General features: G+C 63.4%; 52 protein-coding genes. 15 read left to right on the top strand and 37 right to left on the bottom strand.

Going from position 1 to position 56,427, the window contains the following annotated elements; translation table 11 throughout:
• Nucleotides 1-235: 235 nt before the first annotated feature.
• From NKH43_RS00260 to NKH43_RS00245, 4 genes are read right to left on the bottom strand one after another with little or no spacing between them, the layout of a single operon-like run.
• Nucleotides 236-1,636, bottom strand: a complete 1,401-nt coding sequence (locus tag NKH43_RS00260; protein ID WP_031193329.1) for an APC family permease — start codon at nucleotides 1,634-1,636, stop codon at nucleotides 236-238.
• 15 nt (nucleotides 1,637-1,651) lie between these two features.
• Complete coding sequence (locus tag NKH43_RS00255; protein ID WP_352856017.1) at nucleotides 1,652-1,813, bottom strand: hypothetical protein; 162 nt, start codon at nucleotides 1,811-1,813, stop codon at nucleotides 1,652-1,654.
• An 18-nt stretch (nucleotides 1,814-1,831) separates the two neighbouring features.
• Nucleotides 1,832-2,209, bottom strand: coding sequence for a hypothetical protein (locus NKH43_RS00250; protein WP_023716770.1), 378 nt, complete (start codon nucleotides 2,207-2,209; stop codon nucleotides 1,832-1,834).
• A gap of 11 nt (nucleotides 2,210-2,220) precedes the next feature.
• Nucleotides 2,221-2,508, bottom strand: a complete 288-nt coding sequence (locus NKH43_RS00245; RefSeq protein WP_352856014.1) for a hypothetical protein — start codon at nucleotides 2,506-2,508, stop codon at nucleotides 2,221-2,223.
• 248 nt (nucleotides 2,509-2,756) lie between these two features.
• Here NKH43_RS00245 and NKH43_RS00240 point away from each other — a divergent pair, with 248 nt between their 5' ends.
• From NKH43_RS00240 to NKH43_RS00225, 4 genes are read left to right on the top strand one after another with little or no spacing between them, the layout of a single operon-like run.
• Entirely contained in the window at nucleotides 2,757-3,890 is a 1,134-nt protein-coding gene (locus tag NKH43_RS00240; protein ID WP_352856011.1) for an aminomethyl transferase family protein, read from the top strand.
• Between the two features lie 13 nt (nucleotides 3,891-3,903).
• On the top strand, nucleotides 3,904-4,500 hold the full coding sequence (locus tag NKH43_RS00235) for a dimethylamine monooxygenase subunit DmmA family protein (RefSeq protein ID WP_352856009.1): 597 nt from the start codon (nucleotides 3,904-3,906) through the stop codon (nucleotides 4,498-4,500).
• On the top strand, nucleotides 4,497-5,462 hold the full coding sequence (locus tag NKH43_RS00230) for a PDR/VanB family oxidoreductase (RefSeq protein ID WP_352856007.1): 966 nt from the start codon (nucleotides 4,497-4,499) through the stop codon (nucleotides 5,460-5,462). Before NKH43_RS00235 ends, NKH43_RS00230 begins: the two co-directional genes overlap by 4 nt.
• Nucleotides 5,463-5,471: 9 nt before the next feature.
• Nucleotides 5,472-6,512 carry a heme-dependent oxidative N-demethylase family protein gene (locus tag NKH43_RS00225; RefSeq protein WP_352845901.1) on the top strand — a complete coding sequence of 347 codons (1,041 nt, stop codon included), beginning with the start codon at nucleotides 5,472-5,474 and terminating at the stop codon, nucleotides 6,510-6,512.
• A 168-nt stretch (nucleotides 6,513-6,680) separates the two neighbouring features.
• Here the strand turns inward: NKH43_RS00225 and NKH43_RS00220 are convergent, their stop codons facing one another.
• The gene (locus tag NKH43_RS00220; protein ID WP_352856004.1) at nucleotides 6,681-7,400 is read right to left on the bottom strand and encodes a helix-turn-helix domain-containing protein; all 720 of its coding nucleotides are present in this window, start codon (nucleotides 7,398-7,400) and stop codon (nucleotides 6,681-6,683) included.
• A gap of 261 nt (nucleotides 7,401-7,661) precedes the next feature.
• Between NKH43_RS00220 and NKH43_RS00215 the strand changes: the two genes are divergently transcribed.
• Nucleotides 7,662-9,020, top strand: coding sequence for a trimethylamine monooxygenase (locus NKH43_RS00215; RefSeq protein ID WP_352856002.1), 1,359 nt, complete (start codon nucleotides 7,662-7,664; stop codon nucleotides 9,018-9,020).
• A gap of 27 nt (nucleotides 9,021-9,047) precedes the next feature.
• On the opposite strand, the gene NKH43_RS00210 is transcribed toward NKH43_RS00215, so the two are convergent.
• On the bottom strand, nucleotides 9,048-10,385 hold the full coding sequence (locus NKH43_RS00210) for an aminotransferase-like domain-containing protein (protein WP_352484112.1): 1,338 nt from the start codon (nucleotides 10,383-10,385) through the stop codon (nucleotides 9,048-9,050).
• 108 nt (nucleotides 10,386-10,493) lie between these two features.
• On the opposite strand from NKH43_RS00210, the gene NKH43_RS00205 reads away from it, so the two are divergent.
• Genes NKH43_RS00205 through NKH43_RS00185 form a run of 5 tightly spaced genes read left to right on the top strand, consistent with a single transcriptional unit; the run spans nucleotide 10,494 to nucleotide 15,299 of the window.
• Nucleotides 10,494-11,483, top strand: a complete 990-nt coding sequence (locus tag NKH43_RS00205; protein WP_352855999.1) for a substrate-binding domain-containing protein — start codon at nucleotides 10,494-10,496, stop codon at nucleotides 11,481-11,483.
• Between the two features lie 33 nt (nucleotides 11,484-11,516).
• Nucleotides 11,517-12,386 (top strand): ABC transporter substrate-binding protein, encoded by an 870-nt coding sequence (locus NKH43_RS00200; protein WP_352593459.1) that lies wholly within the window; start codon nucleotides 11,517-11,519, stop codon nucleotides 12,384-12,386.
• Nucleotides 12,387-12,394: 8 nt separating this feature from the next.
• On the top strand, nucleotides 12,395-13,315 hold the full coding sequence (locus NKH43_RS00195) for an amino acid ABC transporter permease (RefSeq protein WP_352639048.1): 921 nt from the start codon (nucleotides 12,395-12,397) through the stop codon (nucleotides 13,313-13,315).
• Entirely contained in the window at nucleotides 13,302-14,075 is a 774-nt protein-coding gene (locus NKH43_RS00190; RefSeq protein WP_352855995.1) for an amino acid ABC transporter ATP-binding protein, read from the top strand. Before NKH43_RS00195 ends, NKH43_RS00190 begins: the two co-directional genes overlap by 14 nt.
• A gap of 42 nt (nucleotides 14,076-14,117) precedes the next feature.
• Nucleotides 14,118-15,299, top strand: coding sequence for a M20 aminoacylase family protein (locus NKH43_RS00185; protein WP_352855993.1), 1,182 nt, complete (start codon nucleotides 14,118-14,120; stop codon nucleotides 15,297-15,299).
• 71 nt (nucleotides 15,300-15,370) lie between these two features.
• Here NKH43_RS00185 and NKH43_RS00180 read toward each other — a convergent pair whose 3' ends face one another.
• The 5 genes from NKH43_RS00180 to NKH43_RS00160 form a co-directional block, all read right to left on the bottom strand.
• On the bottom strand, nucleotides 15,371-16,987 hold the full coding sequence (locus NKH43_RS00180) for a hypothetical protein (protein WP_352855991.1): 1,617 nt from the start codon (nucleotides 16,985-16,987) through the stop codon (nucleotides 15,371-15,373).
• 160 nt (nucleotides 16,988-17,147) lie between these two features.
• Entirely contained in the window at nucleotides 17,148-19,130 is a 1,983-nt protein-coding gene (locus NKH43_RS00175; RefSeq protein WP_352855988.1) for an ABC transporter permease, read from the bottom strand.
• Nucleotides 19,127-20,203 carry a quaternary amine ABC transporter ATP-binding protein gene (locus NKH43_RS00170; protein ID WP_352493990.1) on the bottom strand — a complete coding sequence of 359 codons (1,077 nt, stop codon included), beginning with the start codon at nucleotides 20,201-20,203 and terminating at the stop codon, nucleotides 19,127-19,129. Before NKH43_RS00170 ends, NKH43_RS00175 begins: the two co-directional genes overlap by 4 nt.
• A 73-nt stretch (nucleotides 20,204-20,276) precedes the next feature.
• Nucleotides 20,277-21,251: an ABC transporter substrate-binding protein gene (locus NKH43_RS00165; protein WP_352493991.1), complete on the bottom strand. Its 975-nt coding sequence runs from the start codon at nucleotides 21,249-21,251 to the stop codon at nucleotides 20,277-20,279.
• Nucleotides 21,233-21,562, bottom strand: a complete 330-nt coding sequence (locus tag NKH43_RS00160) for a hypothetical protein (RefSeq protein WP_352484102.1) — start codon at nucleotides 21,560-21,562, stop codon at nucleotides 21,233-21,235. Before NKH43_RS00160 ends, NKH43_RS00165 begins: the two co-directional genes overlap by 19 nt.
• A gap of 250 nt (nucleotides 21,563-21,812) precedes the next feature.
• On the opposite strand from NKH43_RS00160, the gene NKH43_RS00155 reads away from it, so the two are divergent.
• Nucleotides 21,813-22,889: a D-alanine--D-alanine ligase family protein gene (locus tag NKH43_RS00155; RefSeq protein ID WP_352855984.1), complete on the top strand. Its 1,077-nt coding sequence runs from the start codon at nucleotides 21,813-21,815 to the stop codon at nucleotides 22,887-22,889.
• 56 nt (nucleotides 22,890-22,945) lie between these two features.
• Here NKH43_RS00155 and NKH43_RS00150 read toward each other — a convergent pair whose 3' ends face one another.
• The 5 genes from NKH43_RS00150 to NKH43_RS00130 all read right to left on the bottom strand — a co-directional run bounded on the left by NKH43_RS00150 (nucleotide 22,946) and on the right by NKH43_RS00130 (nucleotide 28,244).
• Nucleotides 22,946-23,731: an SDR family oxidoreductase gene (locus NKH43_RS00150; RefSeq protein WP_352484100.1), complete on the bottom strand. Its 786-nt coding sequence runs from the start codon at nucleotides 23,729-23,731 to the stop codon at nucleotides 22,946-22,948.
• Nucleotides 23,732-23,739: 8 nt separating this feature from the next.
• Complete coding sequence (locus NKH43_RS00145) at nucleotides 23,740-24,504, bottom strand: SDR family oxidoreductase (RefSeq protein ID WP_352855981.1); 765 nt, start codon at nucleotides 24,502-24,504, stop codon at nucleotides 23,740-23,742.
• Nucleotides 24,505-24,630: 126 nt separating this feature from the next.
• Nucleotides 24,631-26,139: a sugar ABC transporter ATP-binding protein gene (locus NKH43_RS00140; RefSeq protein ID WP_352855979.1), complete on the bottom strand. Its 1,509-nt coding sequence runs from the start codon at nucleotides 26,137-26,139 to the stop codon at nucleotides 24,631-24,633.
• 33 nt (nucleotides 26,140-26,172) lie between these two features.
• On the bottom strand, nucleotides 26,173-27,111 hold the full coding sequence (locus NKH43_RS00135; RefSeq protein ID WP_352484098.1) for a sugar ABC transporter substrate-binding protein: 939 nt from the start codon (nucleotides 27,109-27,111) through the stop codon (nucleotides 26,173-26,175).
• A gap of 149 nt (nucleotides 27,112-27,260) precedes the next feature.
• Nucleotides 27,261-28,244 carry an ABC transporter permease gene (locus tag NKH43_RS00130; RefSeq protein ID WP_502895879.1) on the bottom strand — a complete coding sequence of 328 codons (984 nt, stop codon included), beginning with the start codon at nucleotides 28,242-28,244 and terminating at the stop codon, nucleotides 27,261-27,263.
• A 291-nt stretch (nucleotides 28,245-28,535) separates the two neighbouring features.
• On the opposite strand from NKH43_RS00130, the gene NKH43_RS00125 reads away from it, so the two are divergent.
• Nucleotides 28,536-29,498, top strand: a complete 963-nt coding sequence (locus NKH43_RS00125; RefSeq protein WP_352855975.1) for a sugar-binding transcriptional regulator — start codon at nucleotides 28,536-28,538, stop codon at nucleotides 29,496-29,498.
• Here the strand turns inward: NKH43_RS00125 and NKH43_RS00120 are convergent.
• The 7 genes from NKH43_RS00120 to NKH43_RS00090 all read right to left on the bottom strand — a co-directional run bounded on the left by NKH43_RS00120 (nucleotide 29,488) and on the right by NKH43_RS00090 (nucleotide 39,325).
• A complete protein-coding gene (locus tag NKH43_RS00120) occupies nucleotides 29,488-30,987 on the bottom strand; it encodes a xylulokinase (RefSeq protein ID WP_352855972.1) in 1,500 nt (499 codons plus the stop codon). The genes NKH43_RS00125 and NKH43_RS00120 overlap by 11 nt on opposite strands.
• Before the next feature lie 19 nt (nucleotides 30,988-31,006).
• A complete protein-coding gene (locus tag NKH43_RS00115) occupies nucleotides 31,007-32,329 on the bottom strand; it encodes an NAD(P)H-dependent oxidoreductase (RefSeq protein WP_023716797.1) in 1,323 nt (440 codons plus the stop codon).
• Between the two features lie 225 nt (nucleotides 32,330-32,554).
• A complete protein-coding gene (locus tag NKH43_RS00110) occupies nucleotides 32,555-33,661 on the bottom strand; it encodes a mandelate racemase/muconate lactonizing enzyme family protein (RefSeq protein WP_352855969.1) in 1,107 nt (368 codons plus the stop codon).
• Between the two features lie 50 nt (nucleotides 33,662-33,711).
• The gene (locus NKH43_RS00105; RefSeq protein ID WP_352548712.1) at nucleotides 33,712-34,449 is read right to left on the bottom strand and encodes a GntR family transcriptional regulator; all 738 of its coding nucleotides are present in this window, start codon (nucleotides 34,447-34,449) and stop codon (nucleotides 33,712-33,714) included.
• Between the two features lie 256 nt (nucleotides 34,450-34,705).
• A complete protein-coding gene (locus tag NKH43_RS00100) occupies nucleotides 34,706-35,860 on the bottom strand; it encodes an efflux RND transporter periplasmic adaptor subunit (RefSeq protein WP_023716800.1) in 1,155 nt (384 codons plus the stop codon).
• 16 nt (nucleotides 35,861-35,876) lie between these two features.
• On the bottom strand, nucleotides 35,877-39,056 hold the full coding sequence (locus NKH43_RS00095; protein WP_352855965.1) for an efflux RND transporter permease subunit: 3,180 nt from the start codon (nucleotides 39,054-39,056) through the stop codon (nucleotides 35,877-35,879).
• On the bottom strand, nucleotides 39,050-39,325 hold the full coding sequence (locus NKH43_RS00090; RefSeq protein ID WP_352855962.1) for a hypothetical protein: 276 nt from the start codon (nucleotides 39,323-39,325) through the stop codon (nucleotides 39,050-39,052). Before NKH43_RS00090 ends, NKH43_RS00095 begins: the two co-directional genes overlap by 7 nt.
• Before the next feature lie 253 nt (nucleotides 39,326-39,578).
• On the opposite strand from NKH43_RS00090, the gene NKH43_RS00085 reads away from it, so the two are divergent.
• Nucleotides 39,579-40,160: a TetR/AcrR family transcriptional regulator gene (locus NKH43_RS00085; RefSeq protein WP_023716803.1), complete on the top strand. Its 582-nt coding sequence runs from the start codon at nucleotides 39,579-39,581 to the stop codon at nucleotides 40,158-40,160.
• Between the two features lie 551 nt (nucleotides 40,161-40,711).
• Here NKH43_RS00085 and NKH43_RS00080 read toward each other — a convergent pair.
• The 9 genes from NKH43_RS00080 to NKH43_RS00040 form a co-directional block, all read right to left on the bottom strand.
• Complete coding sequence (locus NKH43_RS00080) at nucleotides 40,712-41,734, bottom strand: LacI family DNA-binding transcriptional regulator (RefSeq protein WP_352855959.1); 1,023 nt, start codon at nucleotides 41,732-41,734, stop codon at nucleotides 40,712-40,714.
• Nucleotides 41,735-41,784: 50 nt separating this feature from the next.
• Nucleotides 41,785-42,579, bottom strand: a complete 795-nt coding sequence (locus NKH43_RS00075) for an ATP-binding cassette domain-containing protein (protein WP_023716805.1) — start codon at nucleotides 42,577-42,579, stop codon at nucleotides 41,785-41,787.
• A 4-nt stretch (nucleotides 42,580-42,583) separates the two neighbouring features.
• Entirely contained in the window at nucleotides 42,584-43,570 is a 987-nt protein-coding gene (locus NKH43_RS00070; protein ID WP_023716806.1) for an ABC transporter permease, read from the bottom strand.
• Between the two features lie 107 nt (nucleotides 43,571-43,677).
• Entirely contained in the window at nucleotides 43,678-44,610 is a 933-nt protein-coding gene (locus tag NKH43_RS00065) for a substrate-binding domain-containing protein (RefSeq protein WP_023716807.1), read from the bottom strand.
• 356 nt (nucleotides 44,611-44,966) lie between these two features.
• Entirely contained in the window at nucleotides 44,967-45,794 is an 828-nt protein-coding gene (locus NKH43_RS00060) for an SDR family NAD(P)-dependent oxidoreductase (protein ID WP_352855956.1), read from the bottom strand.
• Nucleotides 45,791-46,699 (bottom strand): SMP-30/gluconolactonase/LRE family protein, encoded by a 909-nt coding sequence (locus NKH43_RS00055; RefSeq protein WP_352855953.1) that lies wholly within the window; start codon nucleotides 46,697-46,699, stop codon nucleotides 45,791-45,793. Before NKH43_RS00055 ends, NKH43_RS00060 begins: the two co-directional genes overlap by 4 nt.
• Nucleotides 46,696-47,529, bottom strand: a complete 834-nt coding sequence (locus tag NKH43_RS00050) for a carbohydrate ABC transporter permease (RefSeq protein ID WP_352855950.1) — start codon at nucleotides 47,527-47,529, stop codon at nucleotides 46,696-46,698. The genes NKH43_RS00055 and NKH43_RS00050 overlap by 4 nt, the downstream gene beginning before the upstream one ends.
• Nucleotides 47,526-48,449, bottom strand: coding sequence for a carbohydrate ABC transporter permease (locus NKH43_RS00045; protein ID WP_352855947.1), 924 nt, complete (start codon nucleotides 48,447-48,449; stop codon nucleotides 47,526-47,528). Before NKH43_RS00045 ends, NKH43_RS00050 begins: the two co-directional genes overlap by 4 nt.
• Nucleotides 48,450-48,486: 37 nt before the next feature.
• Nucleotides 48,487-49,929: an extracellular solute-binding protein gene (locus NKH43_RS00040; RefSeq protein WP_352494002.1), complete on the bottom strand. Its 1,443-nt coding sequence runs from the start codon at nucleotides 49,927-49,929 to the stop codon at nucleotides 48,487-48,489.
• Between the two features lie 294 nt (nucleotides 49,930-50,223).
• Between NKH43_RS00040 and NKH43_RS00035 the strand changes: the two genes are divergently transcribed.
• Nucleotides 50,224-51,021, top strand: a complete 798-nt coding sequence (locus NKH43_RS00035; protein ID WP_023716813.1) for an SDR family NAD(P)-dependent oxidoreductase — start codon at nucleotides 50,224-50,226, stop codon at nucleotides 51,019-51,021.
• Nucleotides 51,022-51,026: 5 nt separating this feature from the next.
• Nucleotides 51,027-52,043 carry a LacI family DNA-binding transcriptional regulator gene (locus NKH43_RS00030; protein ID WP_352484090.1) on the top strand — a complete coding sequence of 339 codons (1,017 nt, stop codon included), beginning with the start codon at nucleotides 51,027-51,029 and terminating at the stop codon, nucleotides 52,041-52,043.
• Nucleotides 52,044-52,157: 114 nt separating this feature from the next.
• Here the strand turns inward: NKH43_RS00030 and NKH43_RS00025 are convergent, their stop codons facing one another.
• From NKH43_RS00025 to NKH43_RS00005, 5 genes are read right to left on the bottom strand one after another with little or no spacing between them, the layout of a single operon-like run.
• The gene (locus NKH43_RS00025; protein WP_352494003.1) at nucleotides 52,158-53,372 is read right to left on the bottom strand and encodes a CoA transferase; all 1,215 of its coding nucleotides are present in this window, start codon (nucleotides 53,370-53,372) and stop codon (nucleotides 52,158-52,160) included.
• Complete coding sequence (locus tag NKH43_RS00020; protein ID WP_352494004.1) at nucleotides 53,369-54,373, bottom strand: MaoC family dehydratase; 1,005 nt, start codon at nucleotides 54,371-54,373, stop codon at nucleotides 53,369-53,371. The genes NKH43_RS00025 and NKH43_RS00020 overlap by 4 nt, the downstream gene beginning before the upstream one ends.
• A 15-nt stretch (nucleotides 54,374-54,388) precedes the next feature.
• On the bottom strand, nucleotides 54,389-54,673 hold the full coding sequence (locus NKH43_RS00015) for a muconolactone Delta-isomerase family protein (protein ID WP_352494005.1): 285 nt from the start codon (nucleotides 54,671-54,673) through the stop codon (nucleotides 54,389-54,391).
• The gene (locus tag NKH43_RS00010) at nucleotides 54,652-55,686 is read right to left on the bottom strand and encodes a thiamine pyrophosphate-dependent dehydrogenase E1 component subunit alpha (RefSeq protein ID WP_352855941.1); all 1,035 of its coding nucleotides are present in this window, start codon (nucleotides 55,684-55,686) and stop codon (nucleotides 54,652-54,654) included. The genes NKH43_RS00015 and NKH43_RS00010 overlap by 22 nt, the downstream gene beginning before the upstream one ends.
• On the bottom strand, nucleotides 55,683-56,297 hold the full coding sequence (locus NKH43_RS00005; RefSeq protein ID WP_352855938.1) for a transketolase C-terminal domain-containing protein: 615 nt from the start codon (nucleotides 56,295-56,297) through the stop codon (nucleotides 55,683-55,685). Before NKH43_RS00005 ends, NKH43_RS00010 begins: the two co-directional genes overlap by 4 nt.
• Nucleotides 56,298-56,427: the final 130 nt, after the last annotated feature.

Here is a 56,427-nt window from a genome sequence, read left to right as displayed (position 1 = left end):
GCCCGCCCCGTTTTGGAGCAGGGCTATTGCGTATGGAGTCCCCCTCATCCGGCCGCTTCGCGGCCACCTTCTCCCCGCTGGGGAGAAGAGGCTGGCATCAACGCTGGCGACCTCCTCTCCCCTTGGGGAGAGGTCGGATTGCCCCGAACTGCCCTTCGCAATTCGGTTGGCAATCCGGGTGAGGGGGCACTTTCCCATATGCGATTGCGTTTTGGGGTGAGCCTCCTTACTCCTGTCAGTACCCCTGCGGTTTCGGCCACGGCATGGTGAACTGGGCACCGCGGCGCACGAATCTGTAGCGGTAGAAATGGAACCAGAGCGAGATCAGGAAGTAGAAGGCGACCATGGCGATCAGCTGCGAGCCGAAGCCGAGGAAGATCGCAAAGAAGGTGACCACGCAAAGGCAGAACAGCACGATCGCCGGCAGCGGATGGAAGGGATGGGTGTAGCCGCGGCGGATCGAGCCGAGCGGCCACTTCTTCCTGAACATGATGATGTTGATGCTCATGAAGGTGTATTGCAGCACGCCCGACAGGATCGAGAAGGTGATCGCCTGGTTGAGGTCGGCGATGAAGGCAAAGGCCAGCGCGATCGGCAGCAGGAACAGGATCGAGCGATAGGGCGTGCGGTATTTCGGATGCACCGCCGAGAACCAGGTCGGCAGATAGCGGTCGCGGCCGAGCGAGAACCAGGCGCGCGCGGCGTCGTTGATGCAGCCATTGGCCGAAGCAAGTGCAGCAAGCAGCGTCGCGATGAACAACAGGTTCTCCAGCAGCGGGCTGCCGGTCAGCTTGCCTGCGTCCCAGAGCGGATAATAGGTGATGCCGAGATATTCCCAGGGCATCAGCGAGGCGCAGACATACCAGGTCATGGCGGCGGCGATCAAAAGCGTAATCATGCCGGCCATCGTGCCGTAAGGCAGCGAGCGCGCCGGCGAGCGAACTTCCTCGGCGGCCTGCGTGGTGCCCTCGATGCCGAGATAGTACCAGATGCCGAACTGGAAGGCGGCGATGACGCCGATCCAGCCATAGGGCAGGGCGTTGCCGGGGGTGACCAGCTCGTTCAGCTTGAGCACGGCGCCTTGCGTCCACGGGCTGACCGAGAAGAACAGGATGACGATCGAGACATAGGCGATGGCGGTGATGACGAAGTTTACGTTGAGCGTCATCAGCACGCCGCGATAGTTCAGCCATGCCAGCACGACGATGGTCGCGGCGATGAAGGAATTGTGGTTGAGGCCTTCGACGCCGGCCTTGGCGACGATCGTGTCGCCGAGCAGGATAGCGTCCGACACTTCGAGCATGGTGTAGGCAAAGACCAGGAACAGCGCGACGTTGAAGGCCATCAGCGGCCCGACAATGTGCTTTGCCTGCGCATATTGGCCGCCGGCGGCGGCAACCGTTGAGGTGACTTCGGAATCGATCATGGCGACCGAGGTGTAGAGCAGGCCGACGATCCAGCAGACGATCAGCGCCGCCAGCGCGCCGCCCTTGTCCGCCGCGAAATTCCAGCCGGTGAATTCTCCGACCAGAACAATGCCGACGCCGAGTGCCCAGACATGGGCGGGGCCGAGCACCCTGAGCAGCGAAACCCTGTCGCCTTGCACTTGCACTGCCGGTTCAAGCGTGACCGTCATCGTTCAATCCCCTACTCAGATCCGGTGTTTTTCGGACACGGCTTCAAGTTCGCCTTCCCTGGACGAGGTCAGCACGTCTTCGGAAAATGTCGTGTCGATCTTGAACCAGTCGTAGAGCATCCACAGCGCGAGCATGATCGAGATGCCCCAGCATGCGTAAGAGAGTGCCACCCACATGACGATTCTTCCCCGGTTTTATTTGTCGTCGAATTTTTCGTTGATGACGTCGCGGTATTCGCGGTCCGATGCGCGGAACAGAAAGATGAAATAGCCGATCAGCACTGCGGCCATGATGATCAGCGTCGGCCAGTCGATGATGTAGTGGAACCGGTTCTGGATGATGTCGTGCGCGGTTTCCGGCGTGTAGCCGAGCTTTTCCCAGATCGAGGCCATGGTCGGGTTCTGGCCGAGCGCTTCCCACGTCTTGGCGTCGAGCGCGTCGATGGATTTTGCCGCCCCTGCCAGCCCCAGTTTCAGCGGCAGCCACAGCGCGACAAAAATCGCGACCACGACGACGGCGATATCGAAAACCTGTCCGGCCTTGCTCTGTTCGGGCGGTGTGTAGCGGGCCATGCGTCTCCCCCTCAGGACTTGCGGTTGCGGTAAGCGTCGGCATTCTTGATGTCGAGGCCATAGATGAAGTCCTTGTCTTCCTTGTAGTGGTTGACCATCGCCAGGATGGCGGCCGTGTTGAAGATCAGCACCGCGGCGGCAGCGACCGCGACGACTAGCTTGATGCCTGCGTCGGGGATGTACGGCCATGTCATGAAGAGGACGAAGAGGATCGTCGCCCACAGACAGACGATCAGGAGCACCGATCCACGAAGGTCGGAACGGTACAGGGCTTCAATGCGCTGCTGCATGCCGGACATCGGTTCCCCTCCATCGCTCTCTTTCAAGAGAGTGAAATTTTTTTCATAACTTCAAGCCGAACTCCGCAATTGTCAAGACGATTTTACGCAACGTTAACTGTTTGTTTGACCAGCCTGATTTTGCCTGACAATGAAATTATTTGCTTGCGGGTATTGCAGGCTCTCGGCGTTTGCGATCAATATTCGGGCAACGCTCCCGCCAGGGAGCAGGGGAAAGCAAGAAGTTTTTTCGAACGGAGGACCAGCGGATGACGGCATCCTGGAGATTTTCGGCCCTTGCGGACCGCCATCGCGCGCTCGGCTCGAAGCTCGAAGACTGGAGCGGCATGGGCACCGCGTGGACCTACGACAAGGACGCCGACGAAGAGTATATCGCCATCCGCACCAAGGCCGGCCTGATGGACGTGTCCGGCTTGAAGAAGGCCCACATCACCGGGCCGCACGCCTCGCACCTGATCGACCTGGCGACGACGCGCGACGTCGAAAAGATCTATCCCGGCAAGTCGGCCTATGCCTGCATGCTGAACGAGGCCGGCAAGTTCACCGACGACTGCATCCTCTACCGCACCGGCCCGAATTCCTGGATGGTGGTGCATGGCTCGGGCACCGGCCATGAAGAGCTGCAGCGCGCTTCGGTCGGTCGTGACGTGTCGCTGCGCTTCGATGACAATCTGCACGACCTTTCGCTGCAAGGCCCGACCGCCGTCGACTATCTGGCAAAGCATGTGCCGGGCATTCGCGACCTCAACTATTTCCATCACATGCAAACGCAGCTGTTCGGCTTGCCGGTGATGATCTCGCGCACTGGCTACACCGGCGAGCGCGGCTACGAGATCTTCTGCCGTGGCCAGGACGCCGGCACGATCTGGGACAGGATCCTCGACGAGGGCAAGAGCGCCGGCATCATCCCGTGCCGCTTCACCACGCTCGACATGCTGCGCGTCGAGAGCTACCTGCTGTTTTACCCCTACGACAATTCGCAGAAATACCCGTTCGAGAACGAAGGCCCCGGCGACACGCTGTGGGAGCTCGGCCTCGATTTCACCGTCAGCCCCGGCAAGACAGGCTTTCGCGGCGCCGAGGAGCATTATCGCCTCAAGGGCAAGGAGCGCTTCAAGATCTTCGGCGTGCTGCTCGAAGGCAAGGAGCCGGCCGACGAGGGCGCGCCAGTCTATCGCGACGGCAAAAAAGTCGGCGTGGTGACCTGCGCCATGTATTCGCCGCTGGTCAAAAAATCGATGGGCATCGCCCGGCTCGACGTCGACTGCGCGGTACAAGGCACCAGGCTCGAGATCCGCAACAAGAGCGGCGCCATCAGCGCAACCGCCGAGCCGCTTCCGTTCGACGATCCGAAGAAGACCAAGCGCACGGCGAAAGGCTAGGCATACTGCGGGTATGGCAGCGAAAAGCATCATCAGCCGGCCGGTCTATGGAACCCTGTCTCCGCAGCCCGGCAAGTATCATCTTTTCGTAGCGGATGCAGAGGGAGCGCTGGCGATTGCCGATCTGGCCGCCAAGGCACCGGCGGACTTCTTCGGCGGCGCCCACATCATCTTCATTCCCGGCCGCGACGGCAAATACGTCGATACGCTCGAAGCGCTGAAGCCGGCGCAGTTCTACCTCGGTCATTCCTTCGCCAGCGCCCTGCCGCGGCTGAAGCAGACGCTAGCCAACGCGCATATGGGCCTCAGGCTCTATCTCGCCGGCACCGAAGGGCTGATCGGCCAGGCCATGCAGGCGGCGCTCGAAGCCGGCATCGACCACATCTCGATCCAGACCGAGCATCGCGGCTCGCTGGCGCGCCGCATGCAGTGCGTCCACTGCAAGGGCATCACCGAGAACGTGACGACGCAGCCGGCGACCTGTTCGCATTGCGGCCTGCTTCTTCTGGTGCGCGATCACTATTCGCGGCGGCTCGCCGCCTTTCAGGGCGTCTGCATCAACGCCGAGGACCGCAGCGAAATTCCTCCGATCGAGGAGGTCTTTCGATGAGCACCGGCACCACCAAGCTCGACGTCGTCGTCAGCGATGTCGTCCCGGTCAACGAGCTGGTCACGCGCTTTCATTTCCGCAGGCGCGACGGCCAGCTCTTGCCGACCTTTTCCGGCGGCGCCCATGTCGTCGTCGAGATGCGCGATGGCGAGCGGACCAGGCTCAATCCCTATTCGTTGATGGGCTCGCCGCTCGACACCCGCGAATACACCATCTCGGTGCGCCGCGACGACGCCGGCCGCGGCGGCTCGCTGTTCATGCACCGGCAGGTCAGGCCGGGCACGGAGATGGTGGTCAGCTACCCCGTCAACCTGTTCTCGCTCGATCTGCGCGCCAGGAAGCATCTGATGCTGGCCGGTGGCATCGGCATCACCCCGTTCATGGCGCAGACCGCGCAGCTGGCGGCGGAGGGCGGCAATTTCGAGTTGCACTACACCTGCCGCACCGCTTCGCTCGGCACCTATGCCGATCTGCTGAGAGAGCGCTACGACCGCCGGATCAGGCTATATCACGACGATCGCGACGAGCGCATCGAGCTCGACCGGCTGCTGTCGTCGCAGCCGCTCGGCACCCATCTCTATGTCTGTGGCCCGTCCGGCATGATCGGCTGGGTGCGTGACCGCGCCGCCGCCCTCGGCTGGCCTGCCGAGACCGTGCATTTCGAGCATTTCGCGGCACCGCAACCCGGCGCGCCCTTCGACGTGACGCTGGCGCTCAGCGGCAAGACCATCCGTGTCGACGAGCAGCAGAGCCTGCTCGAGGCGATCGAGGCGGCCGGCGTCGATCCGCCCTATCTCTGCCGCGGCGGCGTCTGCGGCCAGTGCGAGACCAACGTCATTTCGCATGACGGCAAATTCATCCACAACGACCACTGGCTGAGCGAGGAAGACCACCGTTCGGGCTGCAAGATCATGCCCTGCGTGTCGCGCTTCGAGGGCAGGTCGCTGGTGCTGCAAAGATAGGAGGCGAGCTTGGGCATTACCTTTCGCAAGGAAACCTTTCGCGACGACTTCACCTTCCGGAACAGCCCGGAGCACATCAGGCGGTTTCCATTCCCGTTCCATGAAGACAGCTACATGTATGCGGTCAATATCGAGCCGCATGTCGTCGGGCCGAAGGGCAGCGTGCTGGAGAATTTGATCGACGTCGACGAGCACTATGTCGCCGAAATGCAGGACCGTGCTTTGGTGCTCGCCGAAGACCCGCTGCGCTGCCAGTCGCTGCCGCACATGACGCTGGCCGGCTGGGACCTGCTCGAACTGCTGATGGAGCAGCAGGCTTCCGGCTATCCCGAGCATTTCACGCTGACGCGCGACGGCGACCGCTGGCGCTGGATCAACCGCCCGCTCGGCATCGACGACAGCTTCACCTTCGGCGACGTCTCGACGCTGCCCTATGGGCCAATGGAGTACATCACGCGTCAGAGCCAGGGCGATTTCTGCATCCTCGACCAGCGCGACGGCAATCTGTGGATGGATGCCGGCATGGTCACCACCCAGGCCGACTGGTCGCTCGATTTCGACATCGGCATGAACTTCTTCGAATGGCACGCGCCGGTGCCGCTGGCGCATGAGAAGGGCATCTTCGTCCGGGCGCTGAAGTTCCTCACCAACATCCAGCAGGGCAAGCCGGCACGCCGGCTGAACTGGACGATGACCATCAATCCGCGCCTCGACACCAGCCCGGAAAACTACCACAAATGGGGCCCGGACCGCGCCACGGTGACGCCGGAAAATGTCGGCGACAAGGTCCATCTGCGCGTCGAGCTGCAGAGCTTCTGGCGACTGCCGCGCTCGAACGCGATCGTCTTTCCGATCCGCTGCTACCTGATCAAGATGGACGAGCTGGTGACGCAGCCGAAATGGGCACGGCGCCTGCACCGCGTCATCCGCGACCTGCCCGACGAGCTCGCCAACTACAAGGGCCTGACGCGCTACCGCGCGACGCTGGTCGAATGGCTGTCGAAGTTGGATGACGGCAGTGCGATGTCGCCGGGGTTTGGGCCGGATTAAGCAAGTCCCCTCATCCGGCCGCTTCGCGGCCACCTTCTCCCCGCTGGGGAGAAGAGGCTAGCGCCGGCGCTGCCAATCTCCTCTCCCCTCGGGGAGAGGTCGGATTGCCCCGAATTGTCCTTCACAATTCGGTTGGCAATCCGGGTGAGGGGGTCGCTTGCCTCCCGCTCACCCCGCGCTCTGCGGGTAGCAAATGATCGACAAATAGCGCATCGGCAGAACGGTCAGCACTTCCGGCCCGTGCGGCGCATCGGCGTCGAAGAACAGGCTGTCGCCGGGCTTCATAGGGTAGAGATTGCTCCCGTGCCGGTAAACGACTTCGCCTTCCAGCATGTAGAGGAATTCCATCCCTTCGTGCTGGAAGGTCGGAAACACGTCGGAATCCTCGGTCAGTGTGATCAGATAGGGTTCGACGACGACGCCGCTGGTGTTGGAACCGATATGGCCGAGCAGATTGTACTGGTGGCCGGCGCGCGTGCCGCGGCGCTCGACGTCGAGCCCTTCGCCGGCCTTGACGAAGACGGCACTGCGCTCCTCCTCGAAGCGGCGGAAAAAGGCGGTGACGGGAACGCCGAGCGCCCGTGACAGCGCCTGCAACGTGGTTAGCGACGGCGAAGTGATGCCGTTCTCGATCTTCGACAGCATGCCGAGCGAAATGTCGGTGGCAACCGCCAGATCGGCGACGGTGATGCCGAGCTTCTTGCGGAATGCCCGCACCTCGCGGCCAATCGCGACTTCCAGCACTTTTTCGCGGGTATCGCGAATGGCGTGCGGGTTCTGGGTGAGCGGCGCGCGTATCTTGCGCGGATCGATTGCGCCGGCCGACGGCTTGGCTTTGCCGGCGGTGGCGCCGGCATCATGCTTCAGACTGGTCGCTTTTTTCGCCATTTCGCCACCCCGGACCTTGCCGATTCATTTCACTCACGGTGAACATATTCGGTGCCGATACAGAAGCGCAACTGCTACGGCAAGCCGCCCGTGTCGAATTGCGCAATGTCTGGATTTCGCCCGAGGTACTGCGTCGCTTGGAAAATCCAGATCGGCGAAACGAGGGTTTCGCGACAAGGCCAGTTGACAGCATCGAAGGGGCAATTACTGTCCTGTCAGTGAAATTTGTTTCGCTAGGGAAATGAGATCGGGAGGCCCGGAATGAAAGATCGTGTTGCCGTCATCGGAGCCGGGCCGTCCGGCATGGCCCAGCTCAGGGCCTTCAAGTCGGCCGCCGACAAGGGCGCCGACATCCCCGAGATCGTCTGCTTCGAAAAGCAGTCCGACTGGGGCGGCCTGTGGAACTATACCTGGCGCACCGGCCTCGACGAGCATGGCGATCCCGTGCATGGCTCGATGTACCGTTACCTCTGGTCGAACGGCCCGAAGGAATGCCTCGAATTTGCCGACTACACGTTCGAGGAGCATTTCGGCCGGCCGATTGGCTCCTATCCACCGCGTGCCGTGCTGTGGGACTACATCAAGGGCCGCGTCGAAAAATCCGGCGTGCGCCAATGGGTGCGCTTCAACAGCCCGGTGCGCATGGTCACCTTTTCCGACGCGACGAAGAAGTTCACCGTCACCGCGCATGACCGCACCAACGACGTCACCTATTCGGAAGAATTCGACAATGTCGTCGTCGCCTCGGGGCATTTCTCCGTGCCCAACGTTCCCTATTTCGAGGGCTTCTCGACCTTCAACGGCCGTATCCTGCACAGCCACGATTTCCGCGACGCCATGGAATTCAAGGGCAAGGACATTTTGATCATCGGCCGCTCCTATTCGGCCGAGGACATCGGCTCGCAATGCTACAAATACGGCGCCAAATCGATCACCTCGAGCTACCGCTCGAAGCCGATGGGATTCAAATGGCCGGAGAACTGGAAGGAAGTGCCGCTACTGCAGAAGGTCGTCGGCAAGACCGCGCATTTCAAGGACGGCAGCACCAAAGACGTCGACGCCATCATCCTGTGCACCGGCTATCTCCACTCCTTCCCATTCCTCACCGAGGATTTGAAGCTCAAGACCGCCAACCGCATGTGGCCGGACGGGCTCTACGAGGGCGTCGTCTGGGAGAAAAACCCGAAGCTGTCCTATATCGGCATGCAGGACCAGTTCTACACCTTCAACATGTTCGACGCCCAGGCCTGGTTCGCCCGCGACGTCATCATGGGCCGCATCAAGCTGCCGTCGGCCGAAGCGATGGCCGAGCACGGCAGCAAATGGCGGGCACGTGAGAAGGCACTGGAAGACGCCGAGCAGATGATCTGGTTCCAGGGCGACTACACCAGGGAGCTGATGGAGCAGACCGACTATCCCGGCTTCGACGTCGAGGCCGTCAATCAGACCTTCATGGAGTGGGAGCACCACAAGGCGGAAGACATTATGGGCTTCCGCGACCACGCCTACCGCTCGCTGATGACCGGCACGATGGCGCCGCTGCACCATAAGCCCTGGCTGCAGGCGATGGACGATTCGATGGAGAGCTATCTCGAAGTGAAGGGCGTGGCGGCGGAGTAGGCAAGTCCGAACGACGATTGCCTTGCCTCACACAACGTCCCGCGCCGGGTCGGCTGCCAGCGCCAGGGAATTTGCGACGTGTTCGAGGTGCTCCTCGTCCAGGATGCTGGTCGCGACGCGGACGGCGTTCGTTTTTCCGGTCGAAAACTTCGCGCCGGCATGGACCGCGATGCCGTGCGCGGCCAGCGTGACCATCGCATAAGGTTCCGAAGCAACCGGAATGAGGACGCTGAGACCATATCCGGCGTCGATCGCGACATCGCGTTTCGCCAGTTCGCCGGCGAGCCGTTCGCGGCGGCGGCGATACACCTCCTTCGCCTGCTCGACCAAGACAGCCGTGGCCGGGTCTTGCAGCAGCCAGGCGGTGGCCGCCTGCAGGATACGGCTGGTCCATCCCGAGCTGAAGCTGCGATAGGACTGGATCTGTTCGACGATCGTCGCCGATCCGGACAGCACGGCGAGCCGCAGGTCCGGGCCATGGGTCTTGGAATAGGACAGGATGTGGACGACGCGATCGGGAAAACGCCGGCCAAGCGAAATGCGCGGCGCATCGGCAATATCGCCAACGCCGTCATCTTCGACAATCAGCACGTCGGTGCCGGCGAGCAGGTCGCCGATGACTTCCAGCCGCGCCGACGACATGCAGGCGCCGGTCACCGAATGGACGCGCGGCTGGAACAGGAACGCGACCGGCCGCTGCCGCAGAGCGTTGGCGAGCGCGTCGGGCAAGGGGCCGTCACTGTCGCAGTCCACCGGGATGATCGGCACGTCGAGATCTTCGAGGATGTCGAGCAGGCGAAGCGCCGTCGGATTCTCGATGGCCACCGGCGCCCCCGTCGGGACCAGCGCATGCAGCAAGGTATAGATGGCGTTGTAACCGCCATTGGTGGCCAGGAACGCGCCGGGATCGTACGGCCATGACGGGCGCACCGCGGCCTCCAGCTCGGGCAGGATGCGCACCCGGTCGTAGCTGTTGAGCTTTTCGGCGCGCGCGCCATGCGCCAGCGCGATGTCGAGCGGCGGCAAGAGCTTCACATCGGGCTCCGCGATCGCCAGGTTCAGAATGTCCGCACCGTAATTGCCGCCGCTCATGTGGCGCTCGGGCCGGGCGGCAAAGCGGTTGCCCATGATCCAGGTGCCGTTGCGCCCGCGGCCGCCGATGATCTTGTAGCGCCGCAGCTCGCTCCACGCCTGCGAGACCGTCGCCGGGCTGACGCCGAGCACATAGGCAAGATCGCGCACCGGCGGAAGCTTTGCGCCGACAGGCAGCGCGCCGCTTCTGATCAGCGCACTGGTCTCGCGCGCGATGCCGCGCGTCGTGCGGTCACCGAGGCGTTCAGCGAACCATCCTGCATCGAAATCCATCGAATCAACGACTGTCAGTGTGAATGTTCAGTAACATAATAACATTTGATCGGCCAAAAATAAACATTTACCAATCGCCGGTCAAACATAGCTTTGAAGTTCATGCCGATGCCCGCCTCCACCACGCCCGTCTCCATCACCATAGCCACCCGCGATTGGGACTACCTCACTCCCTTGGTCCTGGGTGACGTCACTTCGAGCCGCCTGTCGGTGAAGGTCGACCGTGTCGCCACGCTGATCCCGGATCTCGGCACCGATCCGAACTACGATGCGGCGGAGGTCTCATTCAGCCGTTATGTGTCGGCCATGGCGTCGGGCGTCGATACGGTGGTTGGAATACCGTGCTTCATCATGCGCGGCTTCCGCCACCGCTGCATCATCACGGTCGAGGACAGTCCGCTGGAACGGCTCTCCGACCTTGCGGGCAAACGCATCGGCGTGACCGGCTGGCGCGATTCCGGCAATACGTGGACGCGGGCAGCACTTCGCCGCGAAGGCGTCGGTGTCGAGGACGCCTACTGGTTTGCCGGCAGGCTGACATCCGAGCACCCGGTCGCCGACCGCCTCGACGGATTCGGCAGGCCGGGTCGCATCGAAGCAGCGCCAGGCGAGCGCCCGATGATGGAGCTGCTGGCGCAAGGCGAGCTCGACGCCGTTTTCACACCCTTCATGCCGGACGGCTTTTTCGGCCCGGCTTCCGGCTTCCGGCAAGTGCTGCGCGATTTTCGCGCGGCCGAACGCGCCTATTTCGCCGACGTCGGTTATGTCCCGGGCATGCATCTGGTCGCCGTCAAGGCCGTCCTGGCCAGGGAGCACCCCTGGCTGCCGCAGGAACTCGCCAGGCTGATCGACGAAAGCCAGCGCGTCTGGACGGGCAAGCGCCGAAAATATGCCGATACCTCGCCCTGGATCCTCGAGGAGCTGCTTCATGCGGGGCGCGACCTGCCTGCCTCCTGGAACGCCAGCGGCCTGCCCGCCAACCGGCGCATGATCGAGGATTTCGTCACCGAGCTACATGCCCAGGGCATTCTGACGGAACCGATTTCCGCCGAAGCCTTGTTTCCTTTCGACGCCAGGTCGCGGGCCACCGCAGCCTGACAACGCGCAACGAAGAACACGAAGGAGAATGCCATGAGGACAATCAGCTTCATATTCGCCTCGCTCGTCGCCATTCTGGCGCAGGCCAGCTTCGCCCAGGATATCCAGAAGCAATCGGTGAACGAAGATTTGCGGGCCCGGCTGCCGGAAGAGATCCGCACGGCGGGAAAGATCACGGCCGTCAACAACGGCTCGTTCCCGCCCTATGAGATCGTCACCGGCACCGAACTGACCGGGGCAACCAGGGACATTTCCGACGCCATCGGCCAGCTGCTCGGTGTCGAAGTCGATCACGCCTCGGTCGCCGGCTTGCCGGCCTTGCTGAGCGGCATCAATGCCGGCCGTTATCAGTTCGCGATGGGACCTGTCGGCGACTATCCCGACCGCCAGAAATCCAACGACTTCATCGATTGGGTGCGCGAATATGTCGTCTTCGCCGTCGAGAAGGGCAATCCGCAAGGCATCACCTCGCTCGACACGGCGTGCGGCAAGCGCATCGCCGTGATGTCGGGTGGCTCAGCCGAAAAGGTCATCAAGCAGCAGGCGCAGAAATGCACCGAGGGCGGCAAGCCGGCCGTCGAGGTGCAATCCTTCACCGACCAGCCGAGCTCGATACTGGCCGTCCGGTCGAAGCGCTCCGACGCATTCTTCTCCTCGCAGGCGCCACTGACCTATTTCGTCGAGCAGGCGAAGGGCCAACTGGAACTTTCAGGTGTCGGCCAGGCCAATGGCTTCAAGGACATCTATCAAGGCGCCGTCGTCAAGAAGGGCTCGCCGCTGGGCGGTGTACTACTCGACGCGTTCAAGATCCTGATGAAGAACGGCACCTACGCCGCGGTGATGAAGAAGTGGGGTCTCGAGAAGAACATGATCGACGCGCCCGGCATCAACCAGGGACAGTAGAGGCTGCCATGACCGACGCGACCGCTGCCTACGCGTCCGAGGTGCCGCGACGTCCCGACGACGCTCTGCGCGATGTCAAGCGAGCCCACCGGCCGTTTCCGCTTGTCCGGCTGGTGCTCTGGGCGTTCACCGTCGCCGTGGCGGCCGGCTTCGCCTATATCGTCGCGGTCAACCCGAATTTCGGTTGGCCAGTCGTCGCCCAGTATTTCTTCGATCCGACGGTCATGCAGGGGCTTTCCGTAACGCTCGGCCTGACGGTCGTGGCGATGATCCTGGGTATCGTGCTCGGCCTGCTGCTCGCCATCGCGCGCATGTCGAAAGACAGGCTGGCATCTTTTCTATCCGGACTGTTCATCTGGTTCTTCCGGGGAACGCCGCTGCTGGTGCAGCTCATCCTGTGGTACAATCTTTCGACGCTGTTTCCGCGCATTTCCATCGGTTTTGCGAGCTGGAACACCAACGACCTGATCACGCCTTTGACGGCCGCTATCCTCGGTCTGGCGCTGAATGAGGCCGCCTATATGGCAGAGATCATTCGTGGTGGGCTGCTGTCGGTGGACAAGGGGCAGGCCGAAACGGCTGAAGCCTTCGGCATGACCCGCGCGCGGGCCCTGCGGCGCATCATCATCCCGCAGGCGATGCGCTCGATCGTGCCGCCGACCGGCAATCAGCTGATCAGCATGATCAAGGCGACGTCGCTGGTCAGCGTCATCGCCATGGCCGACCTGCTGTACTCCGTGCAGTCGATCTACAACCGCACCTTCGAAATCATTCCGCTGCTGATGGTTGCGGTGCTCTGGTACCTGCTGATCACCTCGGTTCTCAATGTCGCGCAGGGCGCGATCGAACGCCATTACAGCCGCGGCGACCGCGGCGCCCGCGAGAAGACGGCGACCGCCACCCTGGAGGCCGCCAATGAGCGCGCATGACACGCCCTTGGTCCGGGCGCGCAACGTTCACAAGGCCTTCGGCCCGCTCGAGGTGCTGAAGGGCATCGACCTGGACGTCGCGCCTGGCGAGGTGGTGGTCGTTCTCGGACCGTCCGGCTCCGGAAAGTCGACCTTCCTGCGATGCATCAATCATCTCGAGGCGATCGACCAAGGGGCGATCGAGGTGGACGGCGAGCAGATCGGCTACCGGTTGCACGACGGCCGTCTCGACAAGCTCTCCGATCGGGCGATCGCGGCGCAGCGGCGCAAGATCGGCATGGTGTTCCAGCAGTTCAATCTCTATCCACACATGACGACCCTTCAGAACGTCATCGAGGCTCCGGTCGGCGTTCACCGGGAGAACCGCAAGGAAGCGATCGGCTACGCCCGCGAACTGCTGACCCGTGTCGGTCTCGCCGACAAGATCGACGCCTATCCGCGCCAGCTTTCAGGCGGCCAGCAGCAGCGCGTCGCCATCGCCCGTGCGCTCGCCATCCGCCCGAAATTGATGCTCTTCGACGAGCCGACGTCGGCGCTCGATCCGGAGTTGGTCGGCGAGGTGCTCGCCACCATGCGCGATCTTGCCAGGCAGGGCTTGACCATGATCGTGGTCACGCATGAGATCGACTTCGCCCGCGAAGCGGCGGATCGGGTGGTGTTCATGGACGACGGCAATGTGATCGAGGCCGGGCCTCCGGACGAGGTTCTCGCCAAACCCAGGCACCCGCGCACGCGGGCCTTTTTAAGCCGTTTCATCTGACAGAAAAGCCGGCGCCATTACGTGCTCGGCAAAGGACCCCTCATGCCAAAGACCTCCAACCAGTTCGCCGATGTTTCCGACTTCGCCGACAAGGCCGCCGAGCTTGCTGCGGCTCGCCAGCACCTGCACGCGCATCCCGAGCTTTCCTTCCAGGAGCACGAAACGGCTGCATACGTTGCCGAACGGCTCGAAAGCTGGGGCTATGAGGTGACACGCAATGTCGGCGGGCTCGGGGTCGTCGGCCGCTTGCGCCAAGGCAGCGGCCGCAGCATTGCCATCCGCGCCGACATGGACGCCTTGCCGATCACCGAAGCGACCAATCTCCCTTATGCCAGCCAAGCCAGCGGCAAGATGCACGCCTGCGGCCATGACGGCCACACCACGATGCTGCTCGGCGCGGCCGAATACCTGGCGCGCACGCGCCATTTCAACGGCACGGTGAACCTCATCTTCCAGCCGGCCGAGGAAGCCGGCAAAGGAAGCGGGGCGCAGGCGATGATCGCCGACGGCCTGTTCGAGCGCTTTCCCTGCGATGCGATTTTCGGGCTGCACAACCATCCGGGCGCGCCGGCGGGTTCCTTCCTGATGCGCGCGGGGCCGCTGATGGCAGCGAGCGATACCGTCACCATCAAGATCGCCGGGCGTGGCGGCCACGCCTCGCGTCCGCACCTGACGGTCGACCCGATCGTCGCTGCCGCCAACATCATCATGACCCTCCAGACGGTGGTGTCGCGCAACGTCAACCCGATCGAGACGGCTGTCGTCACCGTCGGCACCATTCACGGCGGCACGGCCTCCAACGTCATCCCCGAACAGGCCGAGATCACGCTCAGCGTCCGCTCCTTCTCGGTCGAGATTCGCGATAGGCTCGAGCAGCGTATTCGCAGTATCGCAGCACTTGTGGCGCAGGCGCATGGCGCAACCGTCGAGATCGACTACGAGCGCGGCTACCCGGTGGTGGTCAATTCCGAGAGCGAGACGTCCTTTGCGACGGACGTCGCTGTTGAACTCGTTGGTCACGACAAGGTGGCCGTCTGCCCGTTGATCCCCGGCAGCGAAGACTTTTCCTATTTCCTCGAGCACAAACCCGGTTGCTTCCTCCGCCTCGGCAACGGCGAGGATTCAGCCATCCTTCACAGCTCGAAATATGGTTTCAACGACGGCAATTTGACCGTTGGCGCAGCGCTCTGGGCTCGATTGACCGAGAGATTCCTGGCCGCTTGATCCATACTTGCGGCTGGGATCGCCGATCGGCCGGTCGAGCAGAATTGGGGCGACCGGCCGCGCGACCATCTTCAACGAACTCTCACCGCATTCCAGCTACTTCGAACAGGTAAGGTTTCACTTTCAGACGAACAAAAGTCACTCGTTGTCAGCGGGCTCGCAAAGTTTGCGAGAGTAACTTGATCGACTCCCGCGGTAATAATGGTGTCGGTTCCACTTTGCGCAATTGTGAGATCATCGAACGATTGCACGCCCTCCACGCCACTAAACACGATAGTGTCGCCTTGGGTCTGGCTGAAGTCGTAGATGGTGTTTTGGGTTCCGACCGTCATTGAACCATCGTCCTTGAATATGAATTGGTCTGCGCCGCCCTGAGCCAACTCGCTCAGTTGTCCATCCCCCCACATGTCATTGATGACCGTGCAGCCAGGTGCCGCGCTCCCTGCGTACAGGACATCGTTGCCGCCCTGAGCCGAACCGGACATTTGCAGAGCGTCGCCGCACAGGAAGTTGCGAACTTGGCCGCTTTCGCTGTTCTGGCCCCCGGTAAGAATGTCATTGCCGCCCTGGGCGGAGCCGGACATAGCGCGCGCGTCGCCGGACAACTCGTTTAGAACGTCAGGAAAGGCGCTCTTGTCCCCGCCGGTCAGGGTGTCATTGCCGCCCACAGCGTTGCCGAGCATCGTCACGGCGTCGCCATACCCCACATTATGGGCGGTGCCTTGCAGCACGGCCACGTCATCGCCCCCAAGCGCATGGTCGAACATACTGCCGCCCGCGTCACCGTAGAACGTTACCCGGGACCCACCCACGCTCGTGAAGGTGTCGTTGCCGCCCGTGGCAAAACCGGAAAGATCGCCGCCCGCATCGCCATAGAGAGTTTTGCTCCCGAGATCCCCAAACGTGTCTGTGTAATAGTCGTCGCCGCCCAGAGCATGGCCAGACATGTTGCCGCCGGCGTCGCCGAAGAAAGTGTTGGTGGAAAAGGAGCGGCCCGTAAAGGTATCGTTGCCACCCCTACTGTCGTCCGACATGTCGCCGCCGGCATCGCCATAGAAAGTGTTGAATGAATCGCTCTTGCCCGTGAAGCTATCGTCGCCGCCCCGCGCATTGCCGGACATGTTGCTGCCGGCGTCACCGTAGAAAATGTTATTGGCTTCTTTCGAGCCCTCGAAGGTGTCGTTGCCGCCCTTGCTGCGATCGGACATCTCGCCGCCTGCATCACCGTAGAAGGTGTGGTCGGCTCCTTGTTTGGTTTGGGTCAGGAAAGTGTCGTCACCCCCATGAGCATGGCCGAGCATGTTGCCGCCGGCGTCACCATAGAAGGTATCGACTACCTGCCTTGCCAATCCACTGTTGAAGGTATCGTTGCCGCCCTTGCTGTGGTCCGACATATCGTCGCCCGCGTCACCATAGGCAGTCGTCGTGGTGGACGAAAGCCCCGTGGTGAAGGTGTCGTCACCGCCCCGAGCAAAATTGAACAAGCTCCGAGCCGCGTCACCGTAGAAGGTGTAGGTCGACGGTGCGGTTTCCGTAAAGGTATCGTTGCCGCCTCTCGAGAAATCGAGCAGGCTGCCGCCGGCGTCGCCGGTCAAGATATTCGTGTTTGGATCGCCTGTGAGGGCGTCATCGATACCCCACTGATGATCTGCTAGATCACCGGTAGTAAAGGGAACGCGTTTAGACATTATCCGCTCTCCTGTTGAGCCTACCCGTCCCATCACAGCCGTACGATGTGAGCCAAGAGCGAGCAATAATCCCGAAGGGCTATGTCGTTAGGCGTAGGGATCGGTAACTCGTCACCGGGGCGCCATTAGCGGCAGCTTCCTGTGGCCGTCCTATTCCCGGCTATCCCAGCCTCGCTCTCGCCTTGGCCGTCCATGCATTGAACAGCCGGTCGGCGACGATGCCGATGAAGGCGATGGCCAGGCCGGCGACGATGCCGCGGCCAGAATCGGCCTTGGACAGGGCGATGAACACTTCCTGGCCGAGATCGCGGGTGCCGACCATGGCGCAGATGATGATCATTGCCAGCGCCATCAGGATAGTCTGGTTGACGCCGAGCATGATCTCCGGCAACGCCAGCGGCAGCTGCACGCGAAAGAAGGTCTGGCGCTTGGTGCAGCCGGAAACCTTCGCCGCCTCGATCAGCGCCGGCGGCACCTGCCGGATCCCGTGATTGGTGTAGCGGATGGCCGGCACCACGGCGAAGGCGACGGTGGCGATCATCGCGGTGACGTCGCCGACTCTGAACAGCATCACCACCGGAATGATGAAGCAGAACGACGGCAGCACCTGCAGCGTGTCGATGACCGGCGTCACGATCTTTTCGAAGCGGTCGCTGCGCGATGCCATCAGCCCGATAGGGATGCCGATCAGGCAAGCGATAAAGGCCGAGATGCCGCACAGGTAGACCGTCGCCATGGTCTTTTCCCAAAGGCCGGTGACGGCGCAGAACGCTGTCAATGCCGCGACCAGGGCGGCGAGGCGCAAGCCGCCGAGCTGGTATCCGGCAAGGCCGAGGAGACAAACCGCGCCCAGCCACGGAAAGCCCTCGCAGAAGGCGCGCACCGGGTTCAGCACATTGAGGATCAGCGCCACGCGGAACGCCTCGATCGTGTCGAAGAAGTTGATCGTGATCCAGTTCACCGCCGCCTTCCACAAAGGTGCGGTGGTGAAGGTGATCGCCTTCGGCACCGCGGCGAAGGCCGGCACGAACAGGCTGAGCAGCGTGGTGACGGCGAGGATGGCGACGGCCAGCGTCAGGTTGGGATAGCGCCGCCAGAAGCTGGTGCCGGGCTGATGGCGGACATTGCCCTTGGCGTGATTGTGCGCGATCGCCTGGCTCAGCCGGTCGAGCGCAATTGCCAGTGCGACGATGGCGAGGTCTGCCTCCATCGCCTCGCCGACCTTGAGCGCGCGCAGCGCCAAAAGCACATCATAGCCGAGGCCGCCGGCGCCGATCATCGAGGCGATGATCACCATATTGAGCGCCAGCATGATAACCTGGTTGACGCCGACCATCAGCGTCGGCCGCGCCGACGGCAACAGCACCCGCCACAGCTTCTGCCGTGCCGTGCAGCCGGCCATCTCGCTGAAATCGTCGATCTCCGACGGCACCCGCGACAGGCCCAGCATCGTCGCCCGCACCATTGGCGGTGTCGCGAAGATTGCCGTCGCGATCATTGCCGAGACCGGGCTGTTGCCGAACAAAAGCAGCATCGGGATGAGATAGGCGAAGGTTGGGATCGTCTGCATCAGATCGAGGGCAGGGGAGATCAATAGCCTTTCTGCCCAAGGCTTGCGCCATGCCCAGATGCCGGCGAACAGCCCGGTGACAATGCAAAACGGCACAGCGATCGAGATCAGGCCCAGCGTCAGCATGGCGCTGGTCCACTGCCCGAACAGCGCGATGTAGAGAAAACACCCGCCGACCAGCGCACCCAGCTTCCAGCCGCCGGCGGCGCGGCCGGCAAGGTAGGCGGCAGCGCAGACGCCGAGCCAGGACAGGCGCGGCAAGACGATCATATCCGCGCCATGGCCGATCTTGAAATTTTTGGCGAGAAGATTGAGCGCGAAATCGAGCGGCACGCCGAGCACGGCGGTGATCGAGCGCGTCAGCCAGGAGAAATTCGACTTCACCCAGTTCATCAGCGCGCTGACCCAGTCGGCGACGGGAATGACGGCATTGGCTGGGTAATTGACCGTCCAGGGCAGGCTTTCCTGCAGCAGGAAGACAACAAGCACGGCGGCGAGCGCGCAGGCCCAGATCACCAGCCAGGTCTGACCCTGCCGCGGCCTCGCTGCGCTCGCGCTTGCCGTGACCGTCATGCGCCGGCTCCGGGACGTTCGATGCCAGCGAGAAGATCGATCACCGCCTGCGGCGTTACCTCGCCGATCGGCTTGCCGGTGCCGTTGACCACCGCGAAGGGCTTGCCGGCAGAGACGATATCTGCCGAGAAACTGGCGATCTTGGCATCCGGCGCGACCGTGCCGCCATGTTCAGCGGCGTCGCAGGCGCGCATCAGGCTCTTGGCCGAGATCACCTTGGCGCGGTCGACGTCGCGGGTGAATTCGGCGACATAATCCGTCGCCGGGTTGACCACCAGCTCTTCCGGCGTGCCGATCTGGATGACCTCGCCGTCCTTCATGATGGCGATCCGGTCGGCCAGCCGGATGGCCTCGTCGAAATCATGGGTGATGAAGACGATGGTCTTGTGCAGCATGGTCTGCAGCCGCATCAGCTCGTCCTGCATCTCACGGCGGATCAGCGGATCGAGCGCCGAGAATGGCTCGTCGAGGAACCAGATTTCCGGCTTGGTGGCGAGGCTGCGGGCGATGCCGACACGCTGCTGCTGGCCGCCGGAAAGCTCGCGTGGATAGAAATGCTCGCGGCCGCGCAGGCCGACCAACTCGATGACCTCGCGAGCCCGCTTTTCGCGCGTCGGCCGGTCCTGCCCCTGGATGCCCAAGGGAAAGGCGATGTTCTCCAGTACGTTGAGATGCGGCAGCAGGGCAAAATTCTGGAACACCATGCCCATGCGGTGGCGTCGCAGCTCGATCAGCGCGGCATCGGAAATCTTGAGCAGGTCCTTGCCTTCAAACTCGACCTTGCCGTGGGTCGGCTCGATCAGCCGCGACATGCAGCGCACCAGCGTCGACTTGCCGGATCCCGAAAGTCCCATGATGATGAAGATCTCGCCTTGCCGGATTTCGAGATCGACGGCGCGCACCGCGCCAACCAGTCCGGCAGCGGCGATGTCCGCCAGGCTGGCCTTGCCGTCGCGCCGGCGGATGAAATTGGCCGCGTCCGCCCCGAACAGCTTCCAGACATTGCGGCAGGCAAGCTTTATCGGGCGGGCATCGTTGCCCGCTTTCGCCGCGCGTTCAATCGTATCGGTCATGCAATCGTCCTTCTGGAATAGGGATCGAGACCCGGCCACGAATGGCCGAGCCGTCGGATTTCCAGTCAGACGGTCACTCGGCCCAAGCTTTCCAGTCGCCTTCGTGGGCGGCGATCCAGGCGGCGGCGACGTCTTCCGGCGTCTTGCCTTCGAGATCGATCTCGCCGCTCATCTTGTTGAGCTCGTCGGTATCGACCGTGTAGTTTTTCGCGACCTTGTAGGCGACCGGCCATTTGTCCTTCATGCCGGCCCAGGAATATTTCCAGATCTCGCCATGCGGCTTGCCACAGTCGTATTTCGCATCGGGGTTCACGCCCCATTTCGGGTCGGTGTAGCACTCTACAGTATGGTCGGGGAATTCGATCCATTCGCCCTTGTATTTGGCCGGTGCCCAATGCGGCGAATAGATCCACAGCATGATCGGCGCCTTGCGCTGATAGGCCGAGTCCAGTTCGGCGAACATCGCTGCATCGGTGCCAGCATGGATGACGGTGAAGGGCAGTTTCAGCGCCTCGACGCGCTCGTCGTCAAAACCTTCCCATGTCACAGGGCCGCCGAGATAGCGCCCCTTCGGTGTTGTTTCCGCCGTCGAAAAGGCCTCGGCGCATTTCGGGTCCTTCAATGCCTCCCAGTTCGGCAGGCCCGGGCATTTCTCTTTCATATATTCGGGAAACCACCATTCCTCCTTGGCCTTGGGCCCGAGCTTGCCGAGGCGTTCGGTCTGGCCGGTTGCATCCGAGGCCTTCATCGCTTCGCCGGCCGTCGTGTCCCAGAACTCCATGCCGACATCGATGTCGCCATTGGTCAGGCCGGTGGTCAGGCTGGAGAGATAGTCGGCGGTCGGGTACTCGACGGTATAGCCGAGCTTTTCGAGGATGCCGCCGAGGATCTTGGCGTTCAGATTGACGCTGGTCCAGTCGAACAGCGCGATCTTGATCGGGTCGTTGGATTCCGGCGCCGCTGCTTGTGCCGGTAGTGTCAGCGCGCTTGCTGCGGCAAGCGCCAAGGCTCCCATTGATAGTTTCGAAATCATGCTCCGAAGTAACATGCTTGTTCTCCTGTCAAGCTCTGGTGGAAGTTATCGTTAGTTCCCTTCTTGCGTCTTTTTTGATTGTGTTGGAAAAGCTGGTCGTTGCGCAAGGCCGTCGGCGCCACAATGCTGCCGAAGCGGATGCCGGCGCAAAACGGGGTGGTGCCCAAATTGGTGAAGATGTGGCGCGGGACCGGCCGCGTCATGACTGCCGATGGTTTGCTGCGGAAGCAGTCATCCGCGGATCGATCGCCGGTCTTCAGGTGCAAACCATCAAAGTCCCATGATCTCGGCTGTTGGCTCGGCAACTCGCCCAGAGCCGCTTTCATGGGATGAAATTATATATACCAACGTTCACGTCGCGCAACGAATAACGCCTGCGCCAATTTCACGGCCGTCTTTTTACATGGACCCGTAGATCGGCTCGAAAAAAAGCCAAGGTTGCCAGTCATCGGGTACCAGCCGCGACGACAGGACATCGACACAATGCAGCAGACCAAAGCGCCTTACTTCAGCGCCAACCGCGGTATTGCCGTCGGCTTCTGACCCTTTCAACACCAGATCATCTCCGAGGCTTTCATGACCTCTTCCTTAAACAGACTGCGCATTGCCGTGCTCTTTGGCGGACGTTCCGCCGAACATGACGTTTCGGTGCTTTCCGCAACCAATGTCATGCGTGCGCTGCTGCCTGCCAAATACGATGCCCTCCCAATCTTCGTCACGCGCGAGGGACGGTGGCGGCTGAGCAGCTTTCAGGATGGTAAGCTCGCGAAACCTGCAGGCGGCACGGAAGTTTGCCTGCTTCCGGGTGGGCGCGGACGGATGATGGCGATCCCGGCCGACGGCACGCCCTATGATCTGCCAACGATCGACATCCTGTTTCCCGTCCTGCACGGCCCCCATGGCGAAGACGGCTCGGTACAGGGGGTGGCCGAGGTGGCTCTGGTGCCGCTTGCCGGCTGCGGCATCCTGGGTTCAGCAACCGCGCTGGACAAGGATGTCACCAAGCGGCTCCTGAAAGCGGCGGGTCTGCCAATCGCGCGCTCAGTGACGGTCCATGAAGGTGCGGCGCCCGCCCTCGCCACACTCGAAGGCGAACTCGGCCTGCCGTTCTTCATCAAACCGGCGCGTCAGGGATCGTCTGTCGGGGTCAGAAAGGTCAATGCCAGCCAGGAATTCGATGGGGCGCTTGCTGAAGCCTTCCAGCACGATTGCAAGCTGTTGGCCGAGGAATTCGTTCATGGGCGCGAGATCGAATGTAGCGTGTTGGAGGACCCGGCAGGCGACCTGTTCGTCTCGCGGCCAGGCGAGATCGTGCCGGCGGAAAGCCACGGTTTCTATAGCTACGATGCCAAATACATCGACGAGAACGGCGCGGCGCTAAAAGTGCCGGCCGAACTGCCGCCCGAGGTCGAGGCAAGCATGCGGGATGTGGCTGCAAGGGCTTTCAGAGCCGTCGGCTGTGACGGGATGGCGCGCATCGACTTTTTCCTGACACCGGACATGCAGTTCTTGGTCAATGAAATCAACACCATCCCCGGCTTCACCGATATCAGCATGTACTCCAAGGCAATGGCGGCAAGCGGCGTCAGCTATTCCGAAATCATCGACCGGCTCGTGGAACATGGATTGGCGCGGGCCGGCCGAGCAGCCTGAATGCAGCGAAGCGGCTTTCAGATCCCGGCGGATGGAACGTTGGCCTGTGTCGTATCTTACGACATGATCAGGCCGCCATCGACATTGATGGTCTGCCCGGTGATATAGGCCGCATCGTCGCTGGCGAGAAAGCTGACCAGGCCGGAGACGTCCTCGCCGCTGCCGGCGCGGCCCATCGGGATGTTCTCCACCCATTCGGCCATCAGCTCGCCGGGCTTGTAGTCGCCCATCAACTTGCCCCATGCGGCATCGTTATAGGCCCACATATCGGTGTCGATGATGCCGGGGCAGATCGCGTTGACGGTGATCTTCTCCTTCGCCACTTCCTTGGCGAGGCTCTGGGTGATGCCGACGACGCCGAATTTCGAGGCCGCATAATGCGGCGTGTAGATAAAGCCCTGCCGCGCCTGGCCGGATGCGGTGTTGATCAGCCGGCCGCCATCGCCATGCTTGCGGATGCGCGCGATCGCCTCCTGGCAGCACAGGAACACGCCCTTGGTGTTGACCGCCATCACCTTGTCCCATTCTGCCTCGGTCATCGCCTCGATCCTGGCGATGGTGATGACACCGGCATTCTGCACTGAGATGTCGACGCGGCCGAATTGTTGCTCGGCCAGGTCGTAAAGCGCGACGACCTCTTCCTTTTTGGTCACGTCCATGCGCATCCACGCAACCTTGGCGCCCGCAGTCTTCAGATCGGCGGCAACCTCTTCAACGCGCGCGTCGATGGCGCTGACGACGACCGCAGCACCTTCCACGGCGAAGCGCCTGGCCATTGCCGCGCCAATGCCGCCGCTCGCGCCGGTGATGACCGCCGTTTTTCCCTGGAATCGCTTCTGCATTTTTTCTCCTACCAGCAGACGAAGCCGCCATCGACGATCAGGTCGATGCCGGTGACGAAACTCGCGGCGCGGCTGGCCAGGAACACGGTCGGGCCGACCATCTCTTCCGGCGCCGCCATGCGGCCCATCGGCGTGTCGCGCTCGAAGATCCTGACCTGGTCGGCGACCTCCGGTCGCTTGTTCATCGGGGTCAGCGTATAGCCGGGGCTGACGACGTTGACGCGTAGACCGCGATCGGCCCATTCCATGGCGAGGCTCTTCGACATGTGGATGACCGCGGCCTTCGACGAGTTGTAATGCGCCTGGGTCAGGCCGCGGTTGACAATCGAGCCCGACATCGAGGCGATGTTGATGATCGAGCCCTTGCGCCGCGTCAGCATGGCACGGGCCTCGGCCTGGCAGGACAGGAACACGCCGCTGACATTGACGTCATGGAGCTTCTGCCACTTTTCCAGCGACAGCGTCTCTGCCGGCTCAGCTCCGGCGACGCCGGCATTGTTGACTGCGATGGTCAACGCGCCGAGTTCCTGCTCCGTACGCTCGATCGCGGCCGCGAGATCGGCCTCTGAAGTCACCGTGCCGGTCAGCACCAGTGCCTTGCGGCCGCGTGCTGTGATCTGGTGTGCGGTCTCCTCCAGCCCGCCTTTGGAGGCGTGGCCGAAGCAGGCTATGTCGGCGCCGGCCTCGGCCAGGCCGATGGCGATTGCTTGCCCGATGCCGCTGCCGGCGCCTGTCACAAGTGCCACGTCACCATGAAGATCGAATAGTTTCATCGTCGGTCCCTCTCCTCCAACCGCCGTCCTCCGGAAATAAAGGGGCGCCAACTCTGTTGCTGGCGCCCCGCGCGGTCTGGTGCCCGGGAGGATACCACCTGCTGCGCTTTGTTTCGATGGGCTGTCCTAGCTTGTGGCGAGTTCCATGACGGCGACATTGCTCGCATCACTGCGGTCGAGAATGCCGCGCTGACGGCCGCGGCTCAGCACGAGCACGCGATGCGACAGGCCGAGCACTTCCTCGAGGTCGGAACTCACCACCACCACCGCCATGCCGGAACGGGCAAGGTCGGCGATGACATCGTAGATCGCGGCGCGGGCACCAACGTCGATGCCGCGCGTCGGCTCGTCCAGGATAAACACCTTGGGCGGGCGCGACACCCATTTGGCAATGATCACCTTCTGCTGGTTGCCGCCTGAAAGCTTGCTGACCGCCTGGTTCGGCCGGCCTTTGACGCCGAGCCGGCGAATACCGGCCTCGGCGAATTTCTGCACCGCCTTCGGGAACACCCAGCCATTCGGCGCGACATGGTCGAAATTGCCGATCGCCAGATTCTCGCCGATCGTCTGGTCGAGCACCACGCCTTGCGCCTTGCGGTCTTCCGGCACGAGCACGACGCCGGCCTTGATCGCCGCCGCCGGCCCATTGAGATGCACCGGCTTGCCGGCGACGCGCACCGAGCCGGATGAGATCGGGTCGGCGCCGGCGATCGCCCTCACCAGCTCCGTGCGGCCGGCGCCGATCAGCCCGGCAATGCCGAGGATTTCGCCGGCCCGCACCGAAAAGCTGACATTTTGAAAACTGCGTTCCGGCGAGGACAGGTTCTCGACCTCGAGCAGCGTGTCGTTGCGGGGCGCCGACAAAGTCGGGAACATCCGCTCGACGCTGCGGCCGACCATCTGCTCGACAACGGTGCGCACCGGAATGTCGGCGCGCTCGTGCCGCGCGACGATGCGCCCGTCGCGCATCACCACCACACGGTCGGCGATTTGGGCGATTTCGTCCAGCCGGTGGCTGATATAGATGAAGGACATGCCTTCCGCCTTGAGCTTGCGGATTTGCTGGAACAGGAGCTCCGTTTCCTCGCCGCCAAGGGCGGCCGTCGGTTCATCGAAGATCAGCAGCTCGGCATTGAGCGTCAGCGCCTTGGCAATCTCGACCTGCTGCTGAGCGGCGATACGCAGCGTGCGCACCTTGCGCTCGGGCGAGACATCGAGGCCGAGGCGCTTCAACTGGGCTGATGCCCGTGCATTCATTGCCGCGCGGTCGATGCGGCCGCCGCGCATCGGCAGGCGCCCGACATAGACGTTTTCGGCGACCGACAGATCCGGCAGCAGCTTCAGCTCCTGGTGGATCATGCCGATGCCGGCGTCGATCGCCGCGGCAGGATTGGCGGGGGAATAAGCGTTCCCCCGCCAGGTGATGGTGCCGGCATCGGGCTTGGTCGACCCGGCGATGATGTTCGAGACGGTGGACTTGCCGGCGCCGTTTTCGCCAAGCAGCGCCACGACCTCGCCCGGCCGCACCTCGAAGCTCGCATCGGCCATGACCTGCACCGGTCCGTAGCTTTTGCAGAGGCCGCTGACGACGAGACCCAGATTGGGGCTGTGCGTGTGGCGAGGTTCGGTGGACATTGTTGCGCTCGTCGACTGCCGGACTGGTCTAAATCAGGGATGCTTGGCGATGAACTGCTCGACATTGTCCTTGGTGGTCAGCGTCGCATCCTGCAGCTGTTCTGCGGGAATGGTCTCGCCGGCCACCAGCTTGATTGCCGCATCGACGGCAAGCCGGCCCATGCCCTGGGTCTGCTGCGTCGCCGTCACGTCGAAGACGCCGTCCTTCAGCGCCTTGAGCGCCGCCACGTCGCCGTCGAAGCCGGCAACCCAGACCTTGTGGCCGGGATTGGCGACCTTGACCGCCTGCGCCGCACCGAGCGCCAGCGCATCGGCCTGGCCGATGACGATCGACACGTCGGGATGCGACTGCAACAGATCCTGCGTCAGCTTGAAACCTTCGTCCTGGTGCCAGCCTTCGCTCCACAATTCGCCGACGACCTTGATGTCGGGATAGCCCTTCAGCGCTTCGCCGCAGCCCTTCGAGCGATCGACCTCGGGCGTCGTACCCTTCTGGCCGTGGATGATGATCAGCTCGCCCTTGCCGCCGGCCTGCTTGGCGATGTAGTCGCAAACCGCTTTCGCCGATGCCACGCTATTGGTGGCGATGAAGGTGTCGCCGGGCGCGCCGTCGGCGTTGCGGTCGACATTAATGACTGGGATGCTGGCAGCCTTGGCCGTCTTGGTCGGCACGGTGGCGGCGGTGGCGCCGGCCGGAATGTAGATCAGCGCATCGATATTCTGCGTGATCAGATCCTGCACCTGGCTGACCTGGGTCGCCGAATCGCCCTTGGCGTCGACGGTGACGACCTCGATGCCCTTTTCCTTGCCGTAGGCTTCGACGGACTGCTTGATCTGGTTGAAGAAGTCGGCCTGCAGATTGGCGACGGCGAGGCCGAGCTTCTTGGCTTCCTTGGCCGAGGCCATGTCGGACAGGCTAAGCAGCGGGATGATGGCCGCGGCGGCAAGCAGCAATGAACGTTTAGTCAGCATGTTATTCCTCCGTTGATGTTCAATCTGTCCTGCCCGCGCATCGCGGCGCCCCGTGGCCGAACAACTCCCAGTTTCGGATCACCGATCCGTTTTCGCCCGAATATCCGGGTGAATCTCATTGAGCCCAATTCTTCATTGTGCCCCATTTTTCATTGTGCTCTGCGCCGCCAGGTGTCGGTGGCCACCGCCAGCGCGATCACCACGCCGATAACCACTTGCTGGATGAAGGGCGAGACACCGAGCAGGTTCAGTCCGTTGCGCAGCACGCCGATGATGAGGACGCCGATGGCTGTGCCGCCGATCGAACCGACGCCGCCCGACAGGCTGGCGCCGCCGATAACCACCGCCGCGATGGTGTCGAGCTCGTAGCCAAGGCCGGAGCTCGGCTGGACGGAATCGAGCCGGGCGGCAAGCACGATGCCGGCGAGACCGGCCAGCACGGCGCAGATCGTATAGACCCAGTTTGTCAGCGACTTGACCGGTATGCCGGACAGCCGGGCGACTTCGGCGCTGCCGCCGATTGCGTAGAGGCTGCGGCCGGTGGCGCGATAATTCAGGAAGATCGCGAAAATGACGGCAAGCACGATCATCAGCCCGACGGTGACCGACAGGAAGCCGAAATGGCGGATGATCGACAGGCTGGTGAACCAGTCGGGAAAGCCGACGATCTGCGAGCCGTCGGTGATCATATTGGCGAGACCGCGCGCCACCGACATCATGGCCAGCGTGGCGATGAAGGGCGGCAGCTTGGTGACCGTCACCAGCAGGCCCGAAACCAGCCCGCAAAGGCCGGCGACGACGAGGGCTGCGGCGATGCCGGCCGGCAGGCCGAGATTGAGATAGTCCGGATGGGCGACGAAGCCCATCACCATGGAAGCCAGCGCCAGCACCGAGCCAACGGACAGGTCGATGCCGCCGATCAGGATGACCAGCGTCATGCCGATCGCCATGATGCCGAGTACGGTAACCTGGTCGAGCACGTTGAGGATGTTGCGGATGGTCAGGAACGTATCGGTGGTCAGCGAGAGCGCCAGGCACAGCAGGACCAGCCCGATCAGCGGGCCCATGGTTCCGGCAAAGACAGCCGAAAACTTTGCGCCCGTCGTGGCCTGCGTACCAGAGCCTGCTTTCAACTCGCTTGCGTCGTTGCTCACAGCCACTTCGTCTCCTCCACAGCAATCCGGCGCTGCATCACCGGGCCACTTTGTTCACTAGGCCCCTCCATGTGAACAATTTATCTTTAACATGCAATTTTGTTCAGCTAAACTGTTCGTCGGAAAATTGTCAAGGCCTGCCGTTTCATTCGACGACGGTTTGCGCTGTCCGCCGGTTTGCCTTACGCAAGGTCTCGGAAATCTTGGCATTTCGAAGTCGCCGGATTGGAATATCATGAGCAGAGCCGGCGGCTGCGGCAAGGCAAACAGATGACGATCGTAGAGAACGAAAGAGCCTCGCGCTTTCCCGACGCCGAACTCAAGGCCCGCGCCGCCTGGCACTATTATGTCGAGGGTCTTACACAGGAGCGGATTTCCGAAATTCTCGGCGTCGGCCGCATCAAGGTACATCGCATTCTCTCCGCCGCCCGCGAAGAGGGTGTCGTCCAGTTTCGCATCCGCGACAGCGTCGTCGAATGCGTGGTTTTGGAGGAAAGCCTCAAGCAGAGGTTCGGGCTCAGCCAGGCTGTTGTGGTGCCGTCGGCTGCCGACCGAAGCAACGCACCGCTGATGATCGGCCACGCCGCCGCCGCCTATCTGGCCGACCATGTGAATGCCGGCGATGTCATTGCGCTGGGCTGGGGGCGGACGCTGAAATTCGCCATCAATGAGTTGCCAAGGCGGCCTATCGCCAGGACCACGGTGGTTTCGATGCTTGGCGGCCTGACCCATGCACAGCCGCTCAACCCGACAGAAAGCGCCTGGGATTTCGCCGAGAAGATCGGTGCGGAGTGCTTCCTGCTGCCGGTGCCGGTCTATGCCGACCGGCCGGAACAGCGCGACGCGTTCATGAGCCAGCGCAGCGTTCAGGACGTTGTCTTCCGTGCACGCCGGGCAAACATTGCCGTGCTCAGCGTCGGCTCGTTTTCCAACGACAGCCCGATCGCCAATTACGGCTTCATCAAGCCAAGCGAACTCGAGGAACTGCAGGCGGCCGGCGCCGTCGGCGATATTCTGTGTCATTTCATCGACGCCGAGGGCCGCCCGGTCGACCACGAGGTGAACCGCCGCGTCTGTGCCTATCCGCTGCAGGATCTGTCGGGTATCCCGAGCATCATCCTGGTGTCGGGAGGGCAGGAAAAGATTGCCATCATGCGGGCAGCACTCGCCAACACCAAGGTATCGGTTCTGATCACCGACGAGGATGCGGCAAAGGGGCTGCTCAACCGCTAGTCGCGTTGAGAGCACTCAGCCGCACGTGGATATCGCGCGTCGCTTGATAGAGATCGCGGTAGATTGCCTTGCGGCCGCGATAGCCGGCAACAAGTCCATCGACCGGGTCGACATGCATGGTGGGAGCGGCAGCCATTGCCTTTGCGGCGGCTTCCGGCGAGGCAAACCAGCCGACCGCGGCGGCCGCCAGCATGGCGGCGCCGAGTGCGGCGGCTTCGTTGACCGGCGAAACCGAGATCGGCCGCTCGAGCACGCTTGCCATGATCTGCATGAGGAGTACGCAATTGGTGCCGCCGCCGGCGGCAATCATCGCCGCCTGTCCGCCGGCCTGGGCTTCCATGGCCTCGGTGGCAACGGCCTGCTCGAAGGCGATGCCTTCCAGGACAGCGCGGAAAAGATGCTCCGGCCGGTGGTCGAGCGACAGGCCGACAATGGCGCCACGCGCGGCACCATCCCAATAGGGGCTCATGACGCCGGCCCAATAGGGCATGACGAGCAGGCCCTCGCTGCCAGCGGCAACCTCCAGCGCCGCTTTCTCCAGTGCTGCCGCCGACGGCGAACCGGTCGTGCGGACAATCCAGTCGACCAGTTGCATGCCCGAACGCAGCACTGTCTCCAGCATGAAACCGGAACCGGTCGGCGAGACCAGCGTGCGAAAGGCGTCCGAGGTTTTCACCTTGCCGGAATAGCAGCCGCTGACCACGCCGGAGCCGAGCGAGAGATAGCTCTTGCCTTCGCCGTAGACGCCCATGCCGAGGCCCATCGCCTGGCCGTCCCCAGCGCCGGCAACGACCGGCGTGCCGGCCCTCAGGCCGGTCAGTTGCGCCGCGGTTGCGGAAAGCCCGCCGCAAATTGCGCCCGGCGCGACCAGGTCGGGCAATTGCTCCATCTGCAGTCCGGCGGCCGCAACGAGGCGGGGATGCCAGGTACCTCTCTCGACGTCGAGGAGCCCGAGCGGATCCGCACTTGCGGTGCTGGTGACCAATCGCCCGGTCAGCCGCTGGACGAAGAAACCGTGCACGTCGACCAGTGCCGCTGCCTGGTGAAGCACCTGAGGCTGGTGTTCGGCAAGCCAGGCGATGGCGTAGAGCGCCGGCGTCGGGTCCGGCGGCTTGCCGCTCCAGTCGCGGATCGCCTCGCGGCCGAGTTCGGCCGAAAGCCTGATAACCTGCGGCCGGGCGCGTTCGTCCAGCCACAGGATCGCCGGAATAAGTGATTTGCCGGCGCTGTCGACCAGCGTGAAGGTCTCGCGCTGGTGGGCAATGGAGATCGCCGCCACGCGGAAAGCGCCGACCGCCTCAGTGACCTGCTTCAATGCGCCAAGCAGCGCCGTCCACCAATGTTCGGCGTCCTGCTCGAAATGGCTGGGCTTCGGATTTGAAAGCGGATAAGTCTCGCGCGCCTGGAACAGCTCCTCGCCGTCGCGGGTGAAGGCAATCGCCTTCACGGCCGTGGTCGAGGCGTCGATCCCGATTACGATATCGTCCATCAGGCGGAGATCCGCGGGGTCAAGCCGCGTTGGTAGCGAACCGTCCGTCTGACTGATCGAGACGACGGCGGATCTGGGTTATCACCATCGAATCGTCGGGTACACAATTTTCATAGGTCAGGAAATCGCCGATCTTGAGCGGCTTGACCACCTTGGCCCGTTCGGCAAGGCCGAGCGGCAGCGCGCCCCGGGCGCGTGCATCTTCCCATGTCATGGCGAAGCCGCGATAGTCGTTCTCGCCGATCATGCCGAGCGACTGGCCGACGCCAAGATCGCTCTTGGCAACCGCCACCGCCTCGGCGACCGGACGGTCGAGCGGCTCCATGTCGGCCCGTTTGTAGACGACGGCGCGCGCCGCCGACAGCGGCACTTCCAGGCTGGTCAGATGATAGGGCCGGAAGATCGTGAAATAGGGGCCTTTGCCGACCTTGAGGTCGATCATGCGCTCCAGCACGCGCGGATGCTGGGTCTCGATGATGCAGAACACGCCGGGCGCCACGCCCTTGCCGATCGAATAATCGACCACGCCCTTGCGATGCAGCACGCCGCCATCCTCGCGCGGGCAGAGCACGCTGGCGAGCTCCTCCAGCGTTGCGGTTGGGCCGTGCATGCCCGGCACGTCGGGCACCAGGCCGGTGGCATTGGCGATCGCCACCATTTCGATGGCCGTCTTCGAGCCGTCGACGAATTCGACCAGCATGCGCGCATTCATGTTGCGCTCGGCCGCTTCTTTCTCGTAATCGGCCGGCATGGCGTCGATCTTCAGCGGATTGTTCTTGCCCTTGCCGGCGGCGATGATGTTGAAGCCGAGGCTTTTGGCAAAGCCGATGATCTCCAGCGTGCAGGCCGGCTCGTCGCCGGCGGCACCGGTATAGACGACGCCGGCCTTGCGTGCCTCGTCCTTGAGGAAGCGGCCGATCGTGATGTCGGCCTCGACATTGAGCATGACGATGTGCTTGCCGTTCTTCATCACTTCCAGCGCGAACAGCGTGCCGATATTGGGATTGCCCGTCGCGTCGATGATGACGTCGATCCGGCCGGCCGCCGCCAGCGCGTGCAAATCTTCGGTCACCGCAATCTTGCCGGCCTCGATGGCGCGGTCGATCGCCGCCGCATTGCCGGCCTGGACGATGTCGGAACGGTCGTGGCCAGCGAGCAGCGCCGCGTCGATCGCTGCCTGCGGCCTGACCTCGGAAATAGCGCCGATCCGCATGCCCGGCATCAGTGCCACCTGGACGACGATGTCGGTGCCCATCTGACCGGCGCCGGCAAGCCCGATGGTGATCGGCCCCTGCTGTTCAGCGCGCTGCAGAAGTTCCGCTGCAAATTGCGGATGGGACATGTCGCTTCCTCCAGTTCTTGACGCGCCGCAGCGTCCAAATCAACGTTTTGAACATTCCTATTTCCAAATGAAAAATATTTCAACCTGCAATTGGGACATTCCCGCTCTGGAATGGCCGATCGCTTGGGGTCAGCTGCCGGTCAGGGCACGACCTCTGCAGGTAGCCGGACGGCGCCGACCGATGCGGGTTGCTCGACGTTGCCTTGAGGTGGCGCGGTCTCTACCTCAGCTGCCGATCTCGAAGAAGGGCGCGCCGAGCAGGTCGGGAACGACATCGATGCCAAGTCCCGGCCCGTCCGGAATGCCCATGCGGCTGCCCGAGACCGGCGGCATATTGGATGCGGTGCGCACCGTCACCCATTCGTGGAAGGCGATGGCGTGCAGCCGGCGCTCCTCGGGCGTCGACAGCGACAGATGCGCCATGGCCGATGTGTCGATCTCGGCGCCGCCAGTGTCCTCGACGGTGATCATGAAGCCGAGATCGACGGCGAGGTCGCGGATTTGGCGCGTTTTGGTCACTCCTCCGAGCCGCGAGATCTTCAGCGTCAGCCCGTCGGCAGCGCCCTTGCGGTGGATGTCGAGCATGTCGTCCAGCGAGGCGACGGATTCGTCGAGCACCATCGGTTTGTCAAGCGAGCGGCGCACCGACATGCATTCGTCGATCGTCGTGCAGGGCTGTTCGAACGTGTAGTCGATGGTGCGCGTCGCATCCACGAACTGGCGTGCCTGGTAAGGCGTCCAGCCGGCATTGGCGTCGCAGAAGATGACGGTGCCCTTCGGCACCGCGGCGGCGACGGCTGTGACGCGTTCGATGTCGTCATGGACGTTGCCGCCGACCTTGACCTGCAGTCGATGAAAGCCGTCTTTGACGATGCGCTTGGCAAGTGCAGCCATCGCGTCGACCGTGCCATGGGTGACGACCTTGTAGAGTTCGGCCGTCTCGCTCTCGCGTCCGCCAAGCAACGTAACCAGCGGCACGTCGGCGGCGCGCGCCGCGAGATCCGAGCATGCCATGTCGAGCGCCGACTTGACGTAGGGATGGCCCTTGAACACCGTATCCATGAGCCTGTTGATGCCGGCAAGCCCGCGTGGGTCATGGCCCATGAGATGCGGCGCGATCTCGACGACGCCGGCGCGCGTGCCGGCGGCGAACGCCGGCGAGTAAAAATTGCCGAGCGGCGCCATCTCGCCCCAGCCGGTGAGCCCGCTATCGGCGGTGACGGCGACGATCACAGCGTCGAACGCATCGGCGACGCGCCCCTTCGACATCCGGTAAGGTCCGTCCACAAAGGGCTGCACGACATGGTAGGCTTTGATGGTTTTGATCTGCACGTCTTCTGTCCGTTGTCTGTGTTCCGGGATGACCGCCAAACTTGTCGGGCTCAGCCGCCTTTGGGCCGATTGCGCGTTAGGCCGGCACGATCCGCGCCGGCGCCCTTTGAGCCACGCTCTTCCAACTCGCGCGCATAGGCGAGCAGTTCCTCGAAATCCAAATCGATATGCTCCTTGGCGTGGCGCTGTGCAGCGCGCATGTCGCTGCCCTTGAGCAACTGCACATAGCTTTCGTGAGCGTCTTCGGCAGGCACCGGCTCGTTGCGCGCCCGCTGGTGCAGCGCAAAATACATCTGCAGCCGGCTGGCCAGCCGCTGCCAGGTTTCCAGCAACACCGAATTGTCGGCCCATTCGTGGATCAGGCCATGCAGTTGCAGCGCCGTTTCGATCTGTCGCGTCGTGTCCAGCTCGCGCGTCGCCTGCTTCACCGCCGCATGCCGCCGGTCTATCTCGTCGAAGAAGCGCTGGTCGCGAAGCGGCCAGGTCCGCTCGATGGCGAATTCGTCCAGCACCTTGTTGAGCGAATAGGCATCGTCGATGTCCTTGGCGGTCACCTCGATGACGAAGGTTCCGGCGTAGGGGATGCTGGTCAGGATGCCTTCCTGCACCAGTTCGCGCATCGCCTCGCGCAGCGGCGCACGGCTCACCCGCATCTGCTCGGAAATCCTAAGTTCGTTGAGCTTCTGCCCCGGTTCCAGCTGGCCGGTCAGGATCGCGCGCCGGAGCAGCGCCACGATCTCGGCCCGGCGTGTCGTATCCGCGATCGGACTGAAATCCAGCGTTGCCATCCGGCTGCTCCAGGAGACCAAAAGCAACACAGCAAATTGTCGACAATCTAACAAGAGGTGATTGCGGATACAGGTTCTCCGCTGGCCAGCTGCTTGCGGCAGACGGGTACGTCACGGCGCGCTCTACTTGCGCCTTCATGGCTCCTGGCAAGGTCGAGTGTGTCGATGAGGCCGATCTTGCCGACCCTGCTCAGCAAAAACGGCGCCCTCGGCGTGGGAGCCGAAGGCGCCGCGGGACCGGACCTGATGGGGGTTATCAGGTGGCCGGTTTCTGGGGTAGCGGCGAGACCGGCATTCCCGGACCGATCTTCTGCAGATTGCCGGTGATCACCTGGTCGCCTTCGGCTACGCCGCTCAAGATGGCCACCTGATCGCCATTGGTCGGTCCGAGCGAAACGATGCGCTGGTCGACGGTGTTGTCCTTGCCGACGACATAGAGGTATTTGCCGAGCTGGCCTGAGCCGAGTGCCGTCTGCGGTACCATCAGCGCATCGGGCTGCTCTTTGACGTGCAGCCGGACGCGGACATACTGGCCGGGCAGCAGGGTGAACTTGCCGTTGCCGACCGTCGCCCGTGCCGTGATCGTGCCGGTCGAGCGATCGATCGTGTTGTCCATGAAGGTAAGATCGCCCTTCTGGCGCGGTTCGGTTTCACCGGGAAGCAGGACGTCGACACTGATCGGTCCCGCGGCCCGAGCTTCCTCGATCTGGGTCAGGTCCGTTTCGCTCGGATTGAAGGTGACGTAGATCGGATCGAGCTGCACCAGCGAGTTGAGCACCGTGCCGGCAACGCTGACCAGCGTTCCGACGGAAGCCTGGCTGCGTCCGATGCGTCCCGCGAATGGAGCACGGATTTCGGTATAGCTCAAATTGAGCTCGGCGGTCCGCAAGGCGGCCTGGTTCACGGCGAGCGAGGCCTGAGCCTCGCGCAAGGTGCTGGTGCGCTGGTCGAACACGTCCTTGGCGAGATAGCCGCTCTTGGCGAGCTCGCTGCCGCGCCCGAGATTGGAGCGCGCATAGTCGAGTGTTGCCGTGTCGCGCTGGATAAGCGCCTTCGCCTGCTCGAGGGCAGCCTGGAAATCCTCCGGGGCGATCTTGTAGAGAAGGTCGCCCTTTGCAACATCGCCGCCGTCGGTGGCGACCTGCTCCTGCAGATAGCCCGGCACGCGCGCCTGCAGCGTAATGCTGCGGATCGGCTCTACCCGGGCGGCGTAGTCGAGATAGATCGGGATCGTCTTCTTGACGACGCTCACCACCGGCACCGGCATGACAAAGGCTTCCGGCTTGGGTGTCGCCGCCCCGGCCGTGCCGGCGTTGAGGCTGAGACTGCCCATGTCGAGCAAGTGAACGCTCGCTATCGAAATCGCCCCAAGGGCGACGGCCGTTCCCAGCGCGATTTTCCATTTACGCATGATCGATTCTCCAGTCCTATTCAGCCGCTTCGGCCAATGGCTCGAAGGCGGGTTCGGCGGTTGGTTGTTCAGTCGTTTCGGAGACCGGTTCGCTCTCGCTGCGGCGCTCGCGCAGCTGCTCGATCACCGCATAGAAGACCGGCACGAACACCAGCGACAGGATGGTCGCTGCGACCATGCCGCCAAAGACGGTGGTGCCGATCGACTGCCGGCTTGCGGCACCCGCACCTGTGGCGAACATCAGCGGCAGCACGCCGAGGATGAAGGCGAAGGCGGTCATCAGGATCGGCCGCAGCCGCAGCCGCGCCGCTTCCATCGCGGCGTCGACGATGCTGAGGCCTTCTTCGCGCCGGCGCCGGGCAAACTCGACGATCAGAATCGCGTTCTTGGCCGCCAGTCCGATCAGCATGACGAAGCCGATCTGCGAGTAGACGTCGATCTGCATGCCGCGCAGCCACAGCACGACGAACGCACCGAACAATGCGAGCGGCACCGCCAGCAGCACCATGAACGGCATCGCCCAGCTCTCATATTGCGCGGCAAGGATGAGGAAAACGAAGACGATGGCGAGGCCGAAGACGACGGATGCGATCGATCCCGCCTTGAGCTCCTGATAGGTGATGCCGGTCCATTCGTAGCCGAAATCTCTCGGCAACGCCGTGGCAGCGGCACGTTCCATTGCCGCCACCGCCTGGCCGGACGAAAAGCCGGGGGCGGCGCCGCCATTGATCAGGGCCGACGCATTGTTGTTGTAGTGCGGCACGGTCTCGGGGCCGACGATGGGCACAAGCTTGCCCAGCGTGCTCAGCGGCACCATGCCACCCGACGCATTGCGGACATAGAGCCGCGAAATGTCGGCCGGACCGGCTCGAGAGTCTTTGTCGGCCTGGATCGTCACCCGGAAGGTGCGGCCAAACAGGTTGAAGTCGTTCACATAAAGCGAGCCGAGATAGATCTGCAGCGTGTTGAAGACGTCCGGCAGGTTGAGCCCGAGCAGCTTTGCCTTGGCGCGATCGAGATCGTAGTTGAACTGCGGCGTCGAGGTCGAGAACGACGAGAACAATTGCTGTGGGTTGAGCTCCGGCTGCTTGCGCGCCTCGGCAATCACAGCTTGCGTCGCATCGTTGAGCGCCACGCTGCCGCGGCCGGTCAGATCCTCGACCTGGAACTCGAAGCCACCGGTGGTGCCGATGCCCGGGATCGAAGGCGGGTCGAAGCTCAGCGCAAAAGCCTCCGGAATTTGCAGCAGCTTGTTGCGCACGTCGGCGACGAGCTTCGAGGCGCTCTGGTCGGGGCCGCGTTCGTCCCATGGCTTCAGGATGGCGAATTCGACCGCCGAGTTCGACTGCGCGGCACTGGTCAGGAAGTTCAAGCCGCTGATCGAGCCGACAATGTCGACGCCGGGCGTGTTCTGCAGGATATCGCGTGCCTTTTGCGCCACTGCATCGGTGCGTTCCAGCGAGGCCCCGTCGGGGAGCTGGATAACGACGAAGAAGTAGCCCTGGTCTTCGACCGGAAGGAAGGTCGAGGGCAGGCGCTGCCAGACGAAGTAGGTCGCGACAAGTCCGGCCGCGAACAGGCCAAGCATGATCCAGCGCAGACGGATGAGAATGCGCACGCCATTCGCATACGCATGCGACAGCCGTTCGAAGCCCATGTTGAACCAGCGGAACAGCACGAACTGCGTTTCAGGCCGGTGGCGCAGGAACGCCGCGCTGAGCGCCGGAGTAAGCGTGAGCGAGACAAAGGCCGAGATGCCGAAGGAGATCGCGACCGTCAGGGCAAACTGGTTGTAGAGCCGGCCGGAAACGCCGGGGATGAAGGCAACCGGCACAAACACGGCCATCAGCACGGCGGTCGTGGCGATGATCGGTCCGGTGACCTCGGCCATCGCCGTACGCGTGGCAGCCAGCGGTTTGAGGCCGGCCTCGAGCTGGCGTTCGACATTCTCGACGACGACGATCGCGTCGTCGACGACGAGGCCGATCGCCAGCACCATGCCGAGCAGGCTGAGCATGTTCAGGGAGAAGCCGAACATGTACATGACGACTAATGTCGACACCAGCGACACCGGAATCGCGATCGTCGGGATGATCGTGGTGCGCCAGCTTTGCAGGAAGATGAACACCACCGCGACGACCAGGACCAGCGCCTCGCCGAGCGTGATCAGCACGTCATGCATAGACGCCGATACGAAACGTGTCGTATCGTAATGCATGGCATAGCTGACCCCCTTCGGGAAGCGGGCCGACAGCTCCTGCATCTTGTCCTTGACGCGCTGCTGCAGATCGAGCGCGTTGGAGCCCGGCATCTGGTAGACCGCGAGCACCACCGTCGGGTCCTTGCCGAAGAAGGCCGACGACGAATATTGCAGCGCGCCGAGCTCGATGCGCGCAACGTCGCGGAGCCGCACCAACGAGCCGTTGGCGGTATTGGCCCGCACGACGATGTCGCCGAACTCCTTGGGGTCGCTCAGCCTGCCGACGGCGTTGACCTGCATCTCGAAAGCGGTGCCGGCCGGAGCCGGCGATTGCCCGATCTTGCCGGCCGCCACCTGGACGTTCTGCTCGGCGACGGCGTTCTGCACGTCGACGGCGGTGATGCCGAGATTGGCGAGCTTGTCGGGATCGAGCCAAACGCGCATCGAATAGCGCCGCTCGCCGAAGATCTGCACGTCGCCGACGCCAGGCAGGCGCTTCAGCGGATCGACCACCTGCAGGTAGGCGAGATTGCTCAAAGTGACCGGGTTGACGGAGCCGTCCGGGGAGGTGAGGTCGACGATCAGGACGAAGTTCGGGTTCTGTTTCTTGATCGTCACGCCGCCCTGGTTGACGATGGCCGGCAACGAGGAAGCCGCCTGCGAAACGCGGTTCTGGACGTCGACGGCGGCGGTGCTCAGGGAATAGCCGACCTCGAAAGTGATGGTGATCGTCGAGGAGCCGTCATTGGAGCTCGACGACGACATATAGGTCATGCCCTGAACGCCGTTGATCTGCTGTTCGAGCGGCGTCGTCACCGTGTCGGCGACAACCTGCGCGCTGGCGCCCGGGTAGTGGGCGCTGACCACGACCTGGGGCGGCGTGATGTCGGGAAACTGCGAGACGGGCAGCAGAAAATAACAAATGCCCCCGGCGAGCACCATGATGATGGCGATCGCCGACGCAAAGATCGGACGATGAATGAAGAAGCTTACCATGAGATGCACGCCTCGCCCGATGCTCTGGCCCGGCCAAAGGCCCTGGCCACCCTGGACAGTCGCCGGCTGCGCCTTGAGCCGGAATCTTCGAGAAAGCCGAAATCTTGCAGCGGGCGACGCGGCGCGTTGCGGCGCTCGGCCTGCTCGTCCGCCAGCGCACGCAGCATCGCCTCGAAAGACCGCGGGTCGACGCGGTCGGCCTTCATCAGCATGCGGATCATCGGATCCTTCACGACTTCATCGATCGTCAGATCATTGCGCTGCGACATCGAAGCGGCTCCTGGTTTTTGGCGATCCGCGGCAGGCCGCGGATCGGGTGTTCCCTTGCTCGCCGGCCGAGGCCGTAAGGTGCGGTTCGTCCCCCTTGCCGATTGGGCGGGGCTGATGGCCGGCACTTGCGAGTTTGACATGATGCAATGCGGGTGTTACAGGTAAGTAACATCTCTAACGTTACAGACCGGTAACACCCTAGTCAAGAGGTGCACCGAGGGAATTTCGGGAAACGCAATCACGGAGGTTTTGATGACAGACGGTGTTGTGGAGCGTGTTCGCCCCCGGGACAGGATCCTGGAGACGGCACGGGACATGTTTCACAAGCATGGCATTCGCGGCGTCGGCATCGACGCCATCACCGAGGCCGCCGGTACCAACAAGATGACGCTCTACCGGCATTTCGAGTCCAAGGACGACCTGATCATCGAATGTCTGCGGGCGACCGCCTGCAGCGCCAACGCGATGTGGGAAAAGTTCGAGGCCGAGAATCCGGGCGACAAACTGGCGCAACTGCACGCCTGGGTCCGGATGGCGGCCGATTGCCTGATGTCGGATCGTCGCGGTTGCGACATGGCCAACGCCGCCATCGAGCTGAGCGAGACCGATCATCCGGCAAGGCAAGTGATCAAGGAACTCAAGGAAGCGCAGCGCGAGCGGCTGGTCTCGCTGTGTCGCGATGCCGGCATCGGCCAGGCCGAACTTCTCGCCGACACGCTGTCGCTTCTGCTCGAGGGCGCCCGTGTCAGCCTGCAAAGCGTCGGCGCCGAAGGCCCGAGCGCGCAGTTCGTCCGCATGGCGGAAGGCCTGATCACTTCTTTCAGGGCCAGATAGTCTCGCAAGCGGCGAAACCATTGACAGCTCGTTGGTTACGAGCCGCGCCGCCGAGCGCTCTTTCGTCCCATTCGGATGTGTCGTCACCACACTTCTCCGTCTGCCGCCGCGCCATTCCTTGCGCGGCGTATTGCTTGTTGGTTGTGAGGGCAAGATAGGGCCGGCAGCGAATTGGTGAGAGTGACAAGTGTGACAGGATTCCGCCCGGAAATGCCGTGGCGATCTCAGCGAAGGCCCATCGATTCGCGGATCGATACTCGTCCAGGTGATAGTCATGGCCCCAGCCTTGGCCGATACCTCAGAGCCGGAACGAAAAAAGCCCGCTGCCGGGAGGAGGTGGCAGCGGGCTTGATTTTCGAATGCGGTGCGGGAGGAGGTGCACCGAATTCAACGTCGGCATCGCATCTGGGAGGAGTAGATGGCCGACGCTTATGGGCTTACTGGTTGCCCAATGATTCGGCAACCACAAAAGTTGCATAGCTGATGTGCAGATTTGCGGTATCAACCGAATTTAACGATCGAGGCCGAGCGAACACCGCCCTCGCGCGGCATCACTGCACCGGGACATTTTCCTTGAAGATCAGGCGCGGCTCGATGAATTTCCGCGTCAGATAGGGCGCCGACGAGGCGATCGAGCCGAGCAGGCGAATGACCGACTGTTCGGCGATCAGCCTGGCATTCTGGTCGATGACGACGTCGAGCAGATCGTCGACGAGATAGCCGCGCGTTTCGCGCGTCAGATCATGGCAGATGAACACCGGCTTTTTCTGCGGTCTGGCTTCGAGCAACGCTTTCGCCACGCCTGATCGTCCGGCGCCGATACAGTAGATGCCGAGCAGCTCCGGCTCGTTGTGCAGCGCCTTCATGGTCGCGGTGTAACTGACCTCCGGCTCGTCGTTGATCTCGACGGCACTGGTGACGGTCAGATTGGGGAACTCCTCGCCGAGCACGGAGCGAAAGCCCATTTCGCGTTCCTCGTGGCCGCGATAGGAACGTGAGCCGACCACCATCGCCAGATAGCCTTTGCGGCCGCCGAGGAACCGTCCCATCAGCAGCGCCGCGGTGCGGCCCGCCACCCGGTTGTCGATACCGACATAGGCCGAGCGGGGCGCGCCCGGAACGTCGGACACCAGCGTGACTAGGCGGATGCCGGCCTCGACGATCTCGCGCAAGATGTTGCGCGTCCTTGGATGATCGACGGCAATGACGCCGACCCCGTTCGCCTTGAGGGAGAGGTTTTCGACGGCTGTCTGTAAGGCGCTCGGCGAAATGCCGGTGAGCTTATGGATGCGGCAGGAGGCGACCAGCGGCAGGCGCGCCGCATAATCCTCGATGTGCCTGGCCAGATCGGCCATGAAGGCATTGCTGCCGATCGGCAGGAAGAATTCGAGATGCGCCGGCCGCGAGGGCAACGCGACCTGGTCGACAACCGGCAGATAGCCGAGCTGCTTGGCCGCCTCCATTACGCGCTGCCGGTTGGCGGCACTCGCCCCCGGCCGGTTGTTGAGCACACGGTCGACCGTCGCGGTCGACAGGCCGCAGCTCCTGGCAATATCCGAAACGGTGGCTTTCATCTCGCAACCATGTGGCGATGCGATCCAGTGCCTCGGCGGTCAGCCGGCGGTCAGTCGTGCCGCTTTGTGCGCTCGACCAGCGCGTCGTGGATCTCCTTGTCCGACATGCCGGTGATGACGCGTTCGACTTCGGCGACGCTGGTCTTCTTCGGGTCGATATCGTCGGCGACCACCTTGCCGCGGCGCATGACGACGATGCGGTCGACCACCTGGAAGACGTGGTGGATGTTGTGGGCGATGAAGATGCAGGAATGGCCGGAATCGCGGGCGCTGCGCACGAAGCTTAGAACGCCTTGCGTTTCGGCGACGCCGAGATTGTTGGTCGGCTCGTCGAGGATGATGAGGTCGCTGTCGAAATGCATGGCGCGTGCAATCGCCACCGCCTGCCGCTCGCCGCCGGAGAGCGAGCCGATCGGCGTCGTCGGCGGAATGTTCTTCGAGATGCCGACCTGCTTGAGCAGGTCGCGGGCAACCACGTTCATCGCCTCCTGGTCCATGCGGTTGAGGAAACGCGGCGGCTTGATCGGCTCGCGTCCAAGGAACAGGTTGCGGGCGATCGACAGTTGCGTCACCAGCGCCGAGTCCTGGTAGATCGTCTCGATGCCGTGGGCGATGGCGTCGCTGGTGCTGCGCAAATTTACCCTCTTGCCGCGGATGAAGATGTCGCCGCTGGTCAGCGGGACCGCGCCCGACAGCACCTTGATCAGCGTCGACTTGCCGGCGCCATTGTCGCCGAGCAGTCCGACGATCTCCCTTTCGTTGACATGGAAATTGGCATCAACCAGCGCCTGAACGCGGCCATAGGACTTGCGGATGTTCGTCATGCGGATCAGCGGCTCGACCATCGTCTCAAGTCCCTGCCTGATGCCGGCGTTCCAGCCAGGAGTGGAGCGCCATCATGCCGAGGATGATAGCGCCGATGAAGATGTTGTAGGCAAGGCCCGGCACACCGATCAGCACGATGCCGTTGCGCATCACGCGCAGGATCAGGATACCGAGCACTGTGCCGATGATGGTGCCGCGCCCGCCGGTCAGCGCCGTACCGCCGATCACCACCATGGCGATGACTTCGAGCTCGTAGCCGGTGCCGCTGTTGGGGTTGGCCGCCGAGGTGCGCAGCGAGCTGATGACGCCGGCAAGCGAGGCCAGGATCGACGACAGGATGAATAGGCCGATCTTGACGCCGCTGACATTGACGCCGCGCGCCCTTGCGGCACTCGGGTTGCCGCCGGCCGCCTGGATCCAGTTGCCGGTCCGGCTCTGCGTCAGCACGTAGCCGAGCGCGACGGCGGCCGCGATGAACCAGAACAGCGACATATAGATACGGAACGGCCCGATGAAGAAATCGCCGACCAGGGCTTCCGCAAGCCAGCTGCCCTCGGCGCTCCAGGTCCGCTGCGGAAACCCGTTGGTGACGAACAAAGCGGTGCCGCGCACCACCAGCAGCATGCCCAGCGTCACCAGGAAGGACGGGATCTTGAGCTGCGTCACGAACCAGCCATTGACCAGCCCGATGAAGGCGGCAACCACCAGGGCAACGGCGAAGGCGGCTTCGAGCGAGGTGAGACCGCTGTTGAACAGCGTCCACATCAGGACCGGCGAGAAGCCGAACACCGAGCCGACCGAGAGGTCGAATTCGCCCGATGTCATCAGCAGTGTCATCGCCAGCGCGATCAGCCCGAGTTCGACCGTGAAGGCCAGCGTGTTCGAGATGTTCTGCGGCGACAGGAAGTCGTGATTGATGCCCCAGAACACGGCAATCTCGACGACAAGCAGCACGAAAGGCCCGAACTCTGGCCGCGCGATCGAGCGTTGGATAAGGGAACGATTTTCCACCTTGGACCCGCGATAGGATTGGAACTGGCCGAGACGGCAACCGGCTTCGGCGGAATGATGAGACAGTCACGGCCGCCGGAGCGACCGTGACCAACTCGATCGCGGATTTATTTGCCGGACAGGATCTTGTCGTAGACTGCCGCGGTGTCCTTCTCGTACAGCGCGCCGGTGATCACGTCGAAGCCGGGCGGAATGCCGCTCGCCGCCATGTTGGCGAGCGAGAGCGCGACGTAGCTGGTCGCCTGCGGATCCTGCCACTGGCCGGCATTGACGTAGCCGTTCAGCACTTCCTGGGTGGTATCGAGCGAGTTGCCCCAGCCGACAACCGGGATTTCGCCCGGCTTGACGCCGACCTGGTCGAACACTCGCTTGATCGAACCGGTGACAAGGTCGCCGAGACCGATGACCGCCTTGACCTTGGCCCTGTTGGCGGTGAGGTAATCGACCATGCGGTTGATCACTTCGGCCTGGTCGAGCGTCGCTTCGGTGATTTCATAAGTGATGCCGAGCGGCTCGAAGACGCTCTTGATGCCTTCCTCTTCCTGGACGCCATAGGTGGCGCCGGGAATTTCGACCGGCATCCAGACGAAGTCGCCCTTCTTCACCAGGCCCTTGTCGACCAGATACTGCGCCCAATGCTTGCCGAAGGTGACGTTGTCGCCGCCGACATAGGCGTTGAAATCCGCCTTCGGGTCGGGCGTGTTGAAGTTGATGATCGGGATGTTCGCCGCCCGCGCTTCCTTGACGATCTCGACAAGGCTGCCCGGATCGGGGCTGGTGGTGGTGATGCCGTCGGCCTTGGCGGCGATTGCGGCGCGAACGGCTTCCTGCTGCGACGCCACGTCACCATTGTGGAACGAGGTGTTGACGGTATTGCCGGTGTCCGTCGCCCATTGCTTGGCGCCGGCAAGGAAGTAGGTCCAGACCGGATCGGCCGGGCCGCCATGCGAAATCCAGTAGAATGTCTTGGCCTGTGCCGCGGCCGGAATGGCCAGCGCCACCACCAAGCCAAGTACAAGCAGTCTTAGCCTCGTCAGCATTTGATTTCCTCCCATTTGAACCGAACTCCTCCTCCCACGACGATCGCGACGAAAACCGTGCGCGGCAAAAACCGTGATCGTATTCTGCCAGCGTCGACCTGGGTGCATCAGAGCATCCCCTTTTTCGATCGATGGCAAGCCTTCATCTGCCAGTGGTAGTTGGCGCATCCGCAGGCGCCATCAGCCCTACCATCAGATTGCATCAGTTTGCGTGATATTTTTCAGGCAGGCGATTCCTGGACTGCGTCGGCCGGATTGCTCCCGGCGCCCATCTACTCCAAACGACCATGACGTCCCTTGTCGTGGGCGCTGCGGGCCCGTTTGATACCGAAGACCTCAGATTCCGGATGTCAAGATCAGCCCTTGATCCAGGCCGGGTCGCGAAAATTGTCCCATGTGGCACCGATGCCTGCATCGACCGGAATGGCAGCGCCTGTAATGCCATTGGCTATGGGCGAGGCGACGAACGCAATCGCCGCTGCGATGTCACGCGGTGTCAGCACCCGGCCGAGCGGATGCCGCTCGGCGTAGGAGGCGAGGATCTCGTCACCATTCGGCAGCGCTGCCAGCCGTCCGGCCAGCAGCGGCGTATGGGTCACGCTCGGGCAGACGCAATTGACCGTGACCCGGTCCCGCGCCAGGTCGAGCGCCGCCGCGTGGGCAAGGTTGAGCAGCGCTCCCTTCGACACGCAGTAGGAGAACATGCCGTGCTCGGCCTGCAGCCCATCGAGGCTGGAGAGCAGCACGATGGCGCCGCTCTTTTGCTTGCGCATGCCCTTGGCCGCCTCGCGCACCACCAGGAATGAGCCTCGCACGTTGACGCCCATCACCTGCTCGAAATCCTCGACCGAGGTCTCGAACACCGGCCCGCCGACGCCGAGCACGCCGGCACAGGCCACGGCGACATCGATTTCGCCAAGCTGCTTGCGCGTCGCCGCAAAGGCATCGGCGACGGTCTTCTCATGACCGGCATCGCCTTCGAAGGCGATCGCTTTCCGACCGATGTGCTTGACCTGCCTGGCGGTGTCTGCAGCAGCGCCCGCGGTCCAGTCGAGGATGGCGACATCGGCGCCGAGATCGGCCAGTGTCAGCGCCGTCTCGCGGCCTATGCCCGAGCCGCCGCCGGTGATGAAGGCGACCTTGCCTTGATAGGAAAGTCCGGGAAACGGTTCGCGCGGGCTCATGCGCCCGCCTCCGCTGCCATTTTGATCGTGCCTTTGTAGGTCGGGGCGCCGCCGCCCGGCACTTTCAGCCGCCACAGGCGCCCGGCATAGGACGGTTTGTCGCTCGATGCCAGCACGCTGGCGTCGGTCACCCACAGCGTCTCGCCATCGAAGGCGAGATTGGTCGGCGCGCCGCCGCACTTGATGAAGCCCTTGATGGCGCCGTCGCGGGCGACGACATGGATGCCGCCGCCGACCAGATCCGTGACCAGCAGCGAACCGTCGGCGGCGATCGTCATGCCGTCGAGGATCGGGTTATCCCCCGGTATGCGGCCGAGATCCTCGATGCTGCCGTCGCCCTTCAGTCGCCTGACACGGCCGGTGTAAGATTCGTCCCAGACGATCGAGCCGTCGGCCTCGACGACGATGCCGTTCGGAAACACCGGTTCTGGGAAGGCCACCTTGATTGTCGCCTTGCCGTCCGGCGCCAGCGCAAAAATGTAGCTCGGGTCGGGACTGGCGGGATTATAGGTGCCGGGGTCGGTCCAGACCAGCGTACCATCCGGCGCAAAGACCAGATCGTTCGGGCCATTGAGTTTGACGCCCTCGACCTCGGTCACCAGAATTTCCGGCCCGGCGCCCGGCCGCACCCGCTGGATCGATGGCACGGTCATCTCAGGCGCGCGCCACGGACCGACGGTGCCGCCGTTCTGGCAGACATAGAGCGCGCCGTCGGAGCCAAGCACGCAGGAGTTCGGCGCGCCTGTGACATAGGCGAATTGCCTTGCCTTGTCGTCCTTGCCGACAATGGTCAGCTGGCTGCGGTAGCTTTCGACGAAGACCAGGCTGCCGTCCGGCATCACGGTCGGCCCTTCCGGCCATCCGAGATTGTCCGTCACCAGTTCCGGCGAAAGACCGTTCTTCATTTCACGGCCCCTGCGGTTAGTCCGCGCACGATGTAGCGCTGGACGAAAAGCGAGAAGAGGAGGATCGGGATGACGGTGACGACGCCGACCGTCGCGGCGATGTTCCAGTCGATCGGTCGCTGCGCGCTGACCAGGGTCGCGGCACCCAGCGATATGGTCTGGAAGGCACGGCTGTCGATGACGTAGAGTGCGACCAGGAACTCGTTCCAGATGAACAGCGCGCCGAACAGCGCTGCCGTCACCAGGCCCGGCCGCACGATCGGCAGCATGACGTGCCACAGCACACCGACGCGCGTGCAGCCGTCGATCATCGCCGCTTCATCGATCTCGCTCGGGATTTCGTCGAAGAAGCCGATCATGATCCACACCACGAGCGGCAGCGAAAAGGCGATATAGGGCAGGATCAGGCCCGGATAACTGTCCTGCAGGCCGGCCGTCTTGACCATCAGAAACAGCGGAATGGCGACCGCGATCGGCGGCATGAAGCGCATCGACAGGATGGTGCTTGCCAGCTGCTCGCTACGCTTGAAGCGCAGCCTTGAAAACGCATAGGCCGCCGGCGTGCCGATCAGCATCGCGGCTGCGGTTGCGATGCCGACCACGATGATGGAGTTGAGGGTGAAGGCCAGCATCCCCTGGCTGAACAGCACCTCATTGTAGTTCTTGACGATCTGCGTCCAGTTGAGGTTGAGCGTCGGTGGCACCTGCGCCAGGATCTCGATGCGCTTCTTGGTAGACAGCACCGCCAGATAGAGGAAGGGCGCGGCGCCGAAGATGCCGAGCACAATGAGGAAGAGGTAGGCGATGACCCGGCCCGGGCGGATCTTCATCGCGAGTTCCCGGGCCGGATCTGGACGTATCTGAGCATCACTGTCGTGCCGACGGCGAGGATCAGAAGCATCATGTAGGCCACCGCCGCGGCATAGCCGTAATTCTGGAACTGGAAGCCGTTCTGGAACGAGAAAAAGGACAGCGTCGTCGTGCTGCGCGCTGGCCCGCCATAGCTCAGCCCGTAGATCAGGTCGAACGAACGGAAAGCATCGACGGCGCGGAACACGGCGGCGAAGACGATGGCCGGCGCCAGCATCGGCAGCGTGATGCGCCGGAAGGTGACGAATGGGCCGGCGCCGTCGACCTGGGCGGCTTCGAAGACGTCCTGCGACAGCGCCTGCAGGCGCGCAAAGACGATGATGAAGACGAATGGCGTCCATTGCCAGCAGTCGACGAGGATCACCGTCACCATCGACATGCCGACCGAGCCCAGCCAGTCGGGTGGCGTCAGTCCGATCTGCTTTATCGCCCAGTTGACCAGCCCCCAGTCCGGATTGAGCAGGGCGCGCCACATCACCCCGACGATGATCGGCGTCATCAGCATCGGCAGCAACAGGATGCCGCGCACGATCCAGCCGCCCTTCAGCTGCAGGTTGAAGAACATCGCCAGTGCGACGCCGAGCACGACCTGGATGGAAACCGAGAAAAACACCATGATGGCGCTGTTCATGGCGGCGTTCCAAAACAGCGGATCGACCAGCAGGGCACGGTAATTGGCGAGGCCGACGAAATTGCCGGTGCCGGTCGCGGCGGTCAAATCTGTAAGCGACAGGCGCAGGCTGTGGAACAGCGGATAAATGCTGAAGACGATCAGGTAAAGCAGGCACGGGCCGAGGAGCAGCCACACGGCTCTCCCCGGCTCGTCACGTGTGCCGAAGACGAATTTCGTCTGGGTGGCGGCGGTTGTCGCAAGGCTCATCGAAAATCACATCCACAGCGATCCGCGCGGGCACCGATCAGGCAAGGTGGCCTGCCTTCCGCAAGATCGCCTCCCACTGGGTCTGCACTTTTTCACAGGCAGTCTTGGCATCTTGCGTGCCGATCAGCGCCGCGTTGAACTCGACGTTCATGACATCGTTGAGTTGAAAGAATTCCGGGATCAGCGACGTCGGTATGGTGTCGGCCGTCTCGATCGCCGTCAGCGCGTCCTTGAGGTAGGGGAACTTCGCCACCAGCTCGGGATCTGTGAAAGCCGAGGTGCGGTTCGCATCGATGTTGTATTTCTCGATGGAATAGCGGTTCACCGCCTTGCTGGTGATCCAGGTCAGCGCCAGCCAGGCGGCGTCCTTCTTCGCCGGGTCGATATTCTTCGGGATGCCGACCCCCCAGCCGCCTTGGATTGCCCGCGGCGACTTGCCGTCGCCGGAAGGAACCGGGGTGGTCGCGGTGGTCTCGGCGACCATGGAATTCTCGCTGTTCAGGATCGGCCCGGCAATTGTAGACCAGAAGATCATCTGCGCGATCTTGCCGGTGGAGAAGCCGTCGACGTTTTCGGCAAAGCCGTATTTGGTCACATTCTTCGGCGCATACGGCAGCAGGTCGATCAGCATCTGCAAGGCGCCGATGCCTTCCTTGGAATTGACCTGCGGCTTAAAATTCTTCTCCTTGGCGCTGCCGGTCATCAGCACGCCGCCAGTGGTGATGAAGCGAGTGTACCAGTCGACCGCGGCGAGCGAGAAATCGTTGGCGCCGATGAAGGAGCAACCGGCCACGTCGTCGGTGTTGAGCTTCTCGGCGGCAGCCTTGAACTCGTCCCAGGTCTTGGCCGGCTGCAGGCCTGCCGCGTCGAACAGGTCCTTGCGATAGAAATAGATGACCGACCCGGAATGCAGGCCGGGTATGCCGTAGACGTCCTTGCCTTTGCCAACTGTGCCGGAGGCCATGTCGAAAATGCCGACATTCTTCATCGCCGCCGGGATGAGATCGGCGAAATCCCAGTCCGGCGGCGTTTTTGCGGGATCGTCGATATAGGCGTTGAGCTGCTCGTAATAGCCGCCGCCGACCTGCTGGGTCGTCAGGAACCCAAGATACTCGATCAATTCGAACGAGGATTTGTCTGCCTTGAGGTTCTGCAATGTCTTTTCGATCAGCGCGCCGAGTGCCGGCGAGGTGATCTCCAGTTCCATGCCGGTCTCCTCGACGAATTTCGGCAGCATGTCGGCGAGCGCGCGATGGTCGTTCTCATCGCCGGTCATCAGGATGTTGATTTTGGTGCCGGCGAACTTCTTCATGTCGAAACCGGCGGCGTAGAGCGGCACGGTGCCGCCAAGTCCTCCAAACGCCGTTGCCAGGCCCAGCATGCCGGCGCGCTGCATCAGGTCGCGGCGCGTCAGGCCGCCTGTATCCACGGCGGCGTTTTCGCCGGGCCGCGGGTGATCCGTCTGCTCTTTTCCGCTCATGTCTCACTCCCCAGTTTCTTCTTTGTTCTGCCGACGGGACTGCATCGGTCCGGACGGCAGATTGCATCCGGCGATCTAAATAGTCAATCGATTGCTTAATGATCGCTCAAACGATTGCTTGAACAAACACGTCGTGTTATCGATGCCGTGCTCTATGGGTGAAAATTGTCTCGGGCGCAGGCGCTTGACAGCTGTCGCGCACGGCCTCTACACGCTGGCAAACAACAATGTGCCAGGCGACTGAATGGCGGCCTTCCAGCGCATCCGAAGCCCGAACCGACAGGGAGGTCGTCGATGAGCCTGGGAAGCGTTGTCGTGACAGGTGCGGGCGACGGCATAGGACGCGCCATAGCGATCCGATTGGCCGCCGACGGCTGGAATGTCGTCGGCCTCGAACTTGACCGGGCGGCAGCCGAGGCGCTTGGCAAGACGCTTGGCAACGGCCATCATGCGGTGTGCGGCGACGCATCCGACCGCTCGGTGCTGAAAGCCGCCCGCGAGGCGGCGGAACAACTCGCGCCGTTGCGCGGATGGGTCAACAATGTCGGCATCGCCTTGATGGGCAATCTGCATGAACCCAATGAGCCCGAGGTCGAGCGTTTGTTCGCCGTCAACCTGATGTCGCATTTCTGGGGCTCGTCCGAAGCCATCCGGACGTGGGTTCGAGACCGGGCGACCGGTTCGATCGTCAATGTCTCCTCGGTGCATGGCCGCTCGGCCTTCAACATGTGGGCGGCCTATGATGTGGCCAAGGCCGGCATCGATGCGCTGACCCGCTATATCGCGGTCGAATACGGGCCGATCGGCATCCGCGCCAATGCGGTCGCGCCCGGCGCCGTCCGTACGGCGCTGGTGCAACGCGTGATCCGCGACAGCCCCGACAGCGCGGTGGCTGAAAAGGAAATGTCGATTCAGCATCCGCTCGAGCGCATCGGCGAGCCGGAGGAGATCGCGGCCGCCGTCTCGTGGCTGATTTCGTCCGAGGCCTCGTTCGTCACCGGCCAGTCGCTGGCCGTCGATGGCGGCTTGACCTCGCGCTGCTACCGCTATGCGCCCGACGCGCAACTGCTCGCCATGTACGGAAAGGGCTGAAGCCTTTGAAGCCAATCAGCCCGCCGGGGCGCGCCACGCTGAAGGACATTGCCCGCACTGTCGGCGTCGACGTTTCCACCGTTTCCAAGGTGCTCAACGACGGCGGCATCAGCGTGCGGCCGCAGACGCGCCAAGCAATCATCGACGAGGCAAGCCGGGTCAACTATCGCCCACATGCGCTTGCTCGCAACCTGCGCACCCAGCGCACCGGCGCACTCGGCATTCTGCTGCCCGACCTCACCAATCCAATCTATGCCGAGACGGTGCATGGTGCGATGCGCCAGGCCGAACGGTCCGGCTACGTCATGCTCATTGCCGAGGTTGCGGACGAGCGCACCTCCGCCGCCGCCTATATGCGGTTGGTCAGCGAACGCCGCATCGACGGGCTGATCATCGCCGTCAGCGCCGAAACCAGCGAGATGATCGCTGCCATCGAGAACAATCCGGTGCCGCACGTCTTCGTCAACCGCCGTTCCAGCATCGGCCGCAGCGTCACCGTCGACGACCAGGCTTCGGGACGGCTTGCCGCGCAGACCCTGATCGAGGCCGGCCATCGGCGCCTCGGCTTCATCGGCGCGTTGCCCGAACTCGACACCTCGCGACGCCGGCGCCATGGCTTCGTCGAAGTCTGCCAGGCTGCCGGCCTGCCGGCCGTCGTCGAAATCGCCGGCCCGGTCTCGCGCCGCGGTGGCTACGATGCCTTGCACAGGCTGCTCGATGAGGCGCAACGCCCGACCGGCGTCTTCGCCTTCAACATGCTGGTCGGCATCGGTGCGCTGGCGGCGGCCCGTGTGCGCGGCGTGCGCGTGCCGGACGATCTTTCGGTGGTCACGCTCGACGGCGAGGACGCCATCTTTACCGCGCCGCCGCTGACCGCCATCATTACCCCGCTCGCCGAAATGGGCGCGCGCGCCGTAGTCGAGCTCGAAGCCATGATCCAGGGGCGCGAACCGCAGGATGTCGTCATCGATATCCCGCCGAAGCTGGTTTACCGCGAATCCGTGGCGCCGCCGCCTCGCTAAAGCGGTTCATCGTTTCACGGAAACGCCGAACCGCTCTATCTCTTTGTTTCTACGCAATTCCGGACGGAAAACCGTTTCACACCTTTCCTGGAATTGCGCTAAAGCCTTCGCGGCTCAAGCCGTCGCCGGACCGGCGACGATGCCGCGGTCGTGCAGGCTTCCGATCTCGCCGTCGCTCAACCCCAGTTCGGTCAGGATCTCGTCGGTGTGCTCGCCAAGTACGGGCGCGCGGACTGCAGGAAGCCGTTCCACCGAGGAGAAATCCAGTGGCGAAGTCGGCGTCAGCAGCGATCCGAGACCGGGGTGATCGACCTTTGCGAACATCGGGTTGTCCGTCGAGCAGCGCGGATCCTCGACCAATAATTGCCGGAATGTCTGGTAAGGCCCCCACGAGACGCCGGATGCCGTGAAGATGCGCCGCACGTCGGCGAAGCTCCGTGCCGAAAACCACGGCGCCAGTAGGGCGGCGATCGCCTCGCGCGCCGCATAACGCCCGCCTTCGCTGTCGAGGTCGGCGCCGCTTGTTGCCGCGAGCTTTGCCGTGTCCAGCCCGGTCGCCTGCAGCAGTACGGCCCATTGCCGGCCGGTCAGCGCCATCACCATGACGCGGCGGTCGTCGGCGGTGAGGAAATCCCGCCCGAACGCACCATAGAGATAGTTGCCGTCCTTTTCGGCACTGCCTCCAAGTTCGGCCTGCGCCAGCCGACCGAGATTGCCGGTCATGGCCAGCGCTACGTCCGATAGCGCCAGTTTCACCAATGACCCGTTGCCGGTGCGGCTGCGGTGGCGGTCGGCGGCAAGCACGCCCACCGCCGCCATCTCGCCCATCGCGATGTCCCAGGCCGGCAGCACGCTATTGGTAGGCTCCGTGGCGCCGCGCGCGCCGGTGATTTCGGCAAAGCCGGTTGCCGCGTTGACGGTATAGTCGACCTCGCTGGTTCCATCATTGTTGCCGGTCAGCGCGATCATGATGACGTCGTTGCGCCGGTGCTTCAGGGCCTCGTAGGAGAGGGCGCCGCGCGCCGCAAAATTGGTCAGGAAGATGCCGTTGCCCGGCCCCGGTCTCGCGATCAGACTGGCCACGACGTCCTGCCCTTCGGGCGACTGCAGGTTGATCTGGATCGAACGCTTGCCCTTGTTCATGCCGGCCCAGAACAGGCTCTGGCCGTTGTCCGCCACTGGCCACCGGCCATGGTCGAGCCCACCGCCGATCTGGTCGTAGCGGATCACGTCGGCCCCCAATTGTGCCAGCGTCATGCCGCCGAGCGGTGCCGCCACGAAGGCCGAGCCCTCGACGATGCTAAGGCCGGCGAGAATGCCGCCGCTCATGCGAACAGCCCCACTGATCGCCAGTCGAGCACGTCGGAAATCCCGCCATCGGAAGCGGTCGCCCGCACCAGTGAGCGCAAATGCACCAGCCCACCGCCGCCGGGCAGAGGCTCGCAGTGCCCGATGCCGATTTCGGAGTGCAGCGTGTCGCCCTCGTGCACCGGCCCCAGATGATCGCAGTCCTGCCAGCCCAAAAAGGTGACCAGCGACGGCAGTGCACGGGTCAACTGTGCCGCTGCCAGCCCGATCGTATGGCCGCCATAGACGAGGCGCTGCCCCGTCTGGGTGCGGTCATGGTGGATCGTCGCCAGGTTCATCGTCAGCCGCGCCAGCTCCGGCGCGCTGCTCACCACATCGCCGCCGGCAAGGCGATGGATGGTGCCGGCGCTGAGATCGTTGAAATGCGGGCCAGGCACCGCCTTGCGGTAAGCGTCGAGGTTCCATCCGCCGATCGCCGCCGGCGCTCCCGTGAACTCGGATCGCGGCGGATCGGTTTCGCCCTGCGCGGCACCATCCCCTGCCTGTCTGGCCGGTAGTAGCGCGCACCGGCAGAAATCGAGTACCGGTCGGTCCTCCTGATCGCTGGTGGCGATCCGCATGGTGACCAGGCCGCGCGACGCACGCCCCGGCCTGGCGGCGGCGGACCGCAGCCCGATGATGGTGGTGACGGTCTTCAAACTGTCGCCGATCGCCGGCGCCCGGCGAAAGATCAGACCGCGGTAGAAGAGGTTGGCGATCGCCCGCTGCGTCACCAGCGTCGACTGGCCGATCGCCACGTCCCAGACCAGCGCCGGCGCGGCAAAAGGCTGCTTTAGTCCGGTCACGGATGCCGACAGTGCCGCATCGAAGGCCAGCCTCAGCCTGCCGCCGACGATTGCATGGTGGGCAGCGGCAAGGCCATCGCTCAGCCGCATCACCGGCGCTCCGTCGAAGCGGTCGCCGATGCGGAGATCCTCGTAGAACGGACCGTCGATGCCTGTTGCGGGGGGAGACGTGATCACGCTGCTGAACCTTCGTCAGCTTCGGCCCGGATCAGAAGGATGCGCTGCCAGCGGCCGCACCACCACCTTCAGCCAGGGGTAGAACGGCAGCGACGCGATCGCCTCATGCAGCGCGGTCGCGTCCGGCGCCTCCCAGATGCCGAAATTCGCCCATCGGCCCGGCTGACGCCACAGCCGGCGCACGATGCCAGCCGCGGCCAGTTCCTTGGCGCGACGGCCTTCTGCCGCGATCAGCTCCGCCTTTTGCAGGGGGTCGCCGTCGGGCGGGAAATTTACCTCTATTTCGACCAGAAATTCCATCTCTGGTCCCCTCCAGCCGAATGGGCGCCGACATGCGCCAGGATTTCGCCGAGATCCGGCGCCGGTGAGTCCAGCACCTCCATTGTCGCCCGCTCCACGGCATCGCTTATGTCGGCCTTAAGCTGGTCGAGACCGCCCGGCGCCAATATTTTTTCGCCGGCCAGCCGCTCTGCCAGGATGTCGATCGGGTCACGCTTCAGCCAGGCATCGAGCTCGCCGGCCGGCCGATAGGTCGCCGGGTCCGAACGTGAATGGCCGGAATAGCGATAGGTCTTCATTTCGATCAGTGTCGGCCCTTCGCCGCGGCGGGCGCGGGCGACGGCGGTCGCCATCGCCTCCGCCACCTTGTCGACATCCTGCCCGTCGGCGACGACGCCCGGCATATTGTAGCTCGCTGCACGTATGGCGATGTCCTCGACCGGGGTCGACAGCTGGATACGGGTGTATTCGCCGTAGAGATTGTTCTCGCAGACGAAGACCACCGGCAGCTTGCGGATCGCCGCGAAATTGAGCGACTCGTGGAAGGCGCCGATATTGGCCGAGCCGTCGCCGAAAATGGATACGGCGATGCGGTCCTTGCCGCGGGCGCGTGCCGCCATCGCCGCGCCGCAGGCGATCGGCAGGCCGGCGCCGACAATGGCGGCGGTCGGCAGCAGCCCGACCTCTGGCTCGACCAGATGCATGGAACCGCCGAGGCCACCGGCACAACCGATGACGCGGCCGCAGATCTCGCCGATAACCGCCGTTGGCGACACGCCGAGCGCCAATGCATGGCCATGGCCGCGATAGGTGCAGGTGACGATGTCGTCGGGATCGATCGAACGCGCGATGCCGACGGAGACAGCCTCCTGTCCGCTGGCAAGATGTGTGCTGCCGCGGACGTGCCCTTCGGCGAAGAGTTTCTGGATGCGCTCCTCGACCGCGCGGATCTCGACCATGCGTGTGAGCTGCTCCAGCCTGCTCTTCAAGGCCTCGCGCCGCACGATCGGCACATTCGAATTGGAGAGCGTCATGCTGCGTTCCTCCACCACGGCACGGGTGGCTTGTTGGTCGAGACAAGCGTCGCGATCTGCTCTGCCACATAGGCCGGGCTCGGCAGGAAACGGGCTTCCAGCGCGCCGCTATAAGGTACGGGCGCTTCGGGAAGAGTGATACGATGCGGCGGCGCCTTCAGCCGGCCGAACGCTTCGATGGCGATCGACGAGACGACATCGCCGCCCCAGCCGCTGCCGGCCGGCGCCTCCTCGAGTGTCACTAGGCGGCCTGTGCGCGCAACCGATTCGGCAACACTCCGGCGGTCCCATGGCCACAGCGTCAGAAGGTCGACGACCTCGATATTGGCGTGGCTGGTTTCCGCTGCCGCGAGCGCCACCCGCCGCATCGCGCCGCAGGTGACGAGCGTCACGTCGGTGCCGGGCCGCGCGATCTCGGCCTGGCCGAGCGGAATGCGGTAGTTGCGGTCGAATTCGTATTCCTCGCGCTCGGCGTAAAGCACACGCGGTTCGAGCACCACCACCGGATCCGGATCTTCGATCGCCGACCGCAGCAGGCCATAGGTCGTGCGTGCATTGCTGGTCACCGCGACCTTGAGGCCGGGCGTGCCGCGGAACCAGTGGTCGAGCATCTGCGAATGCTGGCAGCCAAACCCCTGGCCGGCGGGGGGGGGGGGGGCCCCCCGCCCCCCCGCCCCTCTCTATCGGGAAATGACACAATGTCCCATCGTGAACGCTGGATGGCCTGGATTTTCGTAGCTC

It is taken from the genome of Mesorhizobium sp. M1163 (assembly GCF_040318415.1).
GTDB lineage: Bacteria > Pseudomonadota > Alphaproteobacteria > Rhizobiales > Rhizobiaceae > Mesorhizobium.
This window is presented reverse-complemented; position numbering and strand designations above follow the sequence as displayed.

Bases quoted from the DNA above. Each gene is read 5' to 3' on its own strand.
- NKH43_RS00260 (WP_031193329.1), bottom strand. From the start codon at position 1,636: ATGACGGTCACGCTTGAACCGGCAGTGCAAGTGCAAGGCGACAGGGTT.
- NKH43_RS00255 (WP_352856017.1), bottom strand. From the start codon at position 1,813: ATGTGGGTGGCACTCTCTTACGCATGCTGGGGCATCTCGATCATGCTC.
- NKH43_RS00250 (WP_023716770.1), bottom strand. From the start codon at position 2,209: ATGGCCCGCTACACACCGCCCGAACAGAGCAAGGCCGGACAGGTTTTC.
- NKH43_RS00245 (WP_352856014.1), bottom strand. From the start codon at position 2,508: ATGTCCGGCATGCAGCAGCGCATTGAAGCCCTGTACCGTTCCGACCTT.
- NKH43_RS00240 (WP_352856011.1), top strand. From the start codon at position 2,757: ATGACGGCATCCTGGAGATTTTCGGCCCTTGCGGACCGCCATCGCGCG.
- NKH43_RS00235 (WP_352856009.1), top strand. From the start codon at position 3,904: ATGGCAGCGAAAAGCATCATCAGCCGGCCGGTCTATGGAACCCTGTCT.
- NKH43_RS00230 (WP_352856007.1), top strand. From the start codon at position 4,497: ATGAGCACCGGCACCACCAAGCTCGACGTCGTCGTCAGCGATGTCGTC.
- NKH43_RS00220 (WP_352856004.1), bottom strand. From the start codon at position 7,400: ATGGCGAAAAAAGCGACCAGTCTGAAGCATGATGCCGGCGCCACCGCC.
- NKH43_RS00215 (WP_352856002.1), top strand. From the start codon at position 7,662: ATGAAAGATCGTGTTGCCGTCATCGGAGCCGGGCCGTCCGGCATGGCC.
- NKH43_RS00210 (WP_352484112.1), bottom strand. From the start codon at position 10,385: ATGGATTTCGATGCAGGATGGTTCGCTGAACGCCTCGGTGACCGCACG.
- NKH43_RS00205 (WP_352855999.1), top strand. From the start codon at position 10,494: ATGCCCGCCTCCACCACGCCCGTCTCCATCACCATAGCCACCCGCGAT.
- NKH43_RS00200 (WP_352593459.1), top strand. From the start codon at position 11,517: ATGAGGACAATCAGCTTCATATTCGCCTCGCTCGTCGCCATTCTGGCG.
- NKH43_RS00195 (WP_352639048.1), top strand. From the start codon at position 12,395: ATGACCGACGCGACCGCTGCCTACGCGTCCGAGGTGCCGCGACGTCCC.
- NKH43_RS00190 (WP_352855995.1), top strand. From the start codon at position 13,302: ATGAGCGCGCATGACACGCCCTTGGTCCGGGCGCGCAACGTTCACAAG.
- NKH43_RS00185 (WP_352855993.1), top strand. From the start codon at position 14,118: ATGCCAAAGACCTCCAACCAGTTCGCCGATGTTTCCGACTTCGCCGAC.
- NKH43_RS00180 (WP_352855991.1), bottom strand. From the start codon at position 16,987: ATGTCTAAACGCGTTCCCTTTACTACCGGTGATCTAGCAGATCATCAG.
- NKH43_RS00175 (WP_352855988.1), bottom strand. From the start codon at position 19,130: ATGACGGTCACGGCAAGCGCGAGCGCAGCGAGGCCGCGGCAGGGTCAG.
- NKH43_RS00170 (WP_352493990.1), bottom strand. From the start codon at position 20,203: ATGACCGATACGATTGAACGCGCGGCGAAAGCGGGCAACGATGCCCGC.
- NKH43_RS00165 (WP_352493991.1), bottom strand. From the start codon at position 21,251: ATGTTACTTCGGAGCATGATTTCGAAACTATCAATGGGAGCCTTGGCG.
- NKH43_RS00160 (WP_352484102.1), bottom strand. From the start codon at position 21,562: ATGAAAGCGGCTCTGGGCGAGTTGCCGAGCCAACAGCCGAGATCATGG.
- NKH43_RS00155 (WP_352855984.1), top strand. From the start codon at position 21,813: ATGACCTCTTCCTTAAACAGACTGCGCATTGCCGTGCTCTTTGGCGGA.
- NKH43_RS00150 (WP_352484100.1), bottom strand. From the start codon at position 23,731: ATGCAGAAGCGATTCCAGGGAAAAACGGCGGTCATCACCGGCGCGAGC.
- NKH43_RS00145 (WP_352855981.1), bottom strand. From the start codon at position 24,504: ATGAAACTATTCGATCTTCATGGTGACGTGGCACTTGTGACAGGCGCC.
- NKH43_RS00140 (WP_352855979.1), bottom strand. From the start codon at position 26,139: ATGTCCACCGAACCTCGCCACACGCACAGCCCCAATCTGGGTCTCGTC.
- NKH43_RS00135 (WP_352484098.1), bottom strand. From the start codon at position 27,111: ATGCTGACTAAACGTTCATTGCTGCTTGCCGCCGCGGCCATCATCCCG.
- NKH43_RS00125 (WP_352855975.1), top strand. From the start codon at position 28,536: ATGACGATCGTAGAGAACGAAAGAGCCTCGCGCTTTCCCGACGCCGAA.
- NKH43_RS00120 (WP_352855972.1), bottom strand. From the start codon at position 30,987: ATGGACGATATCGTAATCGGGATCGACGCCTCGACCACGGCCGTGAAG.
- NKH43_RS00115 (WP_023716797.1), bottom strand. From the start codon at position 32,329: ATGTCCCATCCGCAATTTGCAGCGGAACTTCTGCAGCGCGCTGAACAG.
- NKH43_RS00105 (WP_352548712.1), bottom strand. From the start codon at position 34,449: ATGGCAACGCTGGATTTCAGTCCGATCGCGGATACGACACGCCGGGCC.
- NKH43_RS00100 (WP_023716800.1), bottom strand. From the start codon at position 35,860: ATGCGTAAATGGAAAATCGCGCTGGGAACGGCCGTCGCCCTTGGGGCG.
- NKH43_RS00095 (WP_352855965.1), bottom strand. From the start codon at position 39,056: ATGGTAAGCTTCTTCATTCATCGTCCGATCTTTGCGTCGGCGATCGCC.
- NKH43_RS00090 (WP_352855962.1), bottom strand. From the start codon at position 39,325: ATGTCGCAGCGCAATGATCTGACGATCGATGAAGTCGTGAAGGATCCG.
- NKH43_RS00085 (WP_023716803.1), top strand. From the start codon at position 39,579: ATGACAGACGGTGTTGTGGAGCGTGTTCGCCCCCGGGACAGGATCCTG.
- NKH43_RS00080 (WP_352855959.1), bottom strand. From the start codon at position 41,734: ATGAAAGCCACCGTTTCGGATATTGCCAGGAGCTGCGGCCTGTCGACC.
- NKH43_RS00075 (WP_023716805.1), bottom strand. From the start codon at position 42,579: ATGGTCGAGCCGCTGATCCGCATGACGAACATCCGCAAGTCCTATGGC.
- NKH43_RS00065 (WP_023716807.1), bottom strand. From the start codon at position 44,610: ATGCTGACGAGGCTAAGACTGCTTGTACTTGGCTTGGTGGTGGCGCTG.
- NKH43_RS00060 (WP_352855956.1), bottom strand. From the start codon at position 45,794: ATGAGCCCGCGCGAACCGTTTCCCGGACTTTCCTATCAAGGCAAGGTC.
- NKH43_RS00055 (WP_352855953.1), bottom strand. From the start codon at position 46,699: ATGAAGAACGGTCTTTCGCCGGAACTGGTGACGGACAATCTCGGATGG.
- NKH43_RS00050 (WP_352855950.1), bottom strand. From the start codon at position 47,529: ATGAAGATCCGCCCGGGCCGGGTCATCGCCTACCTCTTCCTCATTGTG.
- NKH43_RS00045 (WP_352855947.1), bottom strand. From the start codon at position 48,449: ATGAGCCTTGCGACAACCGCCGCCACCCAGACGAAATTCGTCTTCGGC.
- NKH43_RS00040 (WP_352494002.1), bottom strand. From the start codon at position 49,929: ATGAGCGGAAAAGAGCAGACGGATCACCCGCGGCCCGGCGAAAACGCC.
- NKH43_RS00035 (WP_023716813.1), top strand. From the start codon at position 50,224: ATGAGCCTGGGAAGCGTTGTCGTGACAGGTGCGGGCGACGGCATAGGA.
- NKH43_RS00025 (WP_352494003.1), bottom strand. From the start codon at position 53,372: ATGAGCGGCGGCATTCTCGCCGGCCTTAGCATCGTCGAGGGCTCGGCC.
- NKH43_RS00015 (WP_352494005.1), bottom strand. From the start codon at position 54,673: ATGGAATTTCTGGTCGAAATAGAGGTAAATTTCCCGCCCGACGGCGAC.
- NKH43_RS00010 (WP_352855941.1), bottom strand. From the start codon at position 55,686: ATGACGCTCTCCAATTCGAATGTGCCGATCGTGCGGCGCGAGGCCTTG.
- NKH43_RS00005 (WP_352855938.1), bottom strand. From the start codon at position 56,297: ATGCTCGACCACTGGTTCCGCGGCACGCCCGGCCTCAAGGTCGCGGTG.